The sequence below is a fragment of the Flavobacterium sp. ACAM 123 genome (assembly GCF_000264055.1).
GTDB lineage: Bacteria > Bacteroidota > Bacteroidia > Flavobacteriales > Flavobacteriaceae > Flavobacterium.
This window is the reverse complement of the sequence record NZ_AJXL01000021.1, coordinates 1-44,566: the sequence shown is the minus strand read 5'-3', so window position 1 is coordinate 44,566 and position 44,566 is coordinate 1. Positions and strand designations below refer to the sequence as shown.

Genomic DNA, 44,566 nt, shown 5'->3' with positions numbered 1-44,566 from the left:
AAAAACGAGACGGTTTTTTTAATCAATTGAGTAGATCAATTATGCTTCAACCTCAAATGGGATAATTGAAACGTAAGATTTGTTATCTCTTTTCTTTTGGAAATGCACAACACCGTCTACTCTTGCGTGTAGGGTGTGATCTTTACTGATGTAAACATTTGCACCTGGATTGTGTTTTGAACCTCTTTGTCTTATGATGATGTTCCCTGCAATGGCAGCTTGTCCTCCAAAAATCTTAACACCTAAACGTTTTGATTCTGATTCCCTACCATTCTTGGAACTACCGACACCTTTCTTGTGAGCCATGACGTATTAGTTTAATATTGTTATTATTCTTTAGTATCTTCTTTTTTAGCCTTAGGAGCTTTTTTTACTTTAGCAGCCGGAGCCTCCTCAGTACTTGCCTCTACCGCCTCTTTCTTAGGAGCTGCTTCTTTTTTAGGAGTCGCTTTTTTAGCACCTGCTGCAGTAATACCTTCGATTACAATTTGAGTAAGAAATTGTCTGTGACCATTTCTCTTTTTGTATCCTTTTCTTCTTTTCTTTTTGAAAACGATAACTTTATCTCCTTTTAAGTGTTGTAACACTTTAGCTTCTACTGAAGCACCTTCTATAGCGGGGGCGCCTATTGTGATTACTCCATTATCGTCTAACAAATAAACTTTGTCAAAAGAAACTGTAGTTCCTTCTTCATTTGTCAAACGGTGAACGTAAACCTTTAGGTCTTTGCTTACTTTGAATTGTTGCCCTGCTATCTCTACGATTGCATACATACCAAATTGATTTATTGATTTTTAAGGTTGCAAATATACAATTTAATTTTTATTGCGCAAACCCTTAAAACTAAAAATATAATTTCTTTTCATATTACACTGTTTTCAAAGATTTACCTTCCCAAAATCCCTTTCCTTTCCTTAAAAAAACAGAATACTGGACACAGCTCATTAAAAAAGGGTATTTTTGAGCTAGCAATAACTTTAGTTTTTAGCTAATGTAACGCACTTTATTAATCGATATGGAAAAATCAATAATGGGATTAACTAATGCCCTCCCCTTAGGCGGAGTCGCTTCTGCCCAAAAAATAGCTTTTGAAGAATACACCTTGAACAATGGCCTGCATGTTATTTTGCACCATGATCCTTCAGCACCCGTTGTAATAACTTCGGTGATGTACCATGTAGGGTCTAAAGATGAAAACCCAGAGAAAACCGGTTTTGCCCACTTTTTCGAACATCTTTTATTTGAAGGAACCAAAAATATAAAAAGAGGTGAATGGTTTCAAATTGTAACTTCTAACGGAGGAGTCAATAATGCCAATACTTCCGATGACCGAACCTACTACTATGAAGTATTCCCTTCCAATAATTTAGAACTGGCCCTTTGGATGGAATCCGAAAGGCTGCTGCATCCTATAATTAATCAAATAGGAGTCGACACGCAGAACGGGGTTATCAAGGAAGAAAAGAACTCTCGTTACGATAACCAACCTTATGGAAAAATCTTGCCCATCGTAAAGGAAAACATGTTCGAAAATCATCCGTATCGCTGGTCAACTATTGGCTCTATGGAACATCTAGACACTGCTACTTTAGAGGATTTTAAAGCATTTCATAAAAAATTCTATATCCCAAACAATGCTGTTTTAGTAGTGGCCGGAGCTTTCGAAAAAAATCAAACAAAAGAATGGATCGAAAAATACTTCGGCCCAATAGAAAAAGGCGAAGTGCTAAAAAAACAAACGTTTGTCGAGAAACCGATAACACAGACGATGAAAGCCGTCTATCAAGATCCCAATATCCAAATACCGATGATTGTTGCTTCTTACAGAACACCGTCAATGAAAACGCGAGACGCTCGCGTCCTCGATTTTATATCGTCATACTTAAGCGACGGTAAGAGTTCGAAATTATACAAGAAAGTCGTTGACGAAAAGAAAATAGCCCTACAAATAGGCGCTGTAGGTTTCAGTCAGGAAGATTACGGAATGTATATTATTTATGGCCTACCGATGGGAACGCATACTGCTGCCGATTTACTGCATGAAATCGATGAAGAAATTATAAAAATCCAAACGGATTTAATCTCTGAGAAAGATTATCAAAAATTACAAAATCAGTATGAAAACCAATACGTGGACAACAATTCGAATGTAGAGGGCATTGCTGAGAATTTGGCGAAATATCATTTGCTATACGGAGACATCAATTTGATTAATACTGAGATCGATCTTTATCACTCCATTAGTCGCGAAGAAATTAGAGAAGTCGCAAACAAATATCTGAATCCAAATCAGAGATTGGTCTTGGATTACATCCCTACCTCAGAAACGGTTCAGAATTAAGCCCTTCATAACTAGAAAAAATAAGTATTCTATTCATCCTTTTATTTGTAACAGGAATTATGCAAGCACAACATCGCACCCAACCCAAACCTGGAAAACCGCCAATTGTCAATATTAATAAACCACAGACGTTTTTCTTAGCTAACGGACTAAAAGTACTGATTGTAGAAGATCATAAATTACCAAAAGTAACTTTCAAGCTGACCATAGACAATCCTCCTTTTGCAGAAGGCAGAAAAAAGGGAGTAGACGAACTATGCAGCAACTTAATAGGAAGTGGAAACCTTAAGATAACCAAAGACGACTTTAACGAAGAAATAGATTTCCTAGGTGCTAATATTGGTTTTAACTCACATGGCGCTTATGCAAGTGCCCTTTCTAAATATTCTGGTCGCGTGCTCCAACTTTTAACATACGGTGCGCTTTATCCTAATTTTACTCAGGAAGAATTCGATAAAGAAAAAGCAAAGCTTCTAGAAGGTATAAAAGCACAAGAAAAAAGCGTTACCGCAATTGCTAACAGGGTCGTTAATGCTTTAGCCTTCGGAATGAATCATCCCGCGGGCGAATACACCACCCAAGAATCCCTAAACAACATTACTCTTGACGATGTAAAAGCGAATTACTCGGCCTATTTCGCAGCAGAAAATGCGTATTTGGTAATCATAGGAGATATAAAATACAAGGAAGTAAAACCTGTTGTTGAAAACCTTTTCGGCTTGTGGAAACGAACAAACACCACCAAAATAACCTATGCCGCTCCCGAAAACGTTCCTTTTACACAAATTAATTTTGTAGATGTTCCCAATGCCGTTCAGTCCGAAATATCCTTGGTCAACACCTTAGATTTAAAAATGTCCGATAAAGACTTTTTTCCAGCAGTTATCGCCACGTATATACTTGGCGGGGACTTTAACAGCTACCTAAACATGAACTTAAGAGAAGAACATGGATGGACTTACGGAGCTAACTCGAGCATTGGGGCAAGCAAATATGTTTCCAAAATAAAATCGGCCTCCTCAGTAAGAAGTATATCCACCGATAGCGCCGTAATCGAATTCGTCAAAGAAATCAATAGAATAAGAACCGAAAAAGTATCTGAAGAACTACTAAAGAATGTAAAAGCGGGATACATTGGACGTTTTGTAATGCAGGTAGAAAAACCAACAGCTATTGCACGATATGCCTTAAATGTTGAAACAGAAGAGTTGTCTCTTGACTTTTATGAAAACTACATCAAAACAATAAACGCAGTAACAGCAGACGATGTTTTGAAGGCAGCCAATAAATATTTCCTGATTGAAAATACCCGAATTATAATTGCCGGAAAAGGCTCGGATGTTATTCCTGGATTAGAAAAACTAAATATACCCTTATTTTATTTCGATAAATTTGGACATCCAAAGGAGAAACCTTCCGTGAAATAAAGACAGTCATTCTAGTCTATAAGAATACTGAGGCCCTCGATCTAACTCAATGATGGAAGGCCTTTTTTGTTTTTTGGTAGCTAAAAATGTCTCAATAATTATTTAATCATTTTTTTTAACGGTGAAAAAATATGTAAAATCTTATAAAAAAAATTAGTTTTTGATGTAACAATACAATGAACAACACGACCTATGAATTAATTAACCTATTACTAACTATGAAAAAATCAATAATGGCGTTAAGCGCCACACTTTTACTTGGAGGAGCAGTTTCTGCACAAAAAGTAGCTTTCGAAGAATACAATTTAGACAATGGTCTACATGTTATTTTACAAAACGACCCTTCGGCCCCAGTTGTGATCACATCAGTGATGTATCACGTAGGTGCCAAAAACGAAGATCCGGAAAGAACTGGTTTTGCCCATTTTTTTGAACATCTTTTATTTGAAGGTACTGAGAACATCAAACGTGGGGAATGGTTTAAAATTGTGACCGGAAATGGGGGAACAAATAACGCCAACACCACCGAAGACCGTACTTATTATTACGAAGTATTCCCATCTAACAATCTTGAATTAGGATTATGGATGGAATCCGAAAGAATGCTACATCCTGTAATCAACCAGATTGGTGTTGACACTCAAAATGAGGTTGTCAAAGAGGAAAAAAGATTGCGTTACGACAATAGTCCTTATGGGCAAATGATTCCGGAGGTAAAGAAAAAGATGTTCACAAACCATCCTTATCGCTGGACAACTATTGGTTCAATGGATCATTTAGACGCTGCAAAATTAGAAGAATTTAAGGACTTCAACAAGAAATTTTATGTTCCGAACAACGCGGTACTTGTCGTAGCGGGAGATTTTAACGCGGCTCAAACGAAAGAATGGATCCAAAAATACTTTGGTGATATCAAAAGAGGAGCCACTATTGAAAGAGAAACTTTCGTAGAGCAACCGATTACCGAAACTATTAAGGCACAATTTGAAGACTCTAACATTCAAATCCCGATGGTTGTAGCTGCTTACAGAACGCCTTCGATGAAAACTCGTGATGCAAGAGTCTTGGACTTTATTTCTACAATCTTAAGTGATGGTAAGAGCTCTAGATTATACAAAAAAATAGTTGATGACAAAAAAATGGCCTTGCAAATTGGTGCATTTAGTTATAGTCAAGAAGATTACGGAACGTATATTCTTTATGGTTTACCTCAAGCGCCAAGTACGGCTGAAAATCTACTTACTGAAATTGATGCCGAAATCGTAAAGTTACAGACAGAATTAATTTCTGATAAGGAATTGCAAAAGCTTCAGAATAAGTACGAGAATCAATACGTAAACAGTAACGCCTCTATTGAGGGAGTAGCAGATAATCTTGCAACCTACTATATGCTCTACAAGGACGTAAATTTAATCAATACAGAAATTGACATTTACCGTACCATTACACCGGAAGAGATTAGGACTGTTGCAAAAAAATATCTAAATCCGAACCAAAGATTAGTATTAGATTATGTTCCATCACCAGACAAAGCCAAAAAATAATACAGAACCATCATGAAAAAAACAATATACATACTATCAAGTCTATTTTTGACTTTAGTTTTGCAAGCACAAGTAATTCCGCAACCAAAACCTGCAGCTCCTCCGACAATTAAGATTGGTAAATCCACTAATTTTGAGCTTAAGAACGGACTGAAAGTAATGGTAGTAGAAAATCACAAACTGCCTCGAGTAGCCTATAGCCTTAGCTTAGACAATATGCCGTATGCCGAAGGAGACAAAAAAGGAGTAGCTAACATTACCAGTCAACTTATCGGAACCGGAACCACAAAAACATCAAAAGATGCCTTCAATGAAGAAGTTGATTTCTTAGGTGCGAATATAAATTTCAATTCAAATGGCGCTTATGCCAGCGGACTGTCTAAATACTCTGAAAGAATATTAGAGTTAATGTCTGACGGCGCACTCAATACCGTATTTACCCAAGAAGAATTTGATAAAATAAAAGCAAAACTTTTAGAAGGAATAAAAACACAAGAAAAGAGTGTTGCTGCAGTTGCCGGCCGAGTTGAAGATGTTTTAGCCTTTGGAGTAAATCACCCTTCAGGAGAGTTTTTAAGTGCCGAAACTATTGACAAAGTCACCTTGAAGGATGCCGTTGCAAACTATAATACTAATTTCGTTCCCGGAAATGCCTACTTGGTTATTGTAGGAGATGTTGATACGAAAGAAGTAAAAAAAATGGTTACGAAACTTTTTGGCTCATGGGCCAAAGGCATTGCCCCTCAGATCACATATCCTGATCCTAAAAACGTGCAACAATCACAAATTAATTTTGTAGATATGCCGAATGCAGTTCAGTCTGAGATCTCCGTATTGAATACCGTCAATTTAAAACTTACTGACAAACAATATTTTGCTGCAATTTTAGCAAATCAGATTCTTGGCGGCGGCGGCGAAGGAAGATTGTTTTTAAACTTACGTGAAAAACACGGATGGACATATGGTGCTTATTCTAATATAGGATTTGGTAAATACGTAGAAAAATTTCGTTCTTCAACATCAGTAAGAAATGCAGTAACAGACAGCTCTGTGGTTGAAATTTTAAGCGAATTAAAGAAAATCAGAACAGAATTCGTATCTGCTGACGACCTGAAAAATGCAAAAGCAAAATACATAGGCAACTTTGTAATGCAAATCCAAAAGCCAACTACGGTTGCCCGTTATGCCTTAAATACAGAAATCTATAATTTGCCTTCTGATTTTTATGAAAACTACATTAAAAGCATAAATGCAGTAACTGTAGAAGACATCAAAGACGTAGCTAATAAATATTTCTTAGCTGATAATATAAGAGTATTGGTTGTGGGTAAAGGATCTGAAGTAGCTCCTGCACTTGAGAAACTAAAAATGCCAATGTTTTACTTTGATAAATACGGGACTAAAATTGAAAAACCAGTTTTTAAAAAAGACATGCCAGCCGGTGTAACTATTAAAAGTGTTTTGGACAACTACATCGTTGCCATAGGTGGAGAAAAAGCAGTGAAAGCCGTAAAAACAATCTCTATGGTAGGATCAACAGTGATACCTCAAGCACCATCGCCGTTAACATTTACTTCAAAAGCAGATGCAAAAGGTAAATTAAATGTCGAGATCGCAATGGGAGCTATGAGCATGATGAAACAAGTAGTCAATGAAAATAGCGCTTATGTGCTACAACAAGGACAACGCAAAGACTTTGAAGGAGCTGAACTAGCTGAAATGAAAGATAGCGCAATCCTATTTGATGAATTACTACTGGCTACAAAAGACGGTGTCGCACTTACTGGTATCGAGACCATTAACGGTAAAGATGCGTACGCCATTAAAGACGGTAAAACCACATTCTATTATGATGTAACTACAGGTTTAAAACTGGCAAATGCTAAAACAATGGAGCAAGGAGGAAAGTCTATGACCCAAGTAACTAATTTTGGTGATTATAGAGAAGTTAAAGGAGTAAAAGTGCCTTTTAACATCATCCAGAACGTAGGCTTTGAATTAGACATCAAAATGTCTGAAGTAAAAATCAATGAAGGCGTTACGGATGCTGATTTTAAATAATTAAATCCTAAAATAATAAACAAAGGCTGTCTTTTTAGGCAGCCTTTGTTGTTATATAGAGAGCCTGTGTGGCAACATCATTCTGTTTAATTTATAACTGTTTTGTTTTTCTTAGCAGATAAATACACTCCAATCAAAATTATAAAAGCGCCTATAAACTGTACCGGAGTCAGCATTTCATTATCCAGCAATCCCCAGAAAAAGGCAACCACCGGAATCAAATAAGTCACCGAAGTTGCAAAAACCGGCGAAGACATCTGTATGAGCTTAAAGAAAACGATATTAGCTATTCCAGTTCCTACCACCCCTAAAATCATAATAAATACCACTGCGTGCTGCACTTTTTCAACCTGTATAACTTCCGAAAAACCAGTGAAATATAATATCGCTAAAGAAGGAAACAGCAACACGATAAAATTACCCGTTGTGATGCTAACTGGACTCAAGTCTGATAAAAACTTCTTGATTAAGTTTACATTTACGGCATAACAAATCGAAGCAATAATGACCAGAATAGCATAATAATAATTCTGATTAGGATGATTCATTGCTCCATTGAAAACTAAAAGTAAGCTCCCCAAAAGTCCGATAATGACTCCCCAAACCTGTCTCCTTTCAAAACCAACGCCAAACACCAAAGCACCTAAAATCAATGTATTTAAAGGTGTTAAGGAGTTTAATATCGACGTAACAGCACTGTCAATTTCAGTTTGCGCTATAGCAAAAAGAAAGGCTGGAACGAAAGTCCCAAACATGGAAGTCATGACAATGAATTTCCATTTTTCTTTTGGAATCTTTGACAAACTTTTAAAACCAATCAGCAATAAAAAAATGGCGGCAAATATGATGCGTAAGGAACCGACTTGCAAAGCCGATAATCCAATCAATCCTTTTTTAATTAAAATAAATGAACTCCCCCAGATCAAGGCAAGTCCTACTAAATAAACCCATTTCAACTGCTTCGATTCCATACTTACTAGTTTGCTCCAAAATTGTAATAATTTTATGAATTAACTCTGCTTTTTTTAAGTAATTTTGCTCCTGACTAAAACTTTAGTTAACACTCTTAAAATCAAATCATAATGAATATTACAAAATCAATCGCAGTAATAGCCTTAACTGGTCTTTTGTTTGTAAGCTGTAAAAATAATACTGAAGAAGCTCCTAAAAAAACCGCAAAAATAGAAACGGAAGCTCCTAAAATACAAAAAAAAATCACTGCTGAAAACGTACGAACCGCCCATTTTTCTGTCTCCGGAATGACTTGTGCAGTCGGTTGCGCTAAAACAATCCAAGAAGAATTAACGGATCTTGACGGGGTAAAAACCGCAACGGTAAATTTTGACACAAAATCAGCAACCGTGATTTTTGATAAAACACTACAAACACCCGCAAGCTTAACTAAAGTGGTTCAAGCGACAGGAGACGGTAAAACCTACACGGTTTCCAATATGAAATCATAAGTACACACCGCTAATCTAAAACAAAACGATTTGGACTAAAAGCTAAATACGCTTAGTGTTATATCCTTTCAAATTACTTCCACTTCAAAGTTTCAATCAACCGTTGCATGTCATTCTTGATATAACTGGCCGCCGGCATGATAGAGTCAAAATTAGGTTTGGCGTAAAAATAAACCGAACCCGTAACGAAATGTTTTGTACTGTCAGTAGCATAAAATTGCGAATTGGTTGCCGCATTCCCATCCACCTGGTAAAACATACCATACACTTTTTTGGAAGGATTTAAAAAAGGCTGTTCTAGTATGTCATCGGCCTTTATAACGTGCTCGTATGTCAATTTTTGGGCATCCCGAAGCAAGGCATTGATATTGTTATTAACGGGCTTATAAGTCAAATAAATAGTCGCTTTCATTTTTGGATAGGTAATCGTAAATCCGCAATCTTTTTCACCTTTTATAACCGCTTCTGCGTTCATTTCGAAAGTAAACGGACATTCATTTTCAAAATTGGCATATTTCGCTATTGGATAATCCAAGCGCAAATAACTGGACGGTTTTGGAAAAACATCCTCTTTACAACTTGAAAATAAAAGCAATCCCACAAACACCATTACTGGCACTACTGTAGAAAAATATTTTTTGTTATCCCGCTTCAAATTAAACATCAACCGTTACTTTTATCTGTTTTATACGCTTTTTATCAACTGTTTCAATTGTGAACAGGCAATTTGCATAAGAGATCTTCTGCCCTTTCATTGGGAAATTTCCTGATATTTCAAGAATAAATCCTGCCAAGGTTTCAGCTTCCCCCTTTTTTATCTCAAAAACTTCCTCGTTAACTTGAATAATCCTATAGAAATCCTTCAAATTTATTTTACCCTCAAAAAGATAGTTTTTTTCGTCAATTTTAGTAAAATTGACATTGTCATCATCAAACTCATCACTAATATCCCCAACAATTTCTTCAATGACATCTTCGAGAGAAACCAAACCAGAAGTCCCTCCGTACTCATCCACCACGATGGCAAGATGGCTTTTCATTCTTTGAAAATCTTTTAGCAGATTATCTAATTTTTTATTCTCCGGAATAAAAAACGGCTCCCTTATTAAGGTGCTCCAAGCAAAATCTTCCTCATCATCAAGATGACGCAATAAATCCTTAACAAACAAAACGCCTTCTATCTGATCAATATTGTCTCGATAGACTGGAATTCTAGAATATCCTTTTTCTATAATTTTCGAATAAATATCAGCAAAAGATTCCGTTATTTCTAAAGCAAAAATATCAATCCTCGGACTCATAACTTGCTTCGTATCTGTATTACCGAACGTTACAATACCCATCAATATTTTTTGCTCTTCTAAAGAAGTTTCATCTGATGAAGTTAACTCTAATGCTTGTGACAACTGATCAACTGAAAAGTTTGTTTTTTGTTTCCCTAGTCTATTATGCAAATAAATTGTTGATTCCCGCATTGGGACACTGATAGGTGAAAGTAATTTATCCAACACTGCAACAGGGTACGCGATCAATTTTGCAAACTTAATGTTGTTTCGGCTGGCATAAACTTTTGGTAGTACTTCACCAAATAACAAAAGTAAAAAAGTAACCACGATTACTTCAACAGTGAACTTTAAAACTGGTGAGCTAATCGCAGAAAAGATGTCTTTCCCAATGAATGAAAATAAAATTACGACTCCGATATTGATGAAATTATTGGCCACAAGAAGCGTCGCCAAGAGTTTTTTTGGTCTATCTACTAGGTCAGCAAGAATTTTTCCTTTTGAAACATTCTTCTGAATTGTTTCTTCGATGTCTTGTTGCGACAAGGAAAACAAGGCTACTTCTGCACCGGAAACTAATGCAGAGCAGAGAAGCAATACAAATATTCCGATAAAACCAAACATTAGATCCGTATCTAATGTATATGCGAAACTCAAACTGGGCTCTGGGTCCAAATTAAAAAAGATTAGTTAAACAATCAGAATGGCAAATCATTAATAGGCAAGCCATTATTTTGTGCGTCAAAGTTAGTATTTTTTGTGGATTCCGAACCGTCAATTTGTTTGTTGTTTTCAGCAACTTTCTTCGTTGATAAAAAAGTGAACTCCGTAACTTGAATTTCGGTGGTGTGCTTTGTCGTTCCGTCCTCTGTCTGCCATTGGCGTGATTTAATACGACCTTCTATATATATTTTATCCCCTTTTGACAAGTGTTTCTCACAGATTTCGGCCGCTTTATTACGCACCACTAAATTGTGCCACTCTGTAGAAGTGATTTTTTCGTTGGTTGTTTTGTTAATATAGACCTCATTTGTGGCTAACTGAAATCTGCCAATGCAGTTTCCACCATCAAAATAATGCATTTTAATTTCATCTCCAAGGTGCCCAATCAGCAACACTTTATTTAACGTTCCGTTCATCGTTTTAAATGTCTATTTAACCCAAAGATACATTTTTTTACATCTTATTTTATTCCTGTTCGATAAAATTGTGTATCACGATAGGGAACGGAAATGTTTTCAAAACTTCGTTACTTATTCCGTTTTCCACCGCTCCCTTTAGACTTACTTTCCAGAACTTAATATATAGGTGTTGATGTGATAATTTATGAATAATACTTTTCTCATTGCACTCCATTATACTGACAACCTCATGCTCGGAAAAGAAATCATTGTTTATCTGTTCTGCAACATGGCCAAACTCTTCTTCCTTGAGGGTTTCCAGCAAAGGGAACTCATATAAATTCTGCCAAATCCCCTTAGCGGTTCGCTTTTGAATTACCGTATCTTCATTTTCGTCAGCAACAACTAAGTAATTAAAGTAGCGATTACGCACTTTTATCTTCTTAGACTTCACCGGGAGCTGACCCACTTTGTTTTTTTGCAATGCAGCACAACTATCGTTAAAAACACAAACACTACAATTCGGGCTTTTGGGAACGCATTGCAAAGCACCAAACTCCATAATCGCCTGATTGAAAATAGCAGGATTATCTTTTGGAATCAATTCAGAGGCCAAAGCAGTAAATTCTTTTTTGGCGGAGGCCAAAGCTATATCAGTATCTACATCAAAGTACCGAGACAATACCCGAAACACATTTCCATCCACAACAGGAACCACCTCATTATAGGCAAAAGAGGCAATCGCAGCAGCAGTATATTCCCCCACTCCCTTCAACTTCAACAAATCATTATAAGTAGCGGGAAAAACACCTGATAATTCCCAAGCCACGTATTGAGCTGTTTTATGTAAATTTCTAGCGCGAGAATAATATCCCAGACCCTGCCAGAGTTTTAGCACCTCTTCCTCATCGGCTTTAGCCAAATCAAAAACAGTAGGAAATGCAGCAGTAAAAGCTAAAAAATAGGGCGTTCCTTGGGCAACACGTGTTTGCTGCAGCATGATTTCAGACAGCCAAATGTAGTACGGGTTAGTAGTGCTTCTCCAGGGCAAATCCCTCTTGTTTTGTAAGTACCAATGTATAAGCGTATTAGAAAATTTCATTATTAATAATTTATTGACAAAAGTAAAAGTTTATATGATTAAATTTTAACGAATTAGCTTGAATAATTGTTTTTTAAATTCATATATTTGCACACTCAAAAAAATGATTACAATATAATAAATAAGGAAAGAAAATGACGAAAGCAGATATCGTAGCAAAAATTTCAGAAAAATTAGGTCTAGAAAAAGGTGATGTACAAGCGACAGTAGAGACTTTTATGAATGAAGTTAAAAATTCACTAGAAACTGGAGACAATGTTTATTTAAGAGGTTTCGGAAGTTTTATTGTAAAGACTAGAGCTGAAAAAACTGGAAGAAATATTTCCAAAAATACAACAATTAAAATCCCTGCACACAATATTCCTGCATTTAAACCTGCAAAAGTTTTTGTTGAAGGAGTAAAGATAAATAACGAAGCAAAGTAAAATATTAATTAATCATAAAATAGACACGATATGCCAAGTGGTAAAAAAAGAAAGAGACATAAGGTAGCAACTCACAAACGTAAAAAAAGAGCGAGAGCTAACCGTCACAAAAAGAAAAAGTAGTTTTTAACTACTTTTTCTTTTTTAAAAGTTCATTGAAATTGAAAATTAGTATTCAGTCCTCCGTTTTTTGTATTCAGCACACTGACCAATCAAAACTGTTAACTGACAGCTAGTTTTCCCCGGGTACAATACCTGTTAAATTATTGTTTAATCCATCCTTACAATTCAGTTATGAGTTATGAGTTATGAGTTATGAGTTGCAAAACTGAAAACTGAAAACCGAAAACTGAAAACTAAAAAGTTTGGATAAAAATTTACAACGTGAATAAAGAATTAATCATTCGATCTAGTTCTGATTTTGTAGATTTTGCCTTATTAAAAGATGGAAAACTAATTGAATTACACAAGGAAGAAGAAAAAAGCAACTTTCAAGTAGGTGATATTTTTATTGCCAAAATACGAAAACCAGTTGCTGGACTTAATGCTGCTTTTGTAAATGTAGGCTTCGAAAAAGACGCCTTTTTACACTATCATGACTTAGGTCCCAACTTAACTTCCCAGCTGAAATTCATAAAACTTGTAAGCGCAGGTAAAATAAAAGATTTCTCCCTAAAAAACTTTCAGTTTGATAAAGAGATAGACAAAGATGGTACTATTACTGATGTAATAAATGCCAATCAGTCCATCTTGGTACAAGTTGTAAAAGAACCAATATCTACCAAGGGTCCAAGAATTAGCGCTGAGCTATCTCTAGCCGGAAGATTTATTGTTTTAGTTCCGTTTTCTGACCGTGTTTCTATTTCTCAAAAAATAGAAGACAAGAAAGAAAAAGACAGACTAAAAAAACTTGTACAATCCATCAAACCAAAAGGATTTGGTGTTATTGTTCGCACAGTAGCAGAAGGCAAAAATACAGCCGAATTAGAAAAAGACATGCAGAACCTGCTTAGCAGATGGGATGCAATGTGTAAAAAATTACCGACCGCTCATCATCCGTCAAAAATTTTAGGAGAACTCAACAGAGCTTCCTCTATCTTAAGAGATGTTTTTAATGATACTTTCACAAGTATCCAAATTGATGATGAAGAGTTGTACAACCAAACGAAGGATTATTTGCAAGAAATTGCACCTTCAAAACAATCAATTGTTAAGTTTTATCAATCAAATGATACGCCCATTTTTGAGAAATACAACATAGAGAGACAGATCAAGACTTCATTTGGGAAAACAGTTTCCATGAGTAAAGGTGCTTATCTTATTATCGAACATACTGAAGCCTTACACGTCATTGACGTAAACAGCGGAAACCGTTCTAATAAGGCATCTAACCAGGAAGATACTGCCATGGAAGTCAACATGATTGCCGCTGCCGAAATCGCTAGACAATTGCGTCTTCGTGATATGGGTGGTATTATCGTAATTGATTTTATCGACTTGTCTAATCCTGAAAACCGTAAAATATTGTTCGACTTCTTAAGAGAGGAAATGAACGATGATAAAGCGAAACACAAGATCTTACCCCCAAGTAAATTTGGATTAGTCCAGATTACAAGGCAAAGAGTAAGACCAGAAGTAAACATTAAAACTAGAGAAGAAGATCCAAACGATGTGAATGGCGAAATTGAAGCGCCAATTTTAATCATTGACCGAATCAATTCTGATCTAGAAAGAGTTTTAAAAACGCACAAAGACGTCGTGCTTAACACACATCCCTTTGTTGCAGCATACCTTACAAAAGGTTTTCCATCATTGCGTTCAAAATGGTATTTTGAGCATAAAAAGTGGGTAAAAATCATACCGCGTGACGCTTACACGTACTTAGAATATCATTTCTACGACAAAACGGGAAATGTTATAAAAGACTAAATCAGAAACTCCTCGAGAAATTGAGGAGTTTTTTTTTGTCCTTTTTTTAAGAAAATACTTCTATTTTTTTAGGAGCTAATCCGGCTATACGTTGCAATCTTTTTATCCCAAAAAATGGGACAAAAAGGATTTTCACTGCTATCCGGGCTAAAGGTTTACAATCATCAAAACACCCGATTGTTACTAACTTATTTATTTGTAATAAAAACAGCAAGCATTAGTGTTAAATAAAGCGTAATCTCTGCGTAATAAAAAATAGCAAGCATAAATCATTACTGACTTTATAAAAAGCATAAATATTAGTAAACCAAATACAATCATAAAAACCATGAGAAAGCACAAGCACAAAACTTTGAAAACTACAGCAATAGTTTTCTCTATTAATATGCTACTATTTTTTGTTCGTTTTGCTTTGGGAGATTATTTAGCTCGATGGAACAAAGTCAATTAAAAATCTTACCTAAAACGTTAACCTAACAAGAACAGGTGTTTACACAAGATAAAGAAACAGTCATCATCTTGCTCACGACAGCAATTCTATTGCTAAATACCAATAATAGCGATGTAGTTTACAACTGAAGTAAACTGGACTCTGCTTTATTTTGTCAGCGCGGGAGCACTACTCCTCGGCACTGGTCTTTTGTGTGAGTTGGTATTACGAAAGGTCTCTAAAACCAAATAACGTATCGCCATCTGCACGGCTCTTCTAGTAATCCTCCTACTCATTTGGGCAGAACTTGCCGTTGGCATTTTTCGGGTCAACAATTAGCGGCACATAAAAATTATAGTGCTTAAACGAAATACATAAAATTTTATTCAACTGTCCCGAGGCACCAGTGATACTGAACAATAAACTAGATCTCTGCAGAGTAGGCTCTGCTCCATGGCAGAACTAATTATCCTCAATATTTACCATCCGACAAAGGAGGGCGCCACCCAAACTACCGAAACAATCTTTATACCACTGAACCACAACCAACCCCTGTCACCAAGTCCTGTTACCTAAAAGGCTAATTTAGCGAAGATCCCTCCTTCGTCGGAAAGACAAGCTACCGGATAATATATTGAGAAACAATAACTCCTACAACTTATTCAGGTTACTCAAAAACATAATTATTGCGAAGATTCCTCCACAGTCAAAATAAAAAAGTTGCTTGACAATGTATTGAGACAAATCAATCCAGATAACTTGTCCAAATCAAAAACCAATATTGTGAAAATAGCAATGCAACGACAACGCATAAGTTTTTCCAGCCCCAGAAATTTAAACAAAAAAAACTTTGCAAACCTGAAGGCTGGTGCGAACATCATTTTACATAGCCATTTATTTACTATATTAGCCTCCTGCCAAGACGATAAAAACCTTTGCAGGACTAGGTAAAATACTCTACCAAAACTAAAATTGTTTTGTAACAACTGATCAAATTCAACATCATGAACTATTTTGTGTTTTTTATAGGAATTATTATTCTTCTTGTTACTGCCGCTGATTTAATTAATACCTCCTTGTCTGTACGTGGAGCTGGTTTTATTACGAAAAGACTTTCCAAGTCTATCTGGAGCCTACTGTTGTCACTTAATAAACGAATGGGGCGCAGAAAAGTGCTAGAAATTGGCGGGGCCGTCATATTGGTTTCTATTTTGATTAACTGGCTGCTGCTTATCTGGATTTCTGCCAGCCTATTGTTTATAAGCCAGCCCGATTCGCTGATGAATGTCGAAACCAACTCCCCTACGACGGTTATCAATAAGATATTTTACACTGGCTATACTTTATCCACTTTGGGATTAGGCGACATGGAACCTGAAGGTAATTTCTGGGATATACTTACCGCGATACTTTCATTTACCGGACTAATTCTGATTTCCATTGCCATAACCTATTTAATTCCAGTAGTTTCATCCGAGATAACAAAGAGAAAAATAAGCGTTACTATTAACACCATTGGCGGATCTGTAGAAGAGATGCTATTAAATTACTGGGATGGAAAAGATTTTAAGGAATTGGAACGTCCTTTCTTTCCCCTCATTGATTCTATCATCTTACACGGCCAAAATCACAAAGCTTACTCTGTTTTGCATTTTTTCCATTCATCAGATAGGAGGGAAGCATTTGTACTCAATATCACAAATCTCGACGAGCTGCTTACCGTGCTTCTCCATAACATATCAGAGGAACAACGACCAGCCTACAATATACTAATCAGGCTCAGAAAAGCCATATCTAGCTATCTTATAACACTGCCAGCAACTTACATAACTCCAAGCAAAAAAACACCTCCTATTCCACTTCTTACCGCACTTGAAAATAAGGGAATAAAAATCATATCCGGTGAAATAGTCGAATTAGAGTATGAAAAACTAAGAACCAGACGCCGCTTATTATTGTCACTAATTAGGGATGATGGCTGGGAATGGACTGACCTAAGCTGTGGAAGTTACAGTCATGAAATAACAATGGATAAAACGTATTAAAATGCGTACCTAAATTTATACAGGATCGATGCTACGACATACCATAAAAAATCATCTCCTTTTAGCAACAAAAAAGCGCTTCATCAAGTCTGAAGCTTCTTCCGCTAAAACTCCCCGTTTTACAACGGTTTTTGGATGTAATTGTGTTCCCATTTTTTCAAATCCACGGTGCTCATCGCTTGCTCCAAAAACAATTTTTGATATTTGACTCCAATACAAGGCGCCGGCACACATCTGGCAAGGTTCCAAGGTGACGTAAAGCGTACAACCTACTAAATATTTTCCTCCTAAATAATTTGCCGCAGCGGTAATCGCTTGCATTTCTGCATGAGCAGTAACGTCGATTAGTAATTCAGTTAAATTATGACTTCGTGCGATCACAATATTATTGACGACGATAATGGCCCCAACAGGGATTTCGCCTTTATCAAAAGCCATTTCAGCTTCCTGCAAAGCTTTTTTCATGAAGTACTCGTCGGTGAATGGATTTATCATAGTTTTGACAGCGATTTCACAAATTCTAAATCTTTATGACTCTTCGCTTTATTTAGTGATTCTTTATGGAACAACTTCTTTATCGACTACAAAAATACAATTTCAAATCGTACATTTGCTTTATGTCAGATAAATTACTCACAAGCATTAATTACCCTTCCGATTTGCGCCTGCTCGACGAAACCCAACTTCCAGAGCTAGCCCGAGAATTACGCAATTTTATCATCGATGTTGTTTCTGTAAAAGAAGGACATCTCGGTGCCAGTTTAGGCGTTATCGAACTCACCATTGCCCTACACTATGTGTTTAGCACCCCAGATGATCTATTGATTTGGGACGTGGGACATCAAGCGTACGGACATAAAATACTGACCGGAAGAAGAGGTGATTTTCATACAAACAGACAACTGGGCGGCTTATCCGGTTTCCCAAGAAGGAGTGAGAGTATCTATGACGCTTTTGGCGTAGGCCACTCCTCTACTTCTATTTCTGCCGCTTTAGGAATGGCAATTGCTTCTAACCTAAAAGGTGATTTCGACAAACAACACATCGCGGTCATTGGAGACGCCTCTGTAGCCTCGGGGATGGCTTTTGAGGGACTAAATCATGCCGGAGTAACTGATGCAAATTTACTAGTGATTCTAAACGACAATGCAATTGGGATTGATCCAAGTGTAGGTGCCTTGAAGAATTACCTTACGGCAGTTAAAAACGGAAAAAACCCGAAGCAAAATAACATGATTAAGTCCTTGAATATTGACTATTCCGGTCCTATTGACGGGCATGATATTTTTGCGGTAGTTAAAGAACTGAAACGTTTACAAAAAATAAAAGGCCCTAAATTCCTTCATGTAATCACCACAAAAGGCAAAGGGCTAAAACAAGCTGAAGAAGACCAAGTAAAATACCACGCTCCTGGAAAGTTTGACGCAAGCACAGGGGAAATCTATAAGAAACTGGAAGAAAATCTTCCCCCGAAATACCAAGACGTTTTTGGCTTAACGATTTTGGATCTCGCTCGAAAAAACGAAAAAATAGTCGGGATTACACCCGCAATGCCCTCAGGAAGTTCTTTAAAATTCATGATGGATGCATTACCAGAGCGTGCCTTTGACGTAGGAATTGCTGAACAGCATGCTGTTACTTTGTCTGCTGGAATGGCGACCCAAGGAATGATGGTTTTTTGCAACATCTACTCCACTTTTCTACAAAGGGCTTATGACCAAATAATTCACGATGTAGCCATACAAAACTTACCCGTTATTTTTTGCCTAGACAGAGCAGGACTAGTGGGAGAGGACGGAGGAACTCATCACGGCGTTTTTGATTTGGCTTATTTGCGTTGTATACCCAATATGATCATCCACTCTCCGTTGAATGAAATAGGACTGCAAAACATACTTTATACCGCGCAGCTTGGCTTAGACCATCCTATAGCCATCCGCTATCCTCGTGGTCGTGGCGTTCTACCGGATTGGCAAACCAAGAATTTTGGCAATTATGAGAAAATTGAAATTGGTCGTGCCAATTGCTTAAAAGAGGGAACTGAAACAGCTGTTTTATCGAATAGTCCGATAGGCAAAAACGTCACTTTGGCCTTAGCCAATTTAAACAATCCAACGACGATTGCACATTATGATTTTGCATTCGTCAAACCCCTAGATGAAAAAGAATTACATTCTATTTTTAAAACTTTCAAAACTATAATAACAATTGAAGATGGGATTATAAAAGGTGGTTTTGGAAGTGGAATACTGGAGTTTGCGGCCAAAAACAACTATACTACAAAAATACAATTACTGGGTATACCTGATGAATTTATAGAACATGGTACTGTTGACGAACTACAACAATATTGCAAGATCGACGTTAAAAGTTTAGAAATAGTTTTTTCTGTTGAGCCAAAATAATTATTTTGCGCTCCCTAAACACAATGCGCTTCTAATGAAATTACTTTCTTTGTCCTTCCTGATTTTTGTATTGCTGTTTTCAGAAAACACGTTCTCCCAAAAAATTATTACAACCTTAGACGGCCCTAAAAAGATAGCGCCAGATACACTTTCTCATTGGGTTAAAAAAAACAAAGTCGGATTTGACATCTCTGAAATTGTTTTTGTCAACTGGAATGCCGGTGGAACTAGTTCTATTTCAGGATTATTAAAAGGAAAATTTAATCGCGTCTACAACAACAATAATTACAACTGGACAAATGAATTGATTGTGCGTTATGGCTTGAATAAACAGGATGGAATCGAGCTACGGAAAACGGAAGATGTACTTCAGTTTAATTCTGCTTTAGGCTATCGAAAAGATACGTTGTCTAACTGGTACCACACTGCAAAATTTAATTTCAATACCCAGTTCACGGATGGATACGCCTATCCAAATACGGAAGTCTCTATATCCAAACCATTTGCGCCCGCTTATATTTTCTTAGGACTTGGAGCAGAATATGCCACGAAAGACAAACATAAATTACTTTACTTATCCCCTTTTACTTCCAAAATCACGTTGGTACTAGACCAGAGATTAGCCAACCAAGGTGCTTTTGGTGTTAAAAAAGCACTATATGATTTAGATGAGAATTTAATTGCTGAAGGCGAAAAGTCAAAAATGGAACTCGGTTTTCTATTAACTGGTTTTTATAAACAAGAAATATTCAAAAACATCACTCTTGAAAACAGACTCAGTTTGTATTCTGACTATATCAATAAATTTGGCAATATTGACGTCGATTATGACCTGACATTAGAATTAGTGGTTAATGAATATGTCAAAACTAATATAGGGCTCCATATTATCTATGATGATGACATTAAAGCCAAAGAAGACATCAATGGAGAACAGTTTACCGTAGGCCCGAAACTACAATTAAAACAAGTTTTAGGGGTGGGGATTGTTTACAATTTCTAATTAATCCTTTTTCTTGCCTTTGATTGTTTCAAATAACTCTAAAGCATTCCCGTCCGTAAGTAAAGAAACGAAATGACAGATATGAAGCAGTCTCTCATACAAATCCTCTTTTTCATAATGGTGTTTCTCCGGTAGTAATTTTAAAATTAGGGAATCATAATTAGAGGCATTTCCATTATACTTGTTATCGTAGGCCGTAATGAATTTATCCAACAACGTTTGTATGATTTGGTATCCCACAATCTCCTTCTCGATCACTTCCCGACTCTGATAGATATTATTCACACTAATACTGATGATATCATCCATTTGTGCTTTATACTTGCTTTTATCTGTTAAAGCGAAAGGAAATTTCCCCTTTAAAATTGCTTCTTCGTTATCAATGAAAACTTTTACCGCGTCATTAATCAAACTACCAATGGCCAGAGCACGTAAATAACTAATTCGATCTTCCTTAGTGGTAAGCGTTTTATATTTTGAGGTGTCAATGCTGTCTTTTACCAATTTAATTAAATACTCCAAAGCAAAATCTTCTGAGACCAAACCAAGATTGATTCCGTCTTCAAAGTCTATGATAGTATAACAAATATCATCTGCTGCCTCCACTAAGTAAGCCAGTGGATGTCTTTCAAAACCGATATCATCTCCAGATTTATTTGGGATTAGCCCCATGTCTTTGGCAGCTTCTTCAAAAAACTTTTTGTCTGTTTGGAAAAAACCGTACTTTTTATCTGATATATTTTTAGTTGGTTTCTTTGGCAAACTCTCTTTTGGGTATTTCATAAAAGCGCCAAGAGTCGCATAAGAAATTCTAAGACCGCCCTCAATTCCAGGGCGACTAGCGGTTAACACAGAGAACCCATTTGCATTTCCTTCAAAATCGATTAAATCCTGCCATTGCTTTTTAGACAATTTGTCTTGGTAAATTTTTCCGTTTCCAATGGAAAAATACTCTCCAATCGCTTTTTCGCCTGAATGTCCAAAAGGCGGATTCCCGATATCGTGTGCCAATGAAGCCGCGGCTACAATAGCTCCAAAATCATTCATATGAAAACCGTGTACTTCCTTCAAATAAGGGTATTTCTCAATTATTTTCTTTCCAACCAAACGTCCCAGAGAACGTCCCACTACTGAAACCTCTAAACTATGCGTCAAACGCGTGTGTACAAAGTCGGTTTTTGAAAGCGGAATCACCTGTGTTTTATCTTGTAGACTTCTAAAAGCCGCCGAAAAAATAATACGGTCATAATCTACTTCAAAACCTAAACGAGTATCATCTTGTTCAATACGTAATCGTTTGCTCGTGTCGCCTTGTCTTTTTAATGATAGAAGTTGTTCCCAGTTCATACTGTGTTTTTCGAATTTGAATAATTGGATAATTTTTCAAAGATAGAAAAATAGCGATAACATAAAATAGCTTTAATTTAAATTTTCTAATGGTACAAAACACCAAAAACCTTATGCATTGCATAACTCTTGACGTCCTCACTATTTAGCACATCAAACCCTAAAAGTAGAATTTTATGATTAATAGAAGGTAACATAACATAAATGTGAACTTTGTTTTAAAACCACTTGAAAAATGGAGCTGTATTATTAAAAATTGTCGTTAAAAATATAAATAGATACTATTTTGGTCAGTATTCCTTCTGTTTTACGTCTCATAGTGAAACTAAAAGGATCAAACAACTAACTTTCAAATAAAAAACCATTATGCTCTACACAGGTCAACTCAATGAATTCATACGTTTAGCCGAAATTGACGCTACCAATTGTGATTTACTTAAAGAAAAAATTACAGACGGTTTGACTGTTATTTGGGCTTTAAATGAATTAAAAATTAAAGTTGACGGTAGCCAGCATACTTTTCCAATACATTCGGTTTTGTTTTTAACCGAGTATCATAACGTAGAAGTTTTAAGCGTAAACAGTGCGAGATTAATTCGGTTCAACAGAGCGTTTTACTGCATCGCGGATCATGATAGCGAAGTAGGTTGTAAGGGAATTTTATTTTTTGGTGCGTCACAATTTCCAAAAATCGCCATTCCCGATGCCGAGTTAGAGAAATTCGAAATCCTTTGGAAAATGTTTGCTATCGAAATGGAGTCCAAAGATGATTTGCAGAACGATATGTTGCAAATGATGCTCAAACGCTTGCTCATATTAAGTACGCGCATATACAAAGAGCAAACGGAGTTAACGACATTTGGCAAAAAACAATTAGATATCGTACGCGAATACAACTACTTAGTTGAAAGTAATTTCAAAACCAAACACCAAGTGGCTGATTATGCTGAAATGCTAAATAAAAGTCCGAAGACCTTATCGAATTTATTCAAAAAATACAACGAAAAGTCGCCTTTACAGATAATTCAAAACCGCATCATTCTCGAAGCACGCCGACTATTGCGCTATTCCGACAAGAGTATCAAAGAAATTGCTTACGTAATAGGATATGAAGACATTCAGTCTTTCAGTAGGTTTTTTAAGAAAATGGAAGGTGTTTCTCCATCTGAATTTAAAAAGACGGTATAATTTATTTATCTACGAGCTAATCCATCTATCCGCTTTATCTTTTATGCTGAACCCCAGCATAAAAGGATGCCGCTTTTATCTGGGCTAAAAGCAATTGTGGGTTTCCATTACATAAATTCTTTATTACTAATTTTTTTTATCTATGAACAAACTAGAGCTCTTACTAGTGTTTCCTATTATATGATTTTTCCTTCGTCAAAATGAAAAAGTAAACACAGCTTTTATAGATGATCTCTTCTCTTTATTCTATTTCTTTAGAAATATTCTTACATATACTAAACATTCTTTTCTAGTCCTGATTGCAGCGGTATCCTCTTGTGTGGCGACAGCAAGCACAAGAGATATAGCGAAAAGCAGGTGGATTTTCTTAAAACCAATTTACTTTCTACTCCTAAAAACAGAAACAAATCATTTTCTATATTAAAATAAGCATCAAAGGAAGAATGAACAACTCTGCGGGAAATACGACCTAACTTTAATGCTTCCTTTCTTTCTATATTTGCACTATAAACCTGATATGAAGTAAATTATGAAAAAAATATATACCTTTATTATTAACCTCACAACCATTTTAGGGCTGACAGCAATAAAAGAAGCGCCACAATTAATTGCAGTGAATCAAGAAAGTTTTTGCCAGAATATGGCAATCACTGATTACTACTGTGACGAAAACAACTTATTTATATAATTATTGATTCAAAAAAAATTAAAAACATGACAAATTTCAACGTACCAACAAGAGAAGAAGTTTCTGAAAACAATCAAGCCATTTTTGATAAACTAGAAAAAGGAGTAGGATTTGTTCCTAATATTTATGCCGCAATGGGGCACTCTAAAAATGCTTTGGGTAGCTATTTACAATTTTCAGGGGCGGCCACTTCCTTAAGCAAAAAAGAAAAAGAAGTGGTTGACCTCACCGTTAGTCAATTAAACGGATGTAAATATTGCCAGGCAGCACATACCGCGGGGGCTAAAATGAATGGATTTACAGACGATCAAATTATTGAGATTAGAAAAGGAGGAGCTAGCTGGGATAATAAAATTAATGTTTTAGCTGTAACAGCTCAACAAATAGCAGCTAACAATGGACAAATAGAAGCAGAAACACTTGAGGGTTTTTATACAGCAGGTTACACTAAAGAAAATCTAGTTGACTTAATAATGGCTATCGGTATTATTACTGTCACTAATCTTTTTCACAACGTAACTGATGTACCTATCGATTTCCCCATAGCAGTAGAATTGTAACTAATAACCGGGTAATGGTAGAGATTAAAACACTACCAGATAAATTAAAATCTTAGAACATATGATAAAACATTTAGACAAATCAACATTTGATACGACTATAAATACAAACGACGTTGTACTAGTAGATTTCTTCGCAGACTGGTGTGGGCCTTGTACCGCACTGCACCCCGCTCTTGAAGAATTAGCGAAAGAATTTGACGGTAAGGCAGTGATTTCAAAAATTAATGTAGATACAAATCCAGAGCTAGCAGCACAATTTAAAGTGCGAAGTATTCCTGCGCTATTCTATTTTAAAAACGGAGAAATTGTAGGCACGCAAAACGGAGTACAAAGTAAATCAGAAATAACAAGTCAATTAAACAACTTTACAAACAATTAAAAAATTAAGAAAATGAAGAATATAAAATTAGTAGCATTCGCATTGTTATTAGCAACTCAAATGCATGCTCAATTACCTGATCCAGGCTTCAAAGTTGATTCCAGAACTGCAATTGTAATCACTGATCCTCAAAACGATTTTCTTAGCCCAGAAGGTGCTACCTGGAATGTGGTTGGGAAAAGTGTAACCGAAAACCATACGGTAGCGAACTTAGAGCAACTTTTTAAAATTGCCAAAGAAGAAAATATGACTGTTTTTGTATCTCCACACTACTATTTCAAACACGATCACAATTGGCAAATTGAAGGTGCGCTGGAAGCTTTGATGCATAAACTTAATATGTTCGACAGAACAGATGTATTATATACAGTAGGTTTCGAAGATTCCGGTGCAGATTGGTTAGAGCCGTACAAAAAATACATCGGAGAATCAAATGTGATTGTAACTAGTCCCCATAAAGTATATGGTCCTGAATCAAATGATTTGGCTTTACAATTAAGAAAACATGGTTTTGATAACGTAATCTTAGCGGGTATGTCTGCTAATTTATGTACAGAATCTCACATGAGGGACTTAATAGAATCAGGTTTTAAAGTAGCCGTGGTTAAAGATGCAACAGCAGCCGCTATTTTACCTGGATTAAATGGTTACGAAGCCGCTTTAGTAAATTTTCAAATGATTGCAAGCCATGTTTTTACTACACAGGAAATTGTAACTGAAATTAAAAACTTCAGCAAATAATACGATGGGAAAGAAAATAAACATTAAAAATCTATCCACGGGATTTCAATCTTTAATTGCAAACGGTAGCCATGCCATTATAGGTGACGAACCGCCTGTAAATAAAGGAACCGGCTTGGGATTTTCGCCTGAGGATTTAATTCTCTCTAGCATCGCAATGTGCAAGGTAGCGACAGTGCGCTAAATTGCTAGAAAGAATAATTAGGAAATTGAAGATGTAGACGGCGAATTTGAATTAAATGTAAAACGTGGTGAAGGAGGGAAATTAAGTACGCATGTTACTGCCAAAATAAGAATTGAAGGCGACCTAACACCGGAGCAAAGAACAGAATTGTTAAAGCAAGCTGATACGTGTTACTTGCAACGCTTAATTGAAGGAGAGTGGAACATTGAGTATGTTATAGCGCTACCTGAATAAATTAAGACGATTCTAATATACCACTACTTCTATATACCATCAAAAATGTGGATACAAAGGGTTTGGCTTTAAGAGGCTGAGCCCTTTGCTGTTTGCCAACAAATCAGGAAACATGCTTTATAAATGGTCTTATTTTATTATATTTGAAAGGCTTTTTAAAACAAAACTATTTATATAATGAAAAAAACTTTCAAAATAATTGGTTCTATTATTCTTATCCTCATTATAGCAGTAGTAGTATTTTTATATTTTAAGAGTACTCCACTTCCCAAAGGAGAAAAAGGAGCAAGAGCCGAAGCACTTACAGGTAAAATTCAAGCAGCCATCAATCAAAAAGCTTGGGATTCTACCGCTGCGGTTTCCTTTAGCTTTACAGGAAATCATCATTACCTCTGGGACAAAAAACGCAATTTAGTTCAAGTACAGTGGGGTGATAAAAAAGTACTTTACAATACTCAAACAGTAGAAGGCATAGCTTATGAAAACGATAAAAAACTAACCGACACGGATAAAACAGACGCTATAAAAAAAGCGAATGATTATTTTAACAACGATTCTTTCTGGCTTATTGCGCCTTTCAAATTGCGAGACGCTGGCACCACCAGAAGTATCGTGATCCAGGATGATCAAGAAGCGCTACTGATTACCTACGCTTCTGGCGGAAGCACACCCGGAGATTCCTATGTATGGTTAGTTGACCAAAATTACATGCCCAAAGCTTGGCGCATGTGGGTTAGTATTATTCCTGTGGGCGGACTGGAAACGACTTGGGAAGATTGGAAAACATTTGAAAATAATCTGAAAATTGCAACAAGCCATAAAGGCTTAATTGATTTAAACCTAGAAAATGTTAAGACAGGGCAATCGATCGAAGAAATTAATAATGGGAAAGATCCGTTTACTGAATTGTAATTTTTAGTCCTGTATGTTAATGAAAAATCCGTAGAAAGACATTATACGACAGCTATTGATTACTGAGTTATGTATTGCAAATCTAAAAATTCAATGCTGTACTGTGTTTAATTTCGCCCATAACAAAAATAGTTTGGGTATTCCCAATGTTTTCAATTGTAGATAATTTATTCATTACAAAGTCCTGATAGCTAGTCATATCCTTTACTAATATTTTTAGCATAAAATCATAGTCACCTGCGATATTATAAGATTCAATAATTTCAGGAAGCGCTACAATATCTTTTACAAAATTACTTCCCACATTTCGTGCATGCTCTTTTAACCTCACATTGCAAAATACGATCATTCCAAGATTCATTTTGTCCTTATTTAATAAGGCAACATATTTCATAATAAATCCTTCTCTTTCTAGTCTTTTTATACGTTCGTAAACCGGAGTTGATGTCAAAAACAACTTGCTTGCTAGGTCTTTTATATTGATATGAGCATCCTCTTGAAGATGCTTGAGAATTTGTAGATCAATTGAATCTAGATTTTCCATAGGATAATTTACTGTTAAACTTATTATTTTTAGCGCTATACGAAACAAAATACTGCATTATTTGCTAAAAGTAGGTATTATCCCTTAAGTAACAAAGAAAACAAAGTATTTAATACTAACCTAATACCTTTGTTTAGAAATAAACACTTAAAAAAAATGAAGACAAACAATCTAGGTTATCCAAGAATAGGTAGCAACAGGGAACTTAAAAAAGCCAGTGAATTATACTGGTCTAATAGCATTACAGCTGATGAACTTATGGCGGTCGGTCAAAGTATTCGAAAAAACAATTGGAAGCTACAATACGAAGCGGGAATAGACTTAATTCCGTCAAATGACTTTTCCTATTACGACCAAGTACTCGATTTATCACTAATGCTTGGCGTTATTCCAGAACAGTATACCGCTTTTGCCAAAGAGAATTCTGTTCTTGATCTCTATTTTGCAATGGCAAGAGGCGCTCAAAAAAAAGGACAAGATGTTGTTGCTATGGAAATGACCAAATGGTTTGATACTAATTACCATTATATCGTTCCTGAATTCACCAAAGACCAAGAATTTAGTCTGTTTTCTGAAAAAATAATCGATGAATATAAAGAAGCAAAAGTAGCCGGTTATGACACAAAGCCAGTGATCATTGGCCCTGTCTCGTATCTACTGCTTGGAAAAGAAAAAGAAGAAGGCTTTCACCGGATAGATCTTATTGACAAAGTACTTCCCGTATATTTTGAAATTCTACAAAAACTACAGGATGCACAGGTAACATATATTCAGTTTGACGAACCATTTTTAGCTTTAAATTTAACCGAGAAAGAAAAAAATGCAATTACTTATGTTTACAATGAAATCAATAAGCGTTTTCCAAAAATCAAACTGCTACTTAGCAATTATTTTGATTGTTTTGGTGAAAACCTAGCTATGGTTTTAGCTCTACCAGTTCACACTTTACACTTGGACATGGTTCGCTGTCATTCACAATTAGATGATATTCTAGAATCGGGACTTTTACAAAGCCAGGTTCATCTCTCACTTGGCGTTGTCGACGGTCGTAATATTTGGAAAAATGATTTCAAAAAAACCTTAGCACTAATCGAAAAAGCGACAGATGCCCTGGGGAGTAATCGCGTTTGGATTGCACCATCGTGTTCCTTAATTCATTCGCCATGTGATTTAGATTTAGAAACTAATGACGGTACTTTAAAACCTGAGATTAAGCAGTGGCTGGCTTTTGCTAAACAAAAAATAGAAGAAGTCGTAGTACTATGTAACCTTGCTTCAAATGAAATCACCGAAAATGATCAGGCCAGTTTTGAGGAAAATACGCTCGCAAACGATAAAAGAAAGAAAGCAAAAATCATCCACAATGAAGAGGTCAAAAATAGAGTTACTGCTATCGTGGATAAAGATTCAAAAAGGAATAGTGCTTTCGCCATTCGCCGTCAACAGCAAATTGATGCTTTACAGCTCCCTTTATTTCCCACCACTACTATTGGATCATTTCCACAAACTACCGAAGTACGAAGCTGGAGAGCAAAGTTTAAAAAAGGAGAATTAACTCAGCAGCAATATGATGCTTTAATCAAAAAAGAAACTGAAGAAACCATCCGTTTTCAAGAAGAAACGGGTCTTGATGTATTGGTTCATGGAGAATTTGAACGCAATGATATGGTCGAATATTTTGGTGAACAGTTGGACGGATTTACTTTTACAAAAAACGGCTGGGTACAAAGCTACGGTAGCAGATGCGTGAAACCTCCAGTGATCTATGGAGATGTTTCTCGCCCCAATTCGATGACCGTCAAGTGGGCTACTTTTGCGCAGTCATTGACTCCAAAATGGGTAAAAGGGATGCTAACTGGTCCTGTAACGATCTTACAATGGTCTTTTGTTCGCGACGACCAGCCACGATCTGTAACCTGCACTCAAATCGCGCTGGCAATCAGGGATGAAGTGCTGGATTTAGAACAAGCAGGGATAAAGATCATTCAAATCGATGAGCCTGCTATTCGCGAAGGATTGCCTTTGCGAAAAGAAGAATGGACTACTTATTTAGATTGGGCAATAAAAGCATTCAGGCTTTCAGCTAGTGGCGTAAAAGATGACACTCAAATACACACACACATGTGCTACAGCGAGTTTAACGATATCATTCAAAATATTGCAGCAATGGACGCTGATGTAATTACCATTGAATGTTCACGCTCCCAAATGGAATTACTAGATTCTTTTGCCGACTTCAATTATCCAAATGAAATTGGCCCCGGAGTATATGATATTCATTCCCCTCGCATTCCCTCTAGAAATGAAATGGTGCAACTACTTGAAAAAGCAGCAGCAGTCATTCCTACAGACCAGCTTTGGGTCAATCCAGATTGCGGTTTAAAAACGCGTCATTGGAACGAAACAAAGAAAGCATTAATAGAAATGGTAGCTGCGGCTCAGGAAATGAGACTCGCTCATCCCACTGCAGCTAGCGCAATATAATACGACTACAACAAAAAGCCCTGTCACTTTATAAGCGGTAGGGCTTTTTATTATTCTAGTTTTCCAAATTCTTCTGGATTATTAAAAAAACGTCTACTTTTAGCAAGTCTCTTTCTTTTCACCACATAGGTCTCCGAGAGCGTATCGTGCCAGCCTCGTGGAAAGGCTCCAAGGAAGGAAAAAGGCTCTAACGGAATAAACCGACAAAGCGTGCGTATCAAAAACGTTTTAATATCCGGTTTTGAACCGTCTTTTTTAACCACAACTGTTTTAGTAATCAGTTGCGCAATAGTCCTAGAGAAATAGATTTCAGTAAGGCTATAGTATACTACCATAATCAACAAACTATAAAAGACAATTTCTCCAATTGACATCGTTTCGACCCAAGCAGAAACCGTAAATTTTTTCGCTATCTCGGCAACCAAGGTAATAGTTGTCGCAATGCTAAGAATGATAATGTATAAGAATACTAAATCAATACTGAAATTAAGAAAACGTTGGCCTCGAGTCGCAAGTAAGTCATTTGTAATTGTAAATGTTTTATTTTTCATAGTATCAGTTTTTTTTAGATATTAAAAAAGAATAAATCCCATAGTAACCTACTCAAATATAAGCATTTAATATTAAAAAATTAATCAGAATATTCATTATTATGTGTTTCAATTTGGCTTCTAAATACTGCTTCTCCCATTACCTACCTAGCCCAGATTGCAGTGAAAATCCTTTTTATTTTTTCTTTAAAAATAAAAAGATTGAAACGGAAAGCTGGAAATAGCTCCTAAAAACAAAACAGCTACCAAATAATTGATAGCTGTTTCTCTTTACTCTTTATTTTATTCCCTACTTAGGACCCACACATTTCACAATCGTCTGGACCTGCATTTTTAGCTAATTCAATCATCGCTCTGTACTCTTCAGAACTCATCTCCGCTTCCACAGCTACTGGAGCTACTTCCGGAGCTGGTTTTGACATCACTTCGACTGGTTCTACTTTTTTATCATTGTTCAACGTGAACTTAATCGCATCAACTGCTGCCTTCGTTCTCAAGTAATACATTCCGGTTTTCAATCCAGACTGCCATGCATAAAAGTGCATAGAAGTTAGTTTTGAATAATTGGCATTTTGCATAAACAAGTTCAATGACTGTGATTGATCTACAAAATATCCGCGATGACGTGACATATCGATAATGTCTTTCATCGACATTTCCCAAACTGTTTTATACAAGTCTTTCAAGTCTTGAGGAATATCTAAATCTTGAACAGATCCGTTATTTCTCATTAGTTCCTGTTTCATAGTTTCATTCCACAAACCAAGATCTACTAAATCATGTAATAAATGTTTGTTTACCACGATAAACTCACCAGACAATACACGACGGGTATAAATATTAGACGTATAAGGTTCGAATGCTTCGTTATTCCCTAAAATTTGAGAAGTAGAAGCAGTAGGCATTGGCGCAACTAGTAGTGAATTACGTACTCCGTGCTCCATTACTTCTTTTCTTAATGCTGCCCAGTCCCAACGGCCTGATAAATCTTCATCTTTAATATTCCAAAGATTGTGCTGAAACTCTCCCTGAGAGATTGGAGACCCTTCAAATGATGAGTACGGTCCTTCCACTTTTGCCAATTCCATAGATGCAGTTACGGCAGCAAAGTATAAGGTTTCAAAAATTTCTTGATTTAACTTTTTAGCTTCATCACCTGTAAAAGGCAAACGCAACATGATGAAAGCATCCGCTAGCCCTTGTACTCCAAGACCTATTGGTCTGTGACGCAGGTTAGAATTCTCTGCTTCTTTTACCGGATAGTAATTTCTATCGATCACTCTATTCAAGTTTCGAGTTACCCGTTTCGTTACGTTGTACAGCGCTTGATGATCAAAGGTACCGTTGTCCACGAACATAGGTAATGAAAGTGACGCTAGATTACAAACAGCAACCTCATCAGGAGAAGTATACTCCATAATTTCAGTACACAAGTTTGACGAACGAATAGTTCCTAAATTCTTTTGATTTGACTTGCGATTAGCAGCATCTTTATATAACATGTAAGGTGTTCCAGTCTCAATTTGAGATTCTAGAATCTTCTCCCACAATTCCTGTGCTTTAATTGTTTTTCTTCCTTTACCCGCTTCTTCATAGCCAATGTACATTTTCTCAAACTCCTCACCATATACATCGTATAACCCAGGACATTCGCTGGGACACATTAAAGTCCACTTTCCGTTTTCCTGAACTCTTTTCATAAACAAATCAGAAGTCCACATGGCAAAGAATAAATCCCGTGCACGCATCTCTTCTTTTCCTGTATTTTTTTTCAAATCTAGGAAATCAAATACATCCGCATGCCATGTTTCGATGTAGATAGCAAAACTTCCTTTACGCTTACCACCACCTTGATCAACATAACGTGCTGTATCATTAAATACTCTCAACATAGGAACAATACCATTTGAGGTTCCATTTGTTCCACGAATGTAAGAACCTGTCGCGCGAACATTATGAATAGAAAGCCCTACTCCACCTGCTGATTGAGAGATTTTTGCCGTTTGTTTCAACGTGTCGTATATCCCGTCAATACTATCATCTTGCATAGCCAAAAGGAAACAAGAAGACATTTGAGGTTTTGGTGTTCCAGCATTAAACAATGTTGGTGTCGCATGTGTGAAGAATTTCTTAGACATTAGATCATAGGTTTCTAGAACCGACTCTAAATCATCTAAGTGGATCCCAACAGAAACACGCATTAACATGTGTTGTGGTCTCTCCACTATTTTCCCGTTTATCTTAAGCAAATAAGAACGTTCTAATGTTTTGAATCCGAAATAATCGTAATTAAAATCCCTGTTGTAAATGATATGTGAGTCTAAAAACTCCGCATTATCTTGAATTACTTTATAAACGTCATCAGCAATTAACGGAGCGTATTGTCCGTTTCTTGGATTCACATATTCAAACATTTCGGTCATTGTTTCCGAAAATGATTTTGTTGTATTGGAGTGCAGGTTTGAAATCGCGATTCTCGCTGCTAATTGTGCATAATCTGGATGCGCAATAGTCATCGAAGCTGCTGTTTCCGCTGCTAAATTATCTAATTCTGACGTAGAAACCCCATCATAAAGTCCTTCAATTACTCGCATCGCCACTTTAACGGCATCCACTAAATCATTCAAACCATAACATAGTTTTTTAATTCTATCTGTGATTTTGTCGAACATTACCGGCTCTTTGTGGCCGTCTCTTTTTACTACGTACATACTTTTGTTGGTTTTTAAAACAGTAAATCCCTTCGCTGTTTCTTGTTATTTGTTATTTAATTTTGGCCACTAAGGCGCTTAGGCACAATGTATTTATGCTTCAGTAATTTAGCTCCACTTGTCGAATAGACGCGAGGAATCAAAGTTTAGATTATTATAATTTTTCTGCTAAAACTAAGCTGACAATTTAATTTGGAGTTTAGTTGCTTTGCTTCTAGAAATTAAAAATCAGCGTCAAAAGATATTTTTTGGGCTTCTCCATCAGTATTCATAACTCCTGACTTTTGATATTCGGCCACTTTCTTTTCAAAGAAATTTGTTTTCCCTTGAAGAGAAATCATATCCATAAAATCAAATGGATTCGTAGTATTGTATTCTCTTTCGCAACCTAGTTCAACTAATAGTCTATCTGCAACAAATTCTAAATATTGTGTCATCAAGACAGCATTCATACCTATCAAACTTACAGGAAGAGATTCTGTGATGAATTCTCTCTCTATATTCAAAGCATCAACAATAATGCTTCTAATTCTGTCTTTAGGCACTTTATTAATCAAATGATGGTTGTGCAAATGGACCGCAAAATCACAGTGTACTCCTTCGTCGCGAGATATTAATTCATTGGAAAATGTTAAACCTGGCATCAAGCCACGCTTCTTTAACCAATAAATGGAACAAAAAGCTCCTGAGAAGAAAATTCCTTCAACGGCAGCAAAAGCGATTAATCGCTCTGCAAACGAATCAGATTCTATCCATTGTAATGCCCAGTCTGCTTTTTTCTTTATAGCTGGAAAAACTTCCAACGCATTAAATAGTTTGTCTTTTTCAGCTTCGTCTCTTACATAGGTATCTATCAATAGTGAATAAGTCTCACTATGAATATTCTCCATCATAATTTGGAAACCATAAAAGAATTTTGCTTCAGCATATTGCACCTCGTTAACAAAGTTTTCTGCTAGGTTCTCATTTACAATTCCATCCGAAGCTGCAAAAAAAGCTAGGATGTGTTTCACGAAATATCTTTCATCATCATTTAACTTATTATTCCAGTCATTCAAATCTTGAGACAAGTCGATTTCTTCTGCAGTCCAGAAACTAGCTTCCATCTTCTTATACCATTCCCATATATCATGATGTTTAATAGGAAAAATTACGAAACGATTTTTATTCTCTTGTAAAATTGGTTCAATTTGTGACATTGTTGTTGTTTTTTTTTTGAGATTTTAACGAATTCTTGAGTATTTCGTGGTTTACAAAGATTGTAAAATATTGCCATAATTAAAAGCCAAACTTATCCACAATTGGCCATAGTTTTGAACAAACATTAAAAAAGGTAAGATTTTTCATAAAACTACAAACGATTTAAAATCAATGTTTTACATTTTACAATCGCTACTAAAGCACTGTAAAACATAGGGATTTAAAAACGGAGCACGATAAAAAAGATTTGAGTTTTCTTAGAATTATTTTTTCATCCCCTCGGCTACTTTTTCAAGTTCTAAGTACCAGTCTTCGCCAAACCTTCTAACCAGAGCTTCTTTGACAAATTTGTATACGGGAACTTCAAGTTCTTGGCCTAAGGAACAGGCTGGATCACAGATATCCCACTTGTCATAATTGACAGCGGCAAATTCAGTGAAGTCTTTTACACGGACTGGATATAAATGACAGGAAACAGGTTTTTTCCAGTCTATTACTCCTTGATTATAAGCTTGTTCAATCCCACATAGAGCTGTTTTACCGTCATAAATGACATAAGCGCAATCTTGGTCGTCAATTAGTGGCGTTTCAAGTTCGCCATCTGTGCCTACTACCGAAGTACCTTGAGATTCGATAACTGCAATACCTTGCTTGCGCAGGAACGGCTTTACTTTTGGATAAATTTCTTCTAAAATTTTTGTTTCATCCTGACTTAGGGGTGCTCCGGCGTCACCGTTAACACAACAAGCGCCTTTACAGGCTGTTAAATTACAAACAAAATCTTTGCTTAAAATATCTTCTGAAACGATGGTCTTTCCTAATTGAAACATTATTGTGGGGTACTGTGATTATAAAGTACAAAGGTAGTCAAACTGAGAGAAAGCCTATCTGTTAAATGTTGCTTTTTATATACACTGGAAAATATATACCGCAGCCGTTTTTCAATTTCATCTTATCGATTGCTACAGATTATTACTCCGAAGGAAATCTTAGTTGAATTCGTACTTAAGGAAAATAATCACATTCGGAAATACTTTTATTTTTACCAAAACTCAACACTGTAAACTAAGAATACCAATAAAAACCAGACGATCAAGCAAAGCATTAGGAACATGATTACTCTTAAAATAGCACTGTTTAATCTATTTGCAATCAAAATTGATATCCGTCTTGCTTTATCATGAAGTCGAAACTGAGCAACTGGAGGCTAAAAAGTGACTTTGCTACCTATCGTAAATGCAAAATAGACCAATTGAATTATACTATTTTCGCATTACAGTGAAAAATCACGGCAAGCCATTCGTAGCAAACCAGATGCTTTGGACTAACACAAAAATTGGCTTGATGCAGCATCCCATTTTATTATTGTTGTCCTACTCATTGGTAGCAATTTTTAGAAGGTGACTACTATGATGATAGACTTTTTATCCAGTTTTATCCAGTTTTATCCAGTAAAAGCCACCGTTGTCTTGCGCCCTCAAAAACGGTTCAGGCAATTCCCCCTTTACGATGCTAACAACAGACCAATTGCATTAGTTCCAAGAACAATACGGATTACTTTTTACACTACCTACGACCTCAAATAAATTCTATAAATAATTGGATTGCCATCGCTTTGAATATCCGTTTACCTCGTAGTAATCTAAAACCATTTCCTAAAATTATAAGGATGTTGTGAAAAGACAGCGTGACGTTTATTGGTAGGACTTTTGTTGTTATCCTTGTCTCTACAGCTGTTAAATTATTCAAAACTAATGTTAAAGGTTTGTTTCTCTACTGATTTTTTTTATAAATTTACTGCCTAATGTAGCCTGTGAATCTGATCTGATTTTTTAAGACATATTTTTTAATTTAATATATTCCTAATACATCTCTTTTACAATTCAGGCAAAAAAACCATATTATGAAAATCTTTACTAACATACTAGTGTTTCTAGCGCTGGGACTTATTATTTTCAATATCACATTGCTAGATTTTAGTCATCCGTTTCAGGGAGACAGCATGGTAGCATTTATTGGAATTGGAGCTTCATTTTGCGCTGTTTTAATTCTTTTGATTTTTAGAATGTCTAAAAAACTTGAAGAAAAAATGAACGACAATCTATAACTATGTTTGACGTTCTAATTATTGGCGGAGGGGTTTCCGGAATATCTTGTGCTCTTGTCTTAGGTTCTGCTAAAGATAAAAATTTTGCAACCGATAAAGAAATTGGAGTTTTCACTCATCAAAAATCATCTTCACTCCAAGAAGCTGTTTTTAACAATGCATATGGGATCCCTATAGGAGCATTGGGCTCTGATTTGTTAGTACAAAGCACCGAACACTTATCCCACCTCTACCCTAGTATCACTCAAATACCAAAAGAAAAAATCTTGCGAATTGAAGGGCAATCCCCGGACTTTACGATAACGACGAATAAAAATACGTATAAATCTAAAATAATCGTAGTTGCTATTGGCGCATCAAATACTTTTTCAATAGATGGGTTAATGTCTTTTGTCGAACCACATCAAAAATCATTGCCGGAAAAACAAAGAATCCAATTGCACAATAATGATCATAAAGTGACTGAGGGCATCTACGTAGCAGGAACTCTTGCGGGATGGAGAAGTCAACTTTCCATTGCGGCGGGCAGTGGTGCTGCAGTAGCTACAGATATACTTACTCTTTGGAATAACGGTGTTCAGACCCACATTCACGATAGTATTAGATAAGGCTCACTTAATTATGCGGAAATAATGGTAATTTTATCTTTTTTATAAAACAAATTATGTTGTCATAAATAATAGGATTAACCAGACTATTCCTTTTTATCTTCTCTATTTCTTTGCTATCTATTCTTTTCTATTTAGTCAGTTTATTTTGGAGTAAAGAAACAACTTCTCGAAATGCACTGCTGTTTCGTGATTTTATAATAAGAATACTTAACTATCTGCTTGGCATCCGTCTTCCTATTTATGGAAGTCCTCCCGGCAGTGCATGGGCTGATTGTAGCTAATCACCGCTCCTATTTTGACCCCATAGTGACGTTGCATCACCGGCACACCTTTCCTGTACGAAAAAAAGAAGTTGAATCATGGCCTCTCATAGGATATTTGTGTAAAATTTCAGGAGTAATTTTTGTTGATAGAAAAGATCCTGAAAGCAGACAAAACACCTTTGAAAAAATTAAAGAAGCGCTTAATAAAGATATTCTGTCATCAATTTTCCTGAAGGAACAACAGATATTTCACCCACTACAATCGCCTTTAATTACGGATCATTTGCAATGGCTACAAAGATTAAAGCAGATGTAATCCCTATTGCAATGGACTATAAGGTAATAACAGATGTATTTGTTGACGATGACACATTCCTCTCTCATTTTATAAAATATTTTGGAAAACGCAGCACTGAGATAAAATTGACGTATTTTGATCCTTTATATTCTGATGATGTCGAGTTTCTGTTGCACACATCGAAAGGTTTAATCGACAACGAACTAATTCGTTATCGAGAAGACTGGGACAACTTAAAAAAGGAAGTAGGAGTTAAAAGATAGCCGTATTACATTGCAATACAGTATTCAAGGTTAGAAACCGCAATTGCTTTTTGTTATGCGCTTGAATATCCTATTTAAAAACTGCCTTAACCATGGCATCCTCTTTTAAAATAATTTCGTAATACTTACTTTCTCCATACAATTGTCGGGCAAATTCAGCTGCGAGATAACGCTTCACTATGGCTTTGTTTTTCGATAAATTAATATCTAATCCATTTTTCAGAAGGAATTTTTGAAAAGTGTTAAAATACACATCGGTCGTGTCCATTTTATCTTTAAACTGTATAAATGACAACCCCTTAAAAGTAATTCTACTTTTGTCCAATTGCTCGAAAACAAAATTTACCACGATTCCAGACTTCATCAAGTACACTGTATTTTCATTGCCATGCTCTATTTCGAGTGGAACAAAAATATCCGGAACAATACCGCCGCCACCATAAACGATTTTCCCTTTCGGTGTTTTGAATTTTAAACTGTCTGCTACTTTAATACTATCTTTTTCGTATAATTCACCGTTCTCAAAACGCTTTTCCGACTCATTAAAATATTCTTCATTCCCTTTGATGTAGGGCTTTTGTATTGAACGCCCTGTGGGAGTGTAATATCTCGCGACAGTTAATCGAACCGCAGAACCATCGTCAAAATCCATTTCACGTTGTACCAGCCCTTTCCCGAAAGAACGACGACCTACAATGGTCCCCCTATCATTATCTTGAATCGCCCCTGCCAGAATTTCACTCGCCGAAGCACTGTTTTCACTTAGCAGTACAAATACCTTTCCCGTTTCAAAAGCGCCTTTTTTAGTCGCAAATGTTTTTTGTATTTTACCTTTTTTATTTTTGGTAAAAACAATTAATTGCTTGTCTTTTAATAATTCATCAGCAATGTCGATTGCCTCTTCCATATAGCCGCCTCCATTATCTCGTAGATCAATTACAAGTGCTCTTGCTCCTTCCTTTTTTAATTTGGACAACCCGTTTGTGAATTCTTCAAAGGTGGTTTCTGCAAAACGGTTGATTTTTATGTAGCCGGTACTATCATTTAAAAGTACTGCCACATCGACACTTTTTAAAGGAATAACCCCTCGCTTTATTTTGAGTTTTATTTTCTTATCAGCAGATTTTCTATAAATAGTAAGCTCCACCACAGAACCTTGTTCTCCTTTCAATTTCGAAAAAAGACTGTCACTGGGTAATTTACGTCCAAACAATTTTGTTTTATCGGCATATAAAATTCTATCCCCTGCCTGTATTCCTGCTTTAGCCGAAGGACCATTCTCAATAGGTCTGATAATTGCCACAGAATCTTTGTACATATAAAAATTAACACCAATCCCCACAAAGTCGCCTTTCATGCTCTCGGCAACCTGGATTTGTTCACTTGGAGAAATATAGACAGAATGCGGATCGAGATGACTTAGAATATTGTCAACTGTAATATTTACAATAGAATCTGTGTTTATGTTATCGACATATTCATTGTCTATAAAGTCAATCAGCTTATTAATTTTAGTTTTAGAACTGTTTTCTACCAAAAAATGATTTCCGTTGACAGCATTTAACCACCCGCCAATCAGGATTCCTAGCGCAAGAGTTGCACCAATAAGGATGGGTAGGTATTTAACGTTAGTTTTCATCTATTCTTCTAATATTGAAATATGATCAACAATCACACCAGCTTTTATTAAAAACTGAATCCCAGAATCATCACGGTATCCTTTGTGATACACCACTCTTTTTATTCCGGATTGATGTATCAACTTACTGCACTCTTTACAGGGCGAAAGCGTTATGTACAGCGTGGATCCTTCACAAGACTGCGTGGATCGTGCTACTTTTAGGATAGCATTTGCTTCCGCGTGTAAAACATCCCATCGTGTCAGGCCTTCATCATCCTCACAGCAGTTTTCAAAACCGCTTGGCGTTCCATTATATCCGTCTGAGATTATCATGCGATCACGAACGATGATTGCCCCTACTTGCTTTCGTTTACAATAAGACAAACTACCCCATTCAGTAGCAATCCTAAGATAAGCCTTGTCGTATCTATTTAATTTTTTTGCTTCCATTTTATCTCGTCCAAATTTCATTTTCGATTATCATCGGTAATACTACCCCTATTATAAATGCGGACATCACCAAAGTCCAATCCCTTTTAGAAAATCTAAAAACAGTTTGTACAATATACGATATAATCAAGACTATAAAAACCACAATAATTTGTGCTGCTTCAATTCCTACCGCAAATTCTGCTAAAGGCAATATCTTTGAAGTAGCGCTTCCGCCAAGGATCGCCTTAAAATAATTCGAAAATCCTAATCCGTGTACAATACCAAAGAAAAGAGTAACAAAAAAATTAAATTTATACTTTCTTTTTTATTTGACTTACCAGCGGTAAACAAATTAAAGAAGGCAGTAATCAATATGGTAATTGGGATTAACAATTCGACTACATTTACTTTAACGGCAATAATCCCGAATACAGAAAGCACTAAAGCCATTGTATGACCTATCGTAAAAAGCGTGATTAAAAGTATGATTCGTTTCCAATCTTTAAAAGAAAAGGGCACAACCAGCGCAATCAGAAACAAAACATGATCGTAAGCACGAATATCTAAAACGTGCTTTAATCCTATTTGAAAATAAATCAAAAATTCTGACATAGCTCCTATGATTATAGTTGATAAAGGGAGTGTAAACTTACGATTTATTTTGAAAACGATGGAATTGAAGACCCAAATCCTACATTTATATTTTAATAAATTACAGCCATAATTATAAAATAAAATTTAAAACCAAAATAATTTATTAGTTTAAAAAATAATTTATATTTGCAGCAATAAAAAATAAAATTAATTATGTCATTTTCAGATTTATTTGATAGCGAATTCAAACAAAGAAACAAAGGTCACTTTTCGTCGATAGTTAGATTAGCATTAGCAGACGGTTTTTTTGCTCCGGAAGAAAAAGAATTTTTAGACAAATTAGCCATTAGGCTTGAAATTTCTTCAGCGGAATATGAAGAGATTTTAGAAAACCCTTCAAAGTACCCTATCAACCCTCCTTATTTAAATTCAATGAGGTTAGAGCGTTTGTACGATTTAGCCAGAATAGTCCGTGTAGACCACCTTTTAGGTGACACCCAAGAAGTTATGCTGAAAAAACTGTGTCTAGGAATAGGTTTCACGCTACAAAATGTAGACGTAGTTGTCGCTGAAGCACTTTTATTAGTTGATAACAAAACAGATATTGATGATTTCGTTTCTGAAATGGCAAAACATCTATAAATTTTAACATCCTAGAAAACACATAATATTACCATAAATAAAAAGAGCCCTAAAAATTTAGGGCTCTTTTTATTTCTTTAGTATTTGCTTAGTTTTGCTTTGTCCATAAAGTCTTCTGCTTTTAAAACCATATTGTAACTACCACAGAAAAATGGTACCCGTTCGTGCAATTCAGTTGGTTGAATTTCCATTATTCGTCCAAATCCATCTGATGCTTTTCCACCTGCCTGCTCTACAATAAAAGCCATTGGATTGCATTCATACAACAAACGTAGTTTGCCCTTTGGCGCTTTAGTACTTGTTGGGTAAATGTAAATTCCGCCTTTAATCATATTTCTATGGAGATCAGAAACCAGACTTCCTATGTAACGGGAAGTATAGGGCCTGTCCTCTTCTTCTGATTGGCAATATTTAATGTAATCTTTAACCCCTTGTGGAAAGTGCACATAGTTACCTTCATTGATGGAGTAAATATTCCCATCTTCAGAAAACTTCATATTAGGGTGTGATAAGTAAAAAGTTCCAATTGCAGGATTTAACGTAAAGCCATTCACGCCATGACCAGTTGTGTAAACGATCATAGTGGAGGTCCCATAAATTACATACCCTGCAGCAACTTGACTTGTTCCAGGCTGTAAGAAATCATCTATAGTCACGGGAGTTCCAAGTGGAGTTATTCTTCTATAAACAGAAAAAATAGTCCCTAACGAAACGTTCACATCTATATTAGATGACCCATCAAGTGGATCCATTAACACAACATATTTATTATTGTGACTATTGTCGCTCCCTTCAACAGTAATAAAGTCGTCATTTTCTTCAGAGGCTATCCCACATACAATTTCACGGTTTATTAATGTTTGAATAAAAGCTTCATTGGCATAGACATCTAATTTTTGCTGGTCTTCCCCTTGAATATTTTGTATCCCGGCATCACCTATTATATCAACAAGACCCGCTTTATTTACTTTATAATTGACCACCTTGGCTGCTAATCGAATAGAGTTGATGATTCGGGATAATTCTCCTGACGAATATTGAAAAGCATTTTGGTTTTCAATAATAAATTCCCCTAGGGTTTTGTTGCGTTCTTTCATTACGACATCGTTGTAGTTAATTTGAAGTCACAAATATCGCTTTTTTTGTGAAAATGAATTGAATAAAATTTACTTAGTTTGTCACTATTGTATATTTGCTGATATAATACCTAAATTACGAGTCTAAAAAACTTTAATTTAATTTTTTGACCTTTAAAACACGAATTTATGATTATTAGAAAAGGAACCCCCGAAGATATGACCGCTGTTCTCGAATTAATTCAAGAATTAGCCAATTTCGAAAAGGAACCAGATGCCGTATTAATAAATGTTGATGATTTAATTCGCGATGGCTTTGGCCCTACTCCTCTATTTCATGTGTTTGTCGCTGAAGTAGAATCGGAAATTATTGGAATTGCTTTATACTATTATCGTTACTCTACCTGGAAAGGTAAAACAATACATTTAGAAGACTTAGTGGTCAAAGAAAAAATGCGCGGCACAGGAGCTGGTTATGCCTTGTATTCAGAAATTATCAAACAAGGTAAAAAAGATCAAGTACGCAGAGTGGAATGGAATGTTCTAGACTGGAATACTCCGGCAATTGATTTTTATGAAAAGTCCGGGGCCAAAGTACTTAGAGATTGGTATGTGGTACAAATGGACGAAGAAGGAGTCAATCAATTTGCTGAAAACAAGCTAAAGAAATAAAGTTCCATTTACACCGCTGGAATTTAGAATTTAAAAAATTGGAATTTTTATTATTATGAGAGTATTCAAATTTGGAGGTGCATCTGTAAAAGATGCTGAGGGAATCAAAAACGTTTATAATGTTTTACAACGAGTAGGTTATGAGGATGTTTTATTAGTTGTCTCTGCAATGGGGAAAACCACAAACGCTCTTGAAGTCGTTATAAAAGATTATTTCGACAAGTCTTCATCATTACAATCCTCTGTTCAAGAAGTAAAAAAATACCACAACCATATTCTATTAGATTTGTTTGAGGATGATACCCATTCTGTTTTCACTGCTGTGAAAACACAGTTTAATGATCTCGACTATTTTTTAGCACACAACAAATCCCCAAACTACGATTTTGTTTATGATCAAGTCGTAAGCTATGGCGAGTTGATATCGACCACTATTCTTGCCCATTTCATGAATCATATGGGTATAAACACCCAATGGATTGATGTTAGAAACTTCATAAAAACAGATTCTAATTACAGAGATGCCACAGTGGACTGGGATCTTACCCATAAGAATATTTCGAAAAATGTTAAAAGAAAAACATTAAACATTACCCAAGGGTTCTTGGGTTCTAATGAAAATAATTTCACCACAACATTAGGGCGTGAAGGTTCTGATTATACGGCTGCCATTTTTGCGTATTGTTTGAATGCTGAGAGCGTCACCATCTGGAAAGATGTTCCGGGTGTTATGAATGCTGATCCCCGCTATTTTGAGAATGCCAGTTTATTGAATCAGATTTCGTACCGTGAAGCCATTGAATTAGCCTTTTACGGCGCAACGGTTATCCACCCAAAAACTTTGCAGCCTTTACAAAGAAAGGAAATACCCTTGTATGTAAAATCCTTTATCAACCCCTTATTAAAAGGAACAAGTGTATCAAGAGGAGTAAATCTCGAGCCTTATTTACCTTGCTTTATCGTTAAAAGAAACCAATTATTAATTTCGCTATCCTCCATAGATTTCTCCTTTATTATGGAAGAGAACATCAGTGAAATATTTTCTTTATTCCATGAATTTAAATTGAAAGTAAATTTAATTCAAAATACCGCTATTAGCTTCTCGGTATGTGTCGAAGATAAATTTGACAATTTCAACGAGTTAAATGCTATTTTATCAAAAAAATTCAAAGTAGATTTCACACCAAATGTAACTTTATATACGATTAGACACTTTAATGACTCCGCTGCCCAAACAGTAGAAAATGGTAAAAAGGTAGTTTTAAAACAGATCAGTACAGAAACGATGCAAATTGTGACCAGCGAGTAAGGTATAATACTCTAAAAACAATAAAGGAAGCTCGAGCTTCCTTTATTTGTTATTTAAAAGATTTAATCGTGGTTTCAAGATTTCTTTTTCTCGCGCGGCACTATCTTTTCCACTATGATTTTATTATTAAAGCTGCTATACTTATACAAACTATTAAATATATATTTTTAATTTCATTTCTTTAATATTAAGTTTTGCCGATTTTGTAAATTAGGAAGTAAAAAAAATGCTGCTGCACCAATTATTAAACTGATTAATAAGATAATATAAGGGCATAAAAATTTTAAAAATTAAATTATCTACAGATCTTAATCATACCAATACGCAATAACACCAAGTGCCGCACCTATAAATAAGCCAAAATAAAAAACTT

Annotated in this window: 42 protein-coding genes and 1 pseudogene; 25 read left to right on the top strand and 18 right to left on the bottom strand. The window is 35.8% G+C overall.

Annotated elements, in window-relative coordinates; translation table 11 throughout:
* Nucleotides 1-39: 39 nt before the first annotated feature.
* Both rpmA and rplU read right to left on the bottom strand, forming a co-directional pair.
* Entirely contained in the window at nucleotides 40-306 is a 267-nt protein-coding gene (gene rpmA, locus A3SG_RS0105715; protein ID WP_016989063.1) for a 50S ribosomal protein L27, read from the bottom strand.
* A 23-nt stretch (nucleotides 307-329) separates the two neighbouring features.
* A complete protein-coding gene (rplU, locus tag A3SG_RS0105710; RefSeq protein ID WP_016989062.1) occupies nucleotides 330-773 on the bottom strand; it encodes a 50S ribosomal protein L21 in 444 nt (147 codons plus the stop codon).
* Nucleotides 774-1,015: 242 nt separating this feature from the next.
* On the opposite strand from rplU, the gene A3SG_RS0105705 reads away from it, so the two are divergent.
* From A3SG_RS0105705 to A3SG_RS0105690, 4 genes are all read left to right on the top strand, one after another.
* Nucleotides 1,016-2,341, top strand: coding sequence for a M16 family metallopeptidase (locus A3SG_RS0105705; RefSeq protein ID WP_016989061.1), 1,326 nt, complete (start codon nucleotides 1,016-1,018; stop codon nucleotides 2,339-2,341).
* Between the two features lie 59 nt (nucleotides 2,342-2,400).
* A complete protein-coding gene (locus A3SG_RS19220; RefSeq protein ID WP_016989060.1) occupies nucleotides 2,401-3,768 on the top strand; it encodes a M16 family metallopeptidase in 1,368 nt (455 codons plus the stop codon).
* A gap of 218 nt (nucleotides 3,769-3,986) precedes the next feature.
* The gene (locus A3SG_RS0105695) at nucleotides 3,987-5,312 is read left to right on the top strand and encodes a M16 family metallopeptidase (RefSeq protein ID WP_029596635.1); all 1,326 of its coding nucleotides are present in this window, start codon (nucleotides 3,987-3,989) and stop codon (nucleotides 5,310-5,312) included.
* A gap of 12 nt (nucleotides 5,313-5,324) precedes the next feature.
* Entirely contained in the window at nucleotides 5,325-7,373 is a 2,049-nt protein-coding gene (locus A3SG_RS0105690; protein WP_029596634.1) for a M16 family metallopeptidase, read from the top strand.
* 86 nt (nucleotides 7,374-7,459) lie between these two features.
* Here A3SG_RS0105690 and A3SG_RS0105685 read toward each other — a convergent pair whose 3' ends face one another.
* The gene (locus A3SG_RS0105685) at nucleotides 7,460-8,344 is read right to left on the bottom strand and encodes a DMT family transporter (RefSeq protein WP_016989057.1); all 885 of its coding nucleotides are present in this window, start codon (nucleotides 8,342-8,344) and stop codon (nucleotides 7,460-7,462) included.
* A 111-nt stretch (nucleotides 8,345-8,455) separates the two neighbouring features.
* On the opposite strand from A3SG_RS0105685, the gene A3SG_RS0105680 reads away from it, so the two are divergent.
* The gene (locus tag A3SG_RS0105680; RefSeq protein WP_016989056.1) at nucleotides 8,456-8,836 is read left to right on the top strand and encodes a heavy-metal-associated domain-containing protein; all 381 of its coding nucleotides are present in this window, start codon (nucleotides 8,456-8,458) and stop codon (nucleotides 8,834-8,836) included.
* A gap of 73 nt (nucleotides 8,837-8,909) precedes the next feature.
* Here the strand turns inward: A3SG_RS0105680 and gldD are convergent, their stop codons facing one another.
* From gldD to mutY, 4 genes are read right to left on the bottom strand one after another with little or no spacing between them, the layout of a single operon-like run.
* Complete coding sequence (gene gldD / locus A3SG_RS0105675) at nucleotides 8,910-9,446, bottom strand: gliding motility lipoprotein GldD (protein ID WP_029596633.1); 537 nt, start codon at nucleotides 9,444-9,446, stop codon at nucleotides 8,910-8,912.
* A 46-nt stretch (nucleotides 9,447-9,492) separates the two neighbouring features.
* Nucleotides 9,493-10,794, bottom strand: coding sequence for a gliding motility-associated protein GldE (locus A3SG_RS0105670; RefSeq protein ID WP_029596632.1), 1,302 nt, complete (start codon nucleotides 10,792-10,794; stop codon nucleotides 9,493-9,495).
* A gap of 23 nt (nucleotides 10,795-10,817) precedes the next feature.
* Complete coding sequence (locus A3SG_RS0105665) at nucleotides 10,818-11,258, bottom strand: single-stranded DNA-binding protein (RefSeq protein ID WP_016989053.1); 441 nt, start codon at nucleotides 11,256-11,258, stop codon at nucleotides 10,818-10,820.
* Between the two features lie 49 nt (nucleotides 11,259-11,307).
* Nucleotides 11,308-12,342, bottom strand: a complete 1,035-nt coding sequence (mutY, locus tag A3SG_RS0105660) for an A/G-specific adenine glycosylase (RefSeq protein WP_016989052.1) — start codon at nucleotides 12,340-12,342, stop codon at nucleotides 11,308-11,310.
* 134 nt (nucleotides 12,343-12,476) lie between these two features.
* Here mutY and A3SG_RS0105655 point away from each other — a divergent pair, with 134 nt between their 5' ends.
* From A3SG_RS0105655 to A3SG_RS0105645, 3 genes are all read left to right on the top strand, one after another.
* On the top strand, nucleotides 12,477-12,767 hold the full coding sequence (locus tag A3SG_RS0105655) for an HU family DNA-binding protein (protein WP_016989051.1): 291 nt from the start codon (nucleotides 12,477-12,479) through the stop codon (nucleotides 12,765-12,767).
* A gap of 384 nt (nucleotides 12,768-13,151) precedes the next feature.
* Nucleotides 13,152-14,696 (top strand): ribonuclease E/G, encoded by a 1,545-nt coding sequence (locus A3SG_RS0105650; protein ID WP_016989050.1) that lies wholly within the window; start codon nucleotides 13,152-13,154, stop codon nucleotides 14,694-14,696.
* Nucleotides 14,697-16,130: 1,434 nt separating this feature from the next.
* Nucleotides 16,131-17,171: a potassium channel family protein gene (locus A3SG_RS0105645; RefSeq protein WP_016989049.1), complete on the top strand. Its 1,041-nt coding sequence runs from the start codon at nucleotides 16,131-16,133 to the stop codon at nucleotides 17,169-17,171.
* Nucleotides 17,172-17,222: 51 nt separating this feature from the next.
* Here A3SG_RS0105645 and A3SG_RS0105640 read toward each other — a convergent pair whose 3' ends face one another.
* Nucleotides 17,223-17,666, bottom strand: a complete 444-nt coding sequence (locus A3SG_RS0105640; RefSeq protein ID WP_016989048.1) for a nucleoside deaminase — start codon at nucleotides 17,664-17,666, stop codon at nucleotides 17,223-17,225.
* A 122-nt stretch (nucleotides 17,667-17,788) separates the two neighbouring features.
* Here A3SG_RS0105640 and A3SG_RS0105635 point away from each other — a divergent pair, with 122 nt between their 5' ends.
* Nucleotides 17,789-19,576, top strand: coding sequence for a 1-deoxy-D-xylulose-5-phosphate synthase (locus A3SG_RS0105635; RefSeq protein ID WP_016989047.1), 1,788 nt, complete (start codon nucleotides 17,789-17,791; stop codon nucleotides 19,574-19,576).
* Between the two features lie 34 nt (nucleotides 19,577-19,610).
* Nucleotides 19,611-20,579 (top strand): DUF3078 domain-containing protein, encoded by a 969-nt coding sequence (locus A3SG_RS0105630; RefSeq protein WP_016989046.1) that lies wholly within the window; start codon nucleotides 19,611-19,613, stop codon nucleotides 20,577-20,579.
* On the opposite strand, the gene dgt is transcribed toward A3SG_RS0105630, so the two are convergent.
* Nucleotides 20,580-21,926, bottom strand: coding sequence for a dGTP triphosphohydrolase (gene dgt, locus A3SG_RS0105625; protein ID WP_016989045.1), 1,347 nt, complete (start codon nucleotides 21,924-21,926; stop codon nucleotides 20,580-20,582).
* Nucleotides 21,927-22,292: 366 nt separating this feature from the next.
* Here dgt and A3SG_RS0105620 point away from each other — a divergent pair, with 366 nt between their 5' ends.
* The 6 genes from A3SG_RS0105620 (at nucleotide 22,293) to A3SG_RS0105590 (ending at nucleotide 26,815) form a co-directional block, all read left to right on the top strand.
* Nucleotides 22,293-23,114: a helix-turn-helix domain-containing protein gene (locus A3SG_RS0105620; protein WP_016989044.1), complete on the top strand. Its 822-nt coding sequence runs from the start codon at nucleotides 22,293-22,295 to the stop codon at nucleotides 23,112-23,114.
* 529 nt (nucleotides 23,115-23,643) lie between these two features.
* Nucleotides 23,644-23,802: a hypothetical protein gene (locus tag A3SG_RS21845; protein WP_016989043.1), complete on the top strand. Its 159-nt coding sequence runs from the start codon at nucleotides 23,644-23,646 to the stop codon at nucleotides 23,800-23,802.
* Between the two features lie 26 nt (nucleotides 23,803-23,828).
* Nucleotides 23,829-24,362 (top strand): carboxymuconolactone decarboxylase family protein, encoded by a 534-nt coding sequence (locus A3SG_RS0105610; protein ID WP_016989042.1) that lies wholly within the window; start codon nucleotides 23,829-23,831, stop codon nucleotides 24,360-24,362.
* Between the two features lie 61 nt (nucleotides 24,363-24,423).
* Nucleotides 24,424-24,744 (top strand): thioredoxin, encoded by a 321-nt coding sequence (trxA, locus tag A3SG_RS0105605; protein WP_016989041.1) that lies wholly within the window; start codon nucleotides 24,424-24,426, stop codon nucleotides 24,742-24,744.
* Between the two features lie 12 nt (nucleotides 24,745-24,756).
* Complete coding sequence (locus A3SG_RS0105600; protein ID WP_016989040.1) at nucleotides 24,757-25,485, top strand: cysteine hydrolase; 729 nt, start codon at nucleotides 24,757-24,759, stop codon at nucleotides 25,483-25,485.
* Between the two features lie 595 nt (nucleotides 25,486-26,080).
* Nucleotides 26,081-26,815, top strand: coding sequence for a hypothetical protein (locus tag A3SG_RS0105590; RefSeq protein WP_016989038.1), 735 nt, complete (start codon nucleotides 26,081-26,083; stop codon nucleotides 26,813-26,815).
* Nucleotides 26,816-26,897: 82 nt separating this feature from the next.
* On the opposite strand, the gene A3SG_RS0105585 is transcribed toward A3SG_RS0105590, so the two are convergent.
* On the bottom strand, nucleotides 26,898-27,359 hold the full coding sequence (locus A3SG_RS0105585; RefSeq protein ID WP_029596631.1) for an Lrp/AsnC family transcriptional regulator: 462 nt from the start codon (nucleotides 27,357-27,359) through the stop codon (nucleotides 26,898-26,900).
* Between the two features lie 156 nt (nucleotides 27,360-27,515).
* Here A3SG_RS0105585 and metE point away from each other — a divergent pair, with 156 nt between their 5' ends.
* The gene (metE, locus tag A3SG_RS0105580; protein ID WP_016989036.1) at nucleotides 27,516-29,843 is read left to right on the top strand and encodes a 5-methyltetrahydropteroyltriglutamate--homocysteine S-methyltransferase; all 2,328 of its coding nucleotides are present in this window, start codon (nucleotides 27,516-27,518) and stop codon (nucleotides 29,841-29,843) included.
* A gap of 50 nt (nucleotides 29,844-29,893) precedes the next feature.
* On the opposite strand, the gene A3SG_RS0105575 is transcribed toward metE, so the two are convergent.
* From A3SG_RS0105575 to A3SG_RS0105560, 4 genes are all read right to left on the bottom strand, one after another.
* On the bottom strand, nucleotides 29,894-30,394 hold the full coding sequence (locus A3SG_RS0105575; RefSeq protein WP_016989035.1) for an RDD family protein: 501 nt from the start codon (nucleotides 30,392-30,394) through the stop codon (nucleotides 29,894-29,896).
* Between the two features lie 293 nt (nucleotides 30,395-30,687).
* Complete coding sequence (locus tag A3SG_RS0105570; RefSeq protein ID WP_016989034.1) at nucleotides 30,688-33,105, bottom strand: ribonucleoside-diphosphate reductase subunit alpha; 2,418 nt, start codon at nucleotides 33,103-33,105, stop codon at nucleotides 30,688-30,690.
* Between the two features lie 221 nt (nucleotides 33,106-33,326).
* The gene (locus A3SG_RS0105565) at nucleotides 33,327-34,304 is read right to left on the bottom strand and encodes a ribonucleotide-diphosphate reductase subunit beta (RefSeq protein WP_016989033.1); all 978 of its coding nucleotides are present in this window, start codon (nucleotides 34,302-34,304) and stop codon (nucleotides 33,327-33,329) included.
* Between the two features lie 264 nt (nucleotides 34,305-34,568).
* A complete protein-coding gene (locus A3SG_RS0105560) occupies nucleotides 34,569-35,135 on the bottom strand; it encodes a DUF3109 family protein (RefSeq protein ID WP_016989032.1) in 567 nt (188 codons plus the stop codon).
* Between the two features lie 579 nt (nucleotides 35,136-35,714).
* Here A3SG_RS0105560 and A3SG_RS21515 point away from each other — a divergent pair.
* The 5 genes from A3SG_RS21515 to A3SG_RS20715 all read left to right on the top strand — a co-directional run bounded on the left by A3SG_RS21515 (nucleotide 35,715) and on the right by A3SG_RS20715 (nucleotide 37,847).
* The gene (locus A3SG_RS21515; protein WP_157485322.1) at nucleotides 35,715-35,891 is read left to right on the top strand and encodes a hypothetical protein; all 177 of its coding nucleotides are present in this window, start codon (nucleotides 35,715-35,717) and stop codon (nucleotides 35,889-35,891) included.
* A gap of 317 nt (nucleotides 35,892-36,208) precedes the next feature.
* Nucleotides 36,209-36,412: a hypothetical protein gene (locus A3SG_RS0105555; RefSeq protein ID WP_016989031.1), complete on the top strand. Its 204-nt coding sequence runs from the start codon at nucleotides 36,209-36,211 to the stop codon at nucleotides 36,410-36,412.
* 2 nt (nucleotides 36,413-36,414) lie between these two features.
* Entirely contained in the window at nucleotides 36,415-37,020 is a 606-nt protein-coding gene (locus A3SG_RS0105550) for an FAD-dependent oxidoreductase (RefSeq protein WP_016989030.1), read from the top strand.
* 243 nt (nucleotides 37,021-37,263) lie between these two features.
* On the top strand, nucleotides 37,264-37,602 hold the full coding sequence (locus A3SG_RS19210) for a lysophospholipid acyltransferase family protein (protein WP_029596630.1): 339 nt from the start codon (nucleotides 37,264-37,266) through the stop codon (nucleotides 37,600-37,602).
* Nucleotides 37,575-37,847 (top strand): hypothetical protein, encoded by a 273-nt coding sequence (locus A3SG_RS20715; RefSeq protein WP_016989029.1) that lies wholly within the window; start codon nucleotides 37,575-37,577, stop codon nucleotides 37,845-37,847. Before A3SG_RS19210 ends, A3SG_RS20715 begins: the two co-directional genes overlap by 28 nt.
* Nucleotides 37,848-37,917: 70 nt before the next feature.
* Here the strand turns inward: A3SG_RS20715 and A3SG_RS0105535 are convergent, their stop codons facing one another.
* The 3 genes and pseudogenes from A3SG_RS0105535 to A3SG_RS19205 form a co-directional block, all read right to left on the bottom strand.
* Nucleotides 37,918-39,486 carry a S41 family peptidase gene (locus A3SG_RS0105535; protein WP_016989028.1) on the bottom strand — a complete coding sequence of 523 codons (1,569 nt, stop codon included), beginning with the start codon at nucleotides 39,484-39,486 and terminating at the stop codon, nucleotides 37,918-37,920.
* Nucleotides 39,487-39,918, bottom strand: coding sequence for a deoxycytidylate deaminase (locus A3SG_RS0105530; RefSeq protein WP_029596629.1), 432 nt, complete (start codon nucleotides 39,916-39,918; stop codon nucleotides 39,487-39,489). It lies immediately after the preceding gene.
* A gap of 1 nt (nucleotide 39,919) precedes the next feature.
* A pseudogene (locus A3SG_RS19205) lies at nucleotides 39,920-40,512 on the bottom strand (HupE/UreJ family protein).
* A 195-nt stretch (nucleotides 40,513-40,707) separates the two neighbouring features.
* Between A3SG_RS19205 and A3SG_RS0105520 the strand changes: the two are divergent.
* Complete coding sequence (locus A3SG_RS0105520; RefSeq protein WP_016989026.1) at nucleotides 40,708-41,136, top strand: fructose 1,6-bisphosphatase; 429 nt, start codon at nucleotides 40,708-40,710, stop codon at nucleotides 41,134-41,136.
* A 77-nt stretch (nucleotides 41,137-41,213) separates the two neighbouring features.
* Here A3SG_RS0105520 and fbp read toward each other — a convergent pair whose 3' ends face one another.
* Nucleotides 41,214-42,233, bottom strand: coding sequence for a class 1 fructose-bisphosphatase (gene fbp / locus A3SG_RS0105515; RefSeq protein WP_016989025.1), 1,020 nt, complete (start codon nucleotides 42,231-42,233; stop codon nucleotides 41,214-41,216).
* A 168-nt stretch (nucleotides 42,234-42,401) separates the two neighbouring features.
* On the opposite strand from fbp, the gene A3SG_RS0105510 reads away from it, so the two are divergent.
* Both A3SG_RS0105510 and A3SG_RS0105505 read left to right on the top strand, forming a co-directional pair.
* Nucleotides 42,402-42,884, top strand: coding sequence for a GNAT family N-acetyltransferase (locus A3SG_RS0105510; protein WP_016989024.1), 483 nt, complete (start codon nucleotides 42,402-42,404; stop codon nucleotides 42,882-42,884).
* 55 nt (nucleotides 42,885-42,939) lie between these two features.
* Nucleotides 42,940-44,193, top strand: a complete 1,254-nt coding sequence (locus tag A3SG_RS0105505) for an aspartate kinase (protein ID WP_016989023.1) — start codon at nucleotides 42,940-42,942, stop codon at nucleotides 44,191-44,193.
* Nucleotides 44,194-44,566: the final 373 nt, after the last annotated feature.

Excerpts from the sequence above, each read along its gene's own strand:
- rpmA (WP_016989063.1), bottom strand. The coding sequence starts at position 306 with ATGGCTCACAAGAAAGGTGTCGGTAGTTCCAAGAATGGTAGGGAATCA.
- rplU (WP_016989062.1), bottom strand. The coding sequence starts at position 773 with ATGTATGCAATCGTAGAGATAGCAGGGCAACAATTCAAAGTAAGCAAA.
- A3SG_RS0105705 (WP_016989061.1), top strand. The coding sequence starts at position 1,016 with ATGGAAAAATCAATAATGGGATTAACTAATGCCCTCCCCTTAGGCGGA.
- A3SG_RS19220 (WP_016989060.1), top strand. The coding sequence starts at position 2,401 with ATGCAAGCACAACATCGCACCCAACCCAAACCTGGAAAACCGCCAATT.
- A3SG_RS0105695 (WP_029596635.1), top strand. The coding sequence starts at position 3,987 with ATGAAAAAATCAATAATGGCGTTAAGCGCCACACTTTTACTTGGAGGA.
- A3SG_RS0105690 (WP_029596634.1), top strand. The coding sequence starts at position 5,325 with ATGAAAAAAACAATATACATACTATCAAGTCTATTTTTGACTTTAGTT.
- A3SG_RS0105685 (WP_016989057.1), bottom strand. The coding sequence starts at position 8,344 with ATGGAATCGAAGCAGTTGAAATGGGTTTATTTAGTAGGACTTGCCTTG.
- A3SG_RS0105680 (WP_016989056.1), top strand. The coding sequence starts at position 8,456 with ATGAATATTACAAAATCAATCGCAGTAATAGCCTTAACTGGTCTTTTG.
- gldD (WP_029596633.1), bottom strand. The coding sequence starts at position 9,446 with ATGGTGTTTGTGGGATTGCTTTTATTTTCAAGTTGTAAAGAGGATGTT.
- A3SG_RS0105665 (WP_016989053.1), bottom strand. The coding sequence starts at position 11,258 with ATGAACGGAACGTTAAATAAAGTGTTGCTGATTGGGCACCTTGGAGAT.
- mutY (WP_016989052.1), bottom strand. The coding sequence starts at position 12,342 with ATGAAATTTTCTAATACGCTTATACATTGGTACTTACAAAACAAGAGG.
- A3SG_RS0105655 (WP_016989051.1), top strand. The coding sequence starts at position 12,477 with ATGACGAAAGCAGATATCGTAGCAAAAATTTCAGAAAAATTAGGTCTA.
- A3SG_RS0105645 (WP_016989049.1), top strand. The coding sequence starts at position 16,131 with ATGAACTATTTTGTGTTTTTTATAGGAATTATTATTCTTCTTGTTACT.
- A3SG_RS0105640 (WP_016989048.1), bottom strand. The coding sequence starts at position 17,666 with ATGATAAATCCATTCACCGACGAGTACTTCATGAAAAAAGCTTTGCAG.
- A3SG_RS0105635 (WP_016989047.1), top strand. The coding sequence starts at position 17,789 with ATGTCAGATAAATTACTCACAAGCATTAATTACCCTTCCGATTTGCGC.
- A3SG_RS0105630 (WP_016989046.1), top strand. The coding sequence starts at position 19,611 with ATGAAATTACTTTCTTTGTCCTTCCTGATTTTTGTATTGCTGTTTTCA.
- dgt (WP_016989045.1), bottom strand. The coding sequence starts at position 21,926 with ATGAACTGGGAACAACTTCTATCATTAAAAAGACAAGGCGACACGAGC.
- A3SG_RS0105620 (WP_016989044.1), top strand. The coding sequence starts at position 22,293 with ATGCTCTACACAGGTCAACTCAATGAATTCATACGTTTAGCCGAAATT.
- A3SG_RS21845 (WP_016989043.1), top strand. The coding sequence starts at position 23,644 with ATGAAAAAAATATATACCTTTATTATTAACCTCACAACCATTTTAGGG.
- A3SG_RS0105610 (WP_016989042.1), top strand. The coding sequence starts at position 23,829 with ATGACAAATTTCAACGTACCAACAAGAGAAGAAGTTTCTGAAAACAAT.
- trxA (WP_016989041.1), top strand. The coding sequence starts at position 24,424 with ATGATAAAACATTTAGACAAATCAACATTTGATACGACTATAAATACA.
- A3SG_RS0105600 (WP_016989040.1), top strand. The coding sequence starts at position 24,757 with ATGAAGAATATAAAATTAGTAGCATTCGCATTGTTATTAGCAACTCAA.
- A3SG_RS0105590 (WP_016989038.1), top strand. The coding sequence starts at position 26,081 with ATGAAAAAAACTTTCAAAATAATTGGTTCTATTATTCTTATCCTCATT.
- A3SG_RS0105585 (WP_029596631.1), bottom strand. The coding sequence starts at position 27,359 with ATGGAAAATCTAGATTCAATTGATCTACAAATTCTCAAGCATCTTCAA.
- metE (WP_016989036.1), top strand. The coding sequence starts at position 27,516 with ATGAAGACAAACAATCTAGGTTATCCAAGAATAGGTAGCAACAGGGAA.
- A3SG_RS0105575 (WP_016989035.1), bottom strand. The coding sequence starts at position 30,394 with ATGAAAAATAAAACATTTACAATTACAAATGACTTACTTGCGACTCGA.
- A3SG_RS0105570 (WP_016989034.1), bottom strand. The coding sequence starts at position 33,105 with ATGTACGTAGTAAAAAGAGACGGCCACAAAGAGCCGGTAATGTTCGAC.
- A3SG_RS0105565 (WP_016989033.1), bottom strand. The coding sequence starts at position 34,304 with ATGTCACAAATTGAACCAATTTTACAAGAGAATAAAAATCGTTTCGTA.
- A3SG_RS0105560 (WP_016989032.1), bottom strand. The coding sequence starts at position 35,135 with ATGTTTCAATTAGGAAAGACCATCGTTTCAGAAGATATTTTAAGCAAA.
- A3SG_RS21515 (WP_157485322.1), top strand. The coding sequence starts at position 35,715 with ATGATGATAGACTTTTTATCCAGTTTTATCCAGTTTTATCCAGTAAAA.
- A3SG_RS0105555 (WP_016989031.1), top strand. The coding sequence starts at position 36,209 with ATGAAAATCTTTACTAACATACTAGTGTTTCTAGCGCTGGGACTTATT.
- A3SG_RS0105550 (WP_016989030.1), top strand. The coding sequence starts at position 36,415 with ATGTTTGACGTTCTAATTATTGGCGGAGGGGTTTCCGGAATATCTTGT.
- A3SG_RS19210 (WP_029596630.1), top strand. The coding sequence starts at position 37,264 with ATGGAAGTCCTCCCGGCAGTGCATGGGCTGATTGTAGCTAATCACCGC.
- A3SG_RS20715 (WP_016989029.1), top strand. The coding sequence starts at position 37,575 with ATGGCTACAAAGATTAAAGCAGATGTAATCCCTATTGCAATGGACTAT.
- A3SG_RS0105535 (WP_016989028.1), bottom strand. The coding sequence starts at position 39,486 with ATGAAAACTAACGTTAAATACCTACCCATCCTTATTGGTGCAACTCTT.
- A3SG_RS0105530 (WP_029596629.1), bottom strand. The coding sequence starts at position 39,918 with ATGGAAGCAAAAAAATTAAATAGATACGACAAGGCTTATCTTAGGATT.
- A3SG_RS0105520 (WP_016989026.1), top strand. The coding sequence starts at position 40,708 with ATGTCATTTTCAGATTTATTTGATAGCGAATTCAAACAAAGAAACAAA.
- fbp (WP_016989025.1), bottom strand. The coding sequence starts at position 42,233 with ATGAAAGAACGCAACAAAACCCTAGGGGAATTTATTATTGAAAACCAA.
- A3SG_RS0105510 (WP_016989024.1), top strand. The coding sequence starts at position 42,402 with ATGATTATTAGAAAAGGAACCCCCGAAGATATGACCGCTGTTCTCGAA.
- A3SG_RS0105505 (WP_016989023.1), top strand. The coding sequence starts at position 42,940 with ATGAGAGTATTCAAATTTGGAGGTGCATCTGTAAAAGATGCTGAGGGA.